Raw genomic sequence first — 41,316 nt, 5'->3', positions numbered from 1 at the left:
GTCGCTGCGCCAAGGCGGACAGCCGTCTTGACGTCGGCCCGCGGAGATGTCGGCCTCCCTCGGAGATCAACGCAATGACCTAGCAACGACGACCATTGACCAAGCCCCATACAAGTATTCCAGAGACGGCAGTGATTGAACCGAGAGGCCGCGGCGTCCTGGCTCCCCGCCTTCGCGGGGATGACGATGGTGTTTCGCGTCCCTATCTCCGCGTCGCGGCGCTCGCTATGACGGCTGAAAGCGAAACCGCATTGTCAAAACGGCTTGCTCAGAAATCTCGACCCTTTCAATCCGTAGCGCCATGGCAGATCGATCGCTTTGGTGATGCCGATCCGCACGCCTGCGACAATGTCGAGTTTGCCCACCCGCGCATGCAGCGCGATCGGCGGCTGATCGAGCGGCAGTTCATTGTGCTTGATCGTGATCCAGAGCGCTTCCGTGAGCTTGCCCGGACCAGAGCACAGCGCGCGCTCATCCTGCAGGCCGCGGCGGCGGCGCATCGCGGGTATGCCATGGGTCGGCTGCAGCGCGCGGATCAGGACGGCGCTGGCGGAGCCTTTCTCTTCGCAGACGAAGTTTACGCACCAGTGGATGCCATAGGATCGGTAGACATAGGCAAAACCCGGCGGGCCGAACATTATGCGGTTGCGCGGCGTCGGCCCACGGAACGAGTGCGCGGCCGGGTCCAGATGGTGATAGGCCTCGACCTCGACGATGATGCCGCCGACGCCATCGACCAGGAGCGTTGCCCCGATCAGGTCGGGCGCGACTTCATGCACGCTGCGGTCGAAAAACGAGCGTTTCAGCGGCTTGCCGAGCCGGGGGGCGGCGCTCTCGGCGTGCCTGGGGTTCTGAACCATTTTCAGGTGAGAATCGTTCGCGGAAGGGGTGGAATTCGTCATTATCTTGCACGATCTGCCAGGTTTCGCGAGGCCGGCCAGTGGGCCTTCCGTGGGCTGGGTTGCGGTTTTCCGCAACGGAGTTGCAGCCATCTGCAACACGGATTAGCTAGATGTTCTCGCAATTTTCTGGACTTAACATGGTCGTCCTCGTCGATACCGTTTCCCTGAACCAGGTTCGCCCGCGCCACCCCGAAAAGGTGAACCGGCCGGATGCGCTGTCGCCGCCGAAGCCGGACTGGATCCGGGTGCGCGCGCCGAACACCCGCGGCTATGCCGACACGCGAAAGATCGTCAAGGAGAACGGCCTCGTCACGGTGTGCGAGGAGGCGGGCTGCCCGAATATCGGCGAGTGCTGGGACAAGAAGCACGCCACCTTCATGATCATGGGGGACACCTGCACCCGGGCCTGCGCGTTCTGCAACGTAAAGACCGGAATGCCCGGCGCGCTCGACGCTAATGAGCCGGAACATGTCGCGGAGGCGACCTTCAAGCTCGGGCTGACCCACGTCGTGGTGACCTCGGTCGATCGCGACGACCTCGCCGACGGCGGAGCCGAACACTTTGCGCAGACGATTCGCGCCATTCGCGCGCGCTGCCCGACCACGACGATCGAAATCCTGACCCCCGACTTCCTGCGCAAGGAAGGCGCGCTGGAGGTGGTCGCGGCAGCCAAGCCGGACGTATTCAACCACAATCTGGAAACCGTGCCGGCGCGTTATCTCACGGTACGCCCGGGCGCGCGCTACTTCCATTCGATCCGGCTGTTGCAGCGGGTCAAGGAGATCGATCCCACGATCTTCACCAAGTCAGGCATCATGGTTGGCCTCGGCGAGGAGCGCCACGAGGTGCTGCAGGTGATGGACGATCTGCGTTCCGCGGACGTCGATTTCCTGACCATCGGGCAGTATCTGCAGCCGACCCGCAAGCACCACGCCGTCATGCGCTACGTGACGCCGGACGAATTCGCGGGCTACGAGAAGGTCGCCTATACCAAGGGTTTTTTGATGGTGTCGGCCAGTCCGCTGACCCGCTCGTCGCATCATGCGGGTGAGGATTTTGCCAAGCTCAGGGCGGCGCGCGTCGCACGGGCCCGCTAGCCTTGGATTGAACCAATGCAACGCGTTCTTGTTATGGGATCGTCGGGGTCCGGCAAATCGACATTTGCCAGGCGGCTGTCGGATATAACGGGCATTCCCTTCATTTCGCTGGATGCGTTGTACTGGAGGCCCGGCTGGGTCACTTCCGACAATGCCGAGTTCGGACAGCGCGTGGCCGAGGTTGCGGTTCAGCCGCAATGGGTTATCGATGGCAATTACACTAGATACGGCGCCGGCGAATTGCGCCGCGAGGTCAGCGACACCGTCATCTGGTTCGACTTGCCGCGCAGGACCTGCATGCTCGGCATCATGAAGCGAATCGCGATCAGCTACGGCCGCGTTCGCCCGGAAATGGCCGAGGGCTGTCCCGAGAGAATCGACTTCGAGTTCTTTCGCTACGTCTGGACCTATCGCCGGCAACAGCGGCCGAAACTTTTGGAGTATTTTCAGGGACTGCGCGCCGATCAATCGCTCGTCTGCTTTACCGATCGGATGCAGGCGGACGACTACCTGAAGGAAATTACGGTGAAGCAAAGCCGGGCGAGTATTCACTGATGCCTCGCTTTTCCAGCAAGCGCCGGGTTCATCATACCGCGTCGCACATGTTCGATCTGGTCGCCGATGTCGAGCGCTATCCGGAGTTCGTGCCGCTGTGCCAATCGCTGAGGATACGGCAGCGTACGCAGAAAGCTGACGGCACTGAGGTCGTCGTCGCCGACATGACGGTATCGTTCAAGCTGGTACGGGAGTCCTTCACCAGCCGGGTGACGCTGGACCGGCCGAACCTGAAAATCATGGTCGAATACCTGAAAGGCCCGTTCAGCAATCTGGAAAACCGCTGGACGTTCGAACCGAAATCCGAAACCGACTGTGACGTCGGGTTCTTCCTGTCCTATGAATTCAAGAGCCGGATGCTGGCGATGCTGATGGGGACGATGTTCGATACGGCCTTCCAGCGCTTTGCCGCCGCGTTCGAAAAGCGGGCGGACGTGATTTACGGCAAGCCCGCCACCGGGACCCGAAGCTAAAGCATGATGAAATTAGGTATGATTGGCACCACGAAGAAGGTGCGCTCCCTCTCCCGCTTGCGGGGGAGGGTTGGGGTGGGGGTGTCCCCGCGGGCAACACTGCCCGAGTGGAGAGAGCCCCCACCCGGCGCTTCGCGCCGACCTAACAGCGAGCTTCGCTCGTCTTGACCCCGCAAGCGGGAGAGGTAAAGCAGGTCTGCGGCCAACTCATCTAACCAAAAGTCATCATGCTGTAGGCTTCGCAGCTCGGCGCGATCGGCTCCCGGAATGATTCCAGGAAACAACGACGGAACGGTTGAAATGACGACATTCGAACGCGCTGGCTTTATCGGCCTCGGTGGAATGGGACGAGGCTTGGTCAAGAACCTCGTAGCCAAGGGCGTGGCGGTCACCGCCTATGATCTCAACCCGGCGGCTGTGGCCGTTGCCAAATCGTTCGGCGCGACCGTTGCCAGCGGTCTTCAGGAAATTCGCGACAATTGCCGCATCGTCATGATTTGCGTCAACGAGGCCGAAGATGTCGAGGCGTTGTTGACTTGCAGCGATGGGCTGCTCACCGGTCCGGCGCCGGGATTCATCGTCGTGGACCACACCACCGGCAGCCCGCAGATGGTCGCAAAGCTCGACCGCATGGTGCGGGCAGCCGGCGGCCGGTATGCCGAGGCACCGATGACGCGAACCCCGAAACACGCCGACATCGGCAAGGTCAACGTGCTGTTCGGCGGCGAGCGCGACCTGCTCGACGACCTCAGGCCCTATTTTGAGCTTTATGCCGAAAACATCTTCCACATCGGCCCGCTGGGGCACGCGATACGCCTCAAGCTCATTCACAACTATATCGCTTTCGCCAATGTGGCGGCGTGGTGCGAGGGGTTTGCGCTCGCGGCCAAGGACGGGCTCGACCTCTCGCAACTCATCCGCATCATCTCGGCGGCCGGCGGCAAGAGCGGCATGCTCGATCTTTACGGCCAGGCCACGCTCGATGGCGACTTCACCCCGCTGATGTCGCTGGCGAACGCCCGCAAGGACGTCCGCTATTATGCGCGCTGGCTGGAGGAGGCGGGTCTGCCCGGGTTCATGGCTGAGGCCGTGCACCAGACCTACCGGCAGGCGGCGCTGCTCGGGCACGACGGCGAGTCCTGCACAGCCGTGATCAAGGCTTACGAGGCGGTGACTGGCGTGGAAGCACGGGTATCACCGAAAGAGCAACAACAAGGCAACTGAGGGACAAGGCGATGGACGTAAATCTTCGAACCGGTGGCCATATTCTCATCGAGCAACTGGCCTTGCACGGTGCCGACACCGTGTTCGGCGTGCCCGGCGAAAGCTTCCTGGCTGCCCTCGACGGCATGTACCAGAGCCAGCGCGTGCGGTTCATCAACGCGCGGCAGGAGGGGGGCGCCGCCATGATGGCGGAGGCCTATGGCAAGCTGACGGGACGGCCCGGCATCGTGTTCGCCACCCGCGGCCCCGGCGCCACCAATGCGTCCTCCGGCGTCCATGTCGCGTTCCAGGACTCGACGCCACTGATCCTGCTGCTTGGCCAGGTCGGACGCGACATGATGGAACGCGAGGCGTTCCAGGAAATCGATTATCGCCAGATGTTCGGGCCGATGGCGAAATGGGTCGCCCAGATCGACGATGCGCGGCGGATTCCAGAGTTCATTTCGCGCGCCTTCTTCACCGCGACTTCGGGCCGCCCCGGCCCGGTCGTGCTGGCGCTGCCCGAGGACATGCTCACCGACACCGCGGAGGTGGCGGATGCGCCGCCTTACAATCCGATTCCGGTCGCGCCCGATGACGGCGCCTTGCGGCAATTCCATGCGCTGCTGTCGGAGGCGAAGAGGCCATTCCTGATCGTCGGCGGCGGCGGATGGAGCGATCAGGCTCGCCGCGATCTCGAAGCGTTTGCGTCGGCGCATGAAGTGCCGGTCGGCGTCTCGTTCCGATGCCAGGACTATTTCGACAATCTGCATCCCTGCTATGGCGGCCATGTCGGCATCGGTCTCGACGCAAAAATCGCCGACCGGATCCGAACCAGCGATCTGGTGATCGCGCTTGGCGCGAGGCTGGGGGAGGCCACCACATCCGGCTACACGCTGTTCGATATTCCGAAACCGAAGCAGCCGCTGGTTCACGTCTATCCCGACCCGGAAGAGATCGGCCGCGTCTATTCGCCGACGCTCGGCGTGGTCGCGAGCAGCGCGGCCTTTGCAGCCGCCATCAAGCGGTTGGAGCCGAAGCATCAATCGCGCGCTGACCATGTCAAGGCGGCGCATGCCGACTATCTCGCCTTTACCGAGCCGACCCGCTCGCCCGGCGACGTGCAGCTCTCGCAGGTCGTGCGCGGTTTGAGCGATCGCTTGCCCCATGACACCATCATCTGCAACGGCGCCGGCAATTATGCCGTCTGGGTGCACCGTTTCTGGCGTTATCGGCAATTTCGTACCGAACTCGCGCCGACCTCGGGATCGATGGGCTATGGGCTGCCCGCAGCCGTTGCCGCCAAGCTGCTGCATCCCGAGCGCACGGTGATCGCGTTCGCCGGTGACGGCTGCTTCCAGATGACCGGGCTGGAGTTCATGACCGCGGTCGAAAACCGGCTGCCGCTGATCGTGATCGTCTGCAACAACGGCATGTACGGTACCATCCGCATGCACCAGGAGCGGACCTATCCGGGCCGTGTCTCCGGCACCGATCTGGCCAACCCCGACTTTGCCGCACTGGCACGCGCCTGTGGCGGGTTCGGAGCCTATGTCGAGCGTACGGAGGATTTCGCGCGCGCTTTCGACGAGGCCGTCGCAAGCGGACTTCCGGCCATCATCGAGCTTTCGATCAGCCCAGAGGCGTTGACGCCGGTGAGCTCGCTGAGCGAAACGCGCGCCAAGGCTTTGGCTGCGGCGGTTTGATACCGATTTATGGCCGCGTCGGGCGGCGCCGTTTGACGGCGCTGCGCCGCGGCGTACGCGCCACCCGTGGGCGTAGCCGGCTCATCGTTTCGCGACGCGGCTTGACCGGCGGCTGCGGACCGCGCGCCAACTCCATCAGCATGCGCAGCGCTTCCACCACCGAGCGCTGGCGCACGGTGGTGCGGCCGATCGCACCGAAACGGAATTCGCGGTGCAGGATCTTGCCGTCGCGCGACGCGACCGCGAAATGCACGAGGCCGACCGGCTTGCCCGGCGTGGCCCCGCCGGGGCCAGCGATGCCGGTGATGGATACCGCAAGATCGACGCCGGCCTTTTCCAGCGCGCCGACCGCCATTGCAGTCGCGGCTTCCTTGCTGACTGCGCCAAAGGTTGTCAGCGTCGAGGCTTTGACGCCGAGCATCGCGCGCTTGGCTTCATTGGAATAAGTGACGAAACCGCGGTCGATCACGTCCGAAGAGCCGGGAATGTCGGTGAGCGCGCCGGCCACCAGGCCGCCTGTGCAGGACTCCGCGGTGGCGATCGTCAGCTTGCGCATTCGGCACAAATCAAGCAGCGAGCGGGCGAGGGCGCGGGCGTCGCTGCCGCTCATCCTACTCGCTCCAACCTTTATCATCCCAAGGCAGGCGGATGGTAGCGCTCGCGGTTGCGGCGATGCCTTCCTCGCGGCCGGTAAAGCCGAGCCGTTCGCTGGTCGTCGCCTTCACCGCAACACGCGAGATGTTGAGCCCGGTGATCTCGGCGATGCGGGCGCGCATGACATCGCGCAGCGGCCCGATCTTCGGGCGCTCGCAAATCATCGTGACTTCGAGATTGGCGATCCGTCCGCCCCGCGCGGTGACGCGATCGACGGCATATTTGAGGAATTTGTCGGACGCCGCACCCTTCCACTGCGGATCACTCGGCGGAAAGTGCGATCCGATATCGCCGTCGGCCAGCGCGCCGAGGATGGCATCGACCAGCGCGTGCAGGCCGACGTCGCCGTCGGAATGGGCGAGAAAGCCTCTGACGTGCGGCACCCGTACGCCGCAGAGCATCAGATGATCACCGTCGCCGAAGGCGTGGACGTCGTAGCCGGTACCGGTCCTGATGTCGCCGAGCTGGGCGGCGAGCCGGGCTTCCTCACGAATGAAATCTTCAGGCGTCGTCAGTTTCATGTTTGCAGGATCGCCTTCAAAGGTCGCCACCGTCAATCCCGCCCATTCCGCGAGCGCCGCGTCGTCAGTGAAGTCGCTGCGGCCGTCGCGCGCGGCGCGGCGATGGGCATCGAGAATGACATCGAAGCGAAACGCCTGCGGCGTTTGCGCGATTCGCAGCCTCGCACGATCGGGCGTTGCCTCGACGTGACCGGCATCACCGACCTGCTTGATCGTATCAGTGACGGGAATTGTCGGAATAGCGGCGCCCGTCCGACCGGCGGCATCGATCGCGCGCGAAATCACCGCCGAGGTCACGAAGGGACGCGCGGCATCGTGGATCAGAACGATGTCGGGCTTGTCTGCAGCCAGCGCCTCGAGTCCGGCATGCACCGAGGCCTGACGGGTGGCTCCGCCACTGGTGGGAGGTTGATGGCGCAGCCCTGCGACGGCTTCGTTGAAGATGGCGGCGTCATCGGGATTCACCACCGGTTGCACGGCGAAGATGTCTGGATGCCGGCTGAACGCTTGCATGGCGCGGAAGATTACCGTCTGCCCACCGAGCTCGCGATATTGCTTGGGTCCCCCGGCGCCGGCGCGAAGCCCGCGTCCGGCTGCGACGAGAATGGCTGCGGTACGCTCAGGTCTGGGCATCTCGACTCAAATACGAACGAATTAGGGGTGGTGAGAGAGGGCGGGTGTGCTGGCGCACAGCCCTTACCACGCCGAATGGGGAAAAACAGAGCGATTCCCACGAGCTGTGGGAAAAGCGGTTTTTGTTGCAGTGCACTTGCGCAAATGATAGATCTGTCTAAAGTGTAGGCAAGAAGCTTGACTGCCCAAGATTTGTGCTCACAATATGCGCCGACGGTTGCAATGACGCCGCCGCCCTAACCAAGAGAACGCCGTGACCGGCCCGGAAAGTTCACGTTCTAAGCCGTTGAAAATAGGCGAGATTGCTGTCGCCAACCGGGTCCTTCTGGCGCCGATGTCCGGCGTCACCGATGCCCCCTTTCGACGCCTTGCCGCCACGCTCGGCGCCGGACTGGTCGTCTCCGAGATGACCGCCAGCGACGAACTCGTGCACGGCAGACCGATGTCGATTCTGCGCTGCGAGACAGCCGGGGTCGGACCCCATGTCGTTCAGCTCGCGGGCTGCGAGGCGCACTGGATGGCGGAGGGGGCGAGGGTTGCGGAGGCTGCCGGCGCCGACATCATCGACATCAACATGGGCTGTCCGGCGCGTCATGTCACCGGCGGCCAGTCCGGCTCGGCGCTGATGCGCGATCTCGATCATGCGCTCAAGCTGATCGAAGCCACGATCGCGGCGGTCAAGGTGCCGGTGACGCTGAAGATGCGGCTCGGCTGGGACGATCGCTCGCTCAACGCACCCGAGCTGGCGCGCCGCGCGGAAGCCGCCGGAGTGCAGATGATCACCGTGCACGGGCGCACGCGCTGCCAGTTTTACAAGGGCGTCGCCGATTGGGCCGCCGTGCGCGCGGTCAGGCACGCGGTTTCCGTGCCGCTCGTCGTCAACGGCGACATCACCTCATTCGAGCAGGCGGTCCGCGCACTGGAAGTGTCGGGCGCGGACGCCGTGATGATCGGGCGCGGTGCGCAGGGCCAGCCCTGGCTGCCGGGCCAGATCGGCCGTCGGCTTGAGACCGGACAGGCTGAGATTGCGCCGTCGCTGGCCGAACAACTCGCGCATGTGCGCGCACTCTACGACGAAATCTGCAGCCATTACGGGCTGCGCATCGGGCTCAAGCATGCGCGCAAGCATCTCGGCTGGGCGCTGGAGGTGGCGGCGCAATGCGGCCGCGCGCCGGCGGAGACGCTGAAGGGCTGGCGGCAGAAGATTCTGACGTCGGAGGATCCGCACCGCGTCCACCGGTCGCTGCAGGACGCGTTCGACGATTTCGCATGGAGTGCTGCTGCATGAATTCAGCCGCAGAATATCGCCGCGCCGTGCCCTCCGAAAGCGAGGCCATTCTCAACGCGCTGCCCAACCCGGTGCTGCTGGTGGCGCCGGACGGCCGCATCATCGACGCCAACATCGCCGCCGAATCCTTCTTCGAGATTTCGACGCAGTTCCTGCGGCGGCAGTCGCTGAAAGAATTGGTGCCGTTCGGCAGCCCACTGCTGGCGCTTATCGACCAGGTGCGATCGAGCGGCTCGCCGGTGAACGAATACAAGGTCGATCTCGGCACGCCCCGCATCGGCGGCGATCGCCAGGTCGACCTGCACGTGGCGCCGCTCACCGAGCGCCCCGGCCACATCGTCGTGATGCTGCAGGAGCGCACCATCGCCGACAAGATGGACCGTCAGTTGACGCACCGGAGCGCGGCGCGCTCGGTAATCGCGCTGGCCGCGATGCTTGCGCACGAGATCAAGAACCCGTTGTCCGGCATCCGCGGCGCGGCGCAATTGCTGGAGCAGGCGGCCTCGTCCGAAGACCGCATGCTGACGCGGCTGATCTGCGACGAGGCCGACCGCATCGTCACCCTGGTCGACCGCATGGAGGTGTTCGGCGACGACCGCCCGGTGGCGCGCGGGGCAGTCAACATCCATTCCGTGCTCGACCACGTCAAACGGCTGGCGCAGTCCGGCTTCGCCCGCAACATCCGTTTCATCGAGGACTACGATCCGTCGTTGCCGCCGGTGCTGGCCAATCAGGACCAGCTCATTCAGGTCTTCCTCAATCTCGTGAAGAATGCCGCCGAAGCCGTCGCCGATCTCGGCAGCGATGCGGAAATCCAGCTCACCACCGCCTTTCGTCCCGGCGTCCGCCTGTCGGTGCCGGGCAAGAAATCGCGGGTATCGTTGCCGCTGGAGTTCTGCGTCAAGGACAATGGATCCGGCGTGCCGGAAGACCTGCTGCCGAACCTGTTCGATCCCTTCGTGACGACGAAGCAGACCGGGAGCGGGCTGGGTCTCGCCCTGGTTGCCAAAATCGTCGGCGATCACGGCGGCATCATCGAATGCGAATCCCAGCCGCGGAAGACGACGTTCCGGGTGCTGATGCCGATGTTCAATCCCGCCAAACAGTTCGACCAAAGCAACCGCGACGGCGTTCCGGGTACGCTGCCGCCTGCCTCACAGGACGCAAGATGAGGAATAGCAATGCCCGCAGGTAGCATACTCGTTGCCGATGACGACACCGCCATCCGCACGGTTTTGAACCAGGCGCTTTCGCGCGCCGGATATGAAGTACGCCTGACCGGGAACGCCGCGACGCTGTGGCGCTGGGTGAGCCAGGGCGAGGGCGATCTCGTCATCACCGACGTGGTGATGCCGGACGAGAACGCATTCGATCTCTTGCCCCGCATCAAGAAGATGCGGCCGAACCTTCCCGTCATCGTCATGAGCGCCCAAAACACCTTCATGACGGCAATCCGGGCGTCGGAACGCGGCGCCTATGAATATCTGCCGAAGCCGTTCGACCTCAAGGAACTCATCACCATCGTCGGCCGCGCGCTGGCCGAGCCGAAGGAGCGGGTGACGAGCGCCGCGGACGAGGGTGAATTCGATTCGATTCCCCTGGTCGGCCGCTCGCCGGCGATGCAGGAGATCTACCGGGTGCTGGCGCGGCTGATGCAGACCGACCTCACGGTGATGATCTCCGGCGAGTCCGGCACCGGCAAGGAACTGGTCGCCCGCGCGCTGCACGACTACGGCAAGCGCCGCAACGGCCCGTTCGTCGCCGTCAACATGGCGGCGATCCCGCGCGATCTGATCGAATCGGAGTTGTTCGGCCACGAGCGCGGCGCGTTCACAGGCGCCAACACCCGCGCCTCAGGCCGGTTTGAACAGGCCGAGGGTGGTACTCTGTTTCTTGATGAAATCGGCGACATGCCGATGGAGGCGCAGACGCGGCTGCTGCGGGTGCTGCAGCAGGGCGAATACACCACCGTCGGCGGCCGTACCCCGATCAAGACCGACGTACGGATCGTGGCGGCAAGCAACAAGGATTTGCGCATCCTGATCCAGCAGGGTCTGTTCCGGGAAGACTTGTTCTTCCGCCTGAACGTGGTGCCTCTGCGTCTGCCGCCGTTGCGTGAGCGGATCGAGGATCTGCCCGATCTCATCCGGCATTTCTTTTCGCTCGCCGAAAAGGACGGTTTGCCGCCGAAGAAGCTCGACACGCTGGCGCTGGAACGGCTCAAGCAGCACCGTTGGCCTGGCAACGTGCGCGAGCTCGAAAACCTCGCGCGCCGGCTGGCCGCGCTTTATCCGCAGGACGTCATTACGGCCTCGGTGATCGATGGTGAGCTGGCGCCGCCGGCGGTCACCTCGGGCGGCAACGCCCCGATCGGCGTGGAAAACCTCGGGGGCGCGGTCGAGGCCTACCTGTCCTCGCATTTCTCGGGCTTTCCGAACGGCGTGCCGCCGCCGGGCCTCTACCACCGCATCCTCAAGGAAATCGAGGTACCGCTGCTCACCGCGGCGCTGGCAGCCACGCGCGGCAACCAGATTCGCGCGGCCGACCTGCTCGGTCTCAACCGCAACACGCTACGGAAGAAGATCAGAGATCTCGATATTCAGGTCTACCGGAGCGGCGGCTAGAGGGATCGCATCGCCGCTCGCTGCAATGGCAGCGGGTGCGCGATGATCCTCACGCCTCGTGCGAGGATTGACGTCTCGTCAGGCTTGGCACCGTCGAGAAAGACTTTCACCGCGGTGCGGGCGCGCAAATCGATTTGGGAAAGCGTCGGTATCTCGCCGAGTTGAAGCACGGCTTCTAGGTGAACGTTTCCGTGGAGCATTCCGAGAAACTGGCGGGCGCCGGCTTCGCAATCCGCGAGATCGACTTCGCCGGCCGCTTTCGCTTGCGCGAGAATTTTTGTAAGGACCGCGATTGCCGGCTTAGGGCCATGTTGCGCATAGGCCAGCGTCGCGTCTGGGTAACGGTCCGCTTCGAGGATGGCTGTGTAACAAACCTCCAGCAACGACGGTGTCATCATCGTTTCGAGAAGATTGCGTCCAATGATGATGAGCAATTCCCTTAGTGGCAAAGAAAGCTGATCGGCACTGACACTTAATGCATTGGACGAGTAATGGCTGACGACTTTGGTGAACTGGTCAGCGAGAAGTTGCTGTACGTTCTCGCGACGCGTTGATTTTTCGCGGAGCAATTGCCGGTAGAGACCGTGCGGCGTCCATGCCCAGCTCGATCGCCCCAGCAAGAACGCCGAAAGAACCGCGCAGTTGGACCAGCCACGAATCTGGCTCGCTTTACCGGGGACCGCTTCGCGGACGCGAAGGATATCGCCCGTCGCCCCCCACCGCAGAAATCTGACGGCATCGGCGGGCGGCAGGATCGTGACCATCATTCGCGTCCACCACGGCTCCACGAGCAGCCAACTGCCCGTGCCCGTGGGCCGCATGGCAAAGACATGCTTATGCCTATGATGGACGAACCGATGCCACCATTGCCGTCGAAGGCCGGGTACGAAGCAGACGATCCAGTCGGCAGCATCGACAGTTACGAGGGATCCGTCCTCGTCGATGCTGTTCGCCAGGTCCGGTGGGACATCGCCGACGATCTTTAGTCCTGAAGGAATCTCTCTATTTTTCCTCAGCCAAAACCGTCTCGACTGGGCAATATCATGAGCTGTGGTCATCGGGTGATCCTCCTCGCGCTCGCGCATCCCTGGATGAAGGTTTCGATGGTGGCTCTGACGCGGTCGACTCCTCCGTCCTGGCTCCTTGCGGGGCTCAGCATGAGTGCCTGGTAGAGCGGTTCCCTTAGCAGTCCCATCAATTGCTCGGCGTATAGCTGAGCGTCCGATATCGACAGGATCCCCCGTTCATTTGCTGCCGACAGGAACTCCCGCAGCTTAAGTGTGATCGTCGCCTGACCCGCCTCGTGCACCCGCTTCTTGAGTGCGGGATTGCGTGCACCTTCGGTCATCATCATCCGAATGAGCCCAACGAGCGTAGTCGAATATTCCTTCCAGGCGACGCGTCCAAACGCGATGAGGGTTTTGCGCGCGTCATCTACGGTGCTAGGACGCGCTCTCCTCATCAATGGCTGCGATATGAGGGAGGCCTTGTGTTCGGCGATCGCGACGACGAGATCGTCGATGCTCTCGAATGCCGATAGAATGTCTTGCTTCGAGTATCCGCTCCGATCCAGGATGCTATCGAGGTCAGCGGGCGCGCCGCTCGGATTGGCGAGGGCCTCGCTGAACGCCAGCACGATCTCGGCGCGAGGGTCTGGCTTCGATACGGCATTGTCTTGTCGGGAAGGTTTCGGCGCGGGATGTGTCATGTATGGCTCCTCGGTCCGGGCTGATGACTGCGCCACATGCATCTTTGCGTGCAGGGCGAAGGCGATCTTGATGGAGACCAGCACCGGCGCGGCGATGACGAAAAGCAGAGCAATTGCGGCGGAGGCCGTGTCGAAAGCGATCACGGTGGATTGGCCGGTGAGGGATCGGCCCAGCAGGCCCATCGCAGCCCGGCCGGCGGTCACGCCGTCCATCCCTCGTGCCACGAGCATAGCACTCATCGTCGTGAGCCGCTCGCTGACCGCAGGAACGCCTGCGGTGACACCGGCGCCAAGCACCGTGGCATTGGCGGTGACATTGTGGTCGATCATGGTCTGCAGCCCGGCGACACCCATGAGGCCACCGAGTTGACGACCGGCATTGAAAAGGCCGATGCCGGCCGCGCGGTTGCGGTTGTTGAGGTCGCTAAAGGCGATCAGGGTGATCGACAGGAAGAGGAAGCCAAGTCCAAAGCCGCGTAGCAGGATGGCGGCCATCATGTCGTCGGCGCCACTTTCGCTGGTCGAGCCGGACAGCATCCACATCGCGGCCATGATCATCAGGATTCCGAACGGCACTGTGGCGATAGGGGGAGCGCCTCTGACCTGCATGAGAAAGGCAGCAATGAGGAGCGCGCCGACGAAAAGCGCGCCGCTTGGCAACAGGAGCTGGCCGGCATCGGTAGGTGTGAACGCGAGAACGGACACGGCAAACGACGGGATCAGGAACGCGCTGCCGAACAACGCGGCACCGGCAACGAAACTGACGATGAAGGCGAATGAAAAATCGCTTGACCGGAACAGGGAGAAATCGAGCAAGCCTTGGTTGTTGGCCAGCACCTGTTGACCGAGAAACGCTAGCAGAGCGGCTGCGCCGATCAGGCTCAGCCACACGATGCGAGGTTCCTCGAACCAGCGCCATCGGCTGCCCTGGTTGAGAACATAGGTGAAGCAAAAAAATGCAACTGATATTAGCAAGAAGCCGACCCAGTCGAACGGAGGGCGTGCGGTCGTAACGGGTCTCGGGCTGTCCGCGATCAAGAGCAGTCCGATAGCGGCGAGGGCCACAGGAACAACGCCGAAGAAAATCCATGCCCACGACTGGCTGTCGATCAGCCACCCCTGCAGCGCCGGGGCTATGGTCGCGGGCGCCACGACAGACCCCATCGCAAACAGGGCTTGAAGGATCGGCTGGCAGGATCGCGGATAGGCGAGAAAAATGATCGACTGCCCCGCGACAAGCAAGGTGCCGCCGGAGAAGCCTTGTATCATGCGGAGTGCGACCAGCAGGTCTAACCGATATGTGATGGCGGCGATGCCGCAGGCCGTGCCCATGACCAGCGTCGAACCGATGATCAGGCGGCGCGGACTGGTGCGCGTCATGAGCCAGGAGGCGGCCATGAACCCGATAAGCTTCGTAGCGGTGTATCCGATGTCCAGCCAGGCGAACTCGTCGGGAGTTGCGTGGGTGTCGCCGATGATGTCGTTGCGCCCGAGTGAAAGGACGGTGCCTGCGATTGCTTCCGTCAGAGTGGCGAGCACGATGCCTGCGACAAGAATGCTTCCTACCGCGCGCCTGTCGTAGCCTGGCTTGGCGTCGGCGATCGCGGTCATGTGCCGCTCCCTCGATCGACCTCGACACGCGCGGACAGGCCGGGCACGACGCGGCCGGGCAATGGATTTCTGGCGAAGCGGATCTTCACAGGCACGCGTTGAACGACGCGAATGAAGTTCCCCGTTGCATTGTCAGTGGGGAGCAGGGTGAACGCAGACCCGCTGCCGGGCGCAAAGCTGTCCACCACGCCTTCAATCGTCTGGTTCGGATAGCCGTCCACTGTGATGCGAGCGCGCTGTCCGGGCCGGATATGTTCGATCTGGCTTTCCTTGAAGTTCGCCACCACCCACACGTCCTTGACCGGAACGATGTCGAGCAAGGATGTACCCGGCGCGACAAGCCGGCCGACGCGGACCTGGCGGTTGCCGACGACGCCGTCGACCGGCGCATGCACCACGGTATGGTCGAGATCGATCTGGGCGAGATCGCGTGCGGCGTGCGCCTGCGCCACGGCAGCAACGGCAGCTTCGCGCTGGCTGGCAAGGACGGCGATGCGTTGCCGCTGGGCCTCCACCGTTGCCGACGCCGCCGACGCACCCGCCTCGGTTCTCGATAGCGCCGCATCGCTTTCATCGACCTGCGCCTGGCTGACGGCGTTGGTGCGGATCAGCTCACGGCGGCGGTCGGAGGCCTTGCGGGCCAGATTCATCTCGGCCACGCTCGCAAGTCTTTGAGCTTCGGCCTGCCGTATCAGGGCATGCTGGAGTTGGGTCTCCGCATCGACATTGGTGAGGCGGGCTTGGGCGGCTTCGACATTGGCCTCGGCTTGCGCCAGGCGTGCGCGGTAGTCGCGATCGTCGATCCGGAACAGGACGTCGCCCGCACGAACGGTCTGGTTATCCTGAACCTCTACGGCCGTGACGTAGCCCGCAACCTTCGGCGCGAGCGACGTCATGTCGCCACGAATATAGGCGTTGTCGGTGAATGTCTCGTTCGACCGAGCATAGGCCCAGCCGCCTGCCACGACGGCGACGGCACCGAGGCACAGCGCCAAGCCGACCGCCTTCTTGTTAAGATGCACCACGATACCCTCCTGCAACGGTTATTGTCGCTGACAGCTAAGCCCATTCACTCGCGGTTACCGGGCGGTCCAGCCGCCATCGACGGAGATCGCGGTTTCACCGCAGTTCGTCGCCAAGCCTAGTTGCGCACCGTTATGGCCTTCCTGTATGTCGCGGGGTCATCGAGGATCTTGACCAAATACTCGGCCACGTCCGCGCGGGTGGCTGTTGAGGTGATGTTCCAGCGCAGATCGGTCCCGGCCTTCAGGTTTCCTCGAGCACGCTTGAATGTCAGCGTCGCCGGTCGAACGATCGTCCAATCGCAGTCACTCTCCCGAACAGCTGCCTCCTGCTCCTCCTTGTCTGCCATCACCTCCTTTAGTGCGAGCTTGACCATGAAGCCTGCGCCGAAACTCCCGGTGTGGAAGCTCTCACCGACACTCACCGAACTCTCAACGATGAGTCGGCCTAGAGGCATGGCGGCCAGAATGTTCTTGGTTCCCACCGAGCAAACCGGGACACCGGGCTGGCGTCGACCCAAATCCTCTTTAGCCTGAGGTACCATCCCCAACGTGCAGATCACCGCATCCGCACCTTGGACCGCAGATCCCACCGAGGCTGCATCCATTGCATCGCCCTTGACGATCTTGAGATTCGGATGCGTCAAGGGCATGCGCTTTGGGTCACGGACAAAGGCAGTGACGACGTGACCCGCGGACAAGGCGGACTCAACGACGAGCCGTCCTGTCGACCCCGTTGAACCAAAGACAACGACGTTCATCACACCCTCCCATCGCGCGACTTCGAAGCGCGATCGCCGTGCGGAGTGGTTTGGTCCGTGAAGCCAGCAGCACCTTTGCGCGGACACTCAGGTAGCGCCCGGGTCATCAACGGGAGCGCGCACTCGCCGTGGAGGGTGGCTTCCTTGACATGCATGTGCACGCAGAAGGCGCAGCCGTTGAGCTGCGAGGCGCGCACGGTCTCGTGTTTCATCGAGGTCGAGCTCCAAAGGATTTTGGGTAAGCGGGCCGCGCTCCGGCGCTGGTAACGCGGCCCGTATCGAATGAAGCGCTTACGAGGCGCCTCTCGTTCGGACCGTGCGGTCAGTAGTCCCAGAAGACCGGCACCCAACGAAAGGCGTCGCCGTCGACTGCCACATGGCCGACGGACGGGAACGGCAGGTGAGTGGCCACCAGCAGCCCACCGGTCTTAGCCAGTTCCCGCAAAAGACTGATACGAACGCGGGCCGACTCCTCGGGGTCGTGTTCGAAGCCGTTGTACCACTCGGGGTGCTCGAACCCGACCGCGAACACGAGGTCTCCGGCGAACGTCAGCCGGTCGCCGCCGGACGCCACGCGGACCACGCTGTGCCCGGGGGTGTGGCCGCCGGTGCGAGTGACGACCACTCCCGGTGCCACCTCGTACGCCTCCTCGAACGGCCGTAGCTGGCTGCGGTACTCTTTCACGAACCGCTTGGCGGTCGATCGAAGCGCGTCCGGGAACCCCGGCGGCATGGAGACGTGGGAGAAATCGGGCGCCTCCCAGAACTTGACCTCGGCGGCCGCCACGTGGATCCGCAGGTCCGGACGTAGCCGTTCCTTGACCCCGTCGACGAGCAGCCCGCCAATGTGGTCCATGTGCATGTGGGTCAGCACCACGTCGGTCACGGACGCAAGATCGATGCCAGCGGCCTCCAGTCGCTTGATCAATTGCCCGGCCCGCGGCAAGTGCAAGTCCGGGTCAAGCCCAAGCCCAGCATCGACGAGTATGGTCCGGTCGCCGCTACGCACCACGACCACGTTCAGCGCCCAATCGTAAGCGTCCGGCGGCAGGAACATGTCTTTCAGCCAGGTCGCTCGGACGGCCGGGTCGATGTTGTGTGCCAACATTGCGGTTGGGAGCGGTAGCACGCCATCGCTGACCACCAGCACTTCAATGTCGCCGACCTGCACCGCGTAGCGCGATGGAACCAATTCGTTGGACCCCGGTCCACCGGGATGTGAGGTGTTGGCTAGGCTCGTGTCTACGCCCATGTTCGTCTCCTGTTTCATGTTCAAGGTTACTGGCTGGTCTCGGTTGAGCAGGCCGCGCAGCCAGCGAGAAGCGCGGCCCGTTTCGCGTGAAGAGCTAGAGGAAGCCAGTCACATCAGTCACACGCTCCGGATCGGCCGAGGCCAGCGCGGCGGCACGCTCGGCCTGCGGCGGATAGATCCAGACGGTGTTGATCTCCTGCTTGGTCTTCTTGCCGACGTCGCCGACCATCTTGACCTGGCGTTCCCAGCCAACGGTGAACAGCGCACCGGCTTCGCCGAGATCGAGGCAGGTGACGTAGCCCTTCTGGTGATACGGCTTGGTCGGAACGCCCAGCAGTTCGGCCGCGGCATTGTTGCCGGCAAACGCGCCCATCCGCGTGGCGTGCTGGCACGACATCAGCGCGTAGTTGCCGATATCGTCACATGCAGCGCGAGCGGCATCACCGGTGGCAAAGACGCCATCCACCGACGGCACGCGCAGGTCCCGGTCGACAAGCAGCCGGCCGAAATTGTCGCGCTCGGCGGGAATCTGCTGGGTCAACGGGGCGGCGCGAATGCCGGCCGCCCAGATCACAGTCTCGGCTTCAATGCGCTCGCCATCGGAAAGCGTGACGCCGGATTTGTCGAGCGACGCGACGCCGGCACCGAGCCGGGTCTCAACGCCGAGCTTGCGCAGGGCGTCCTCAATGACGGGGCGGGGACCCGCGCCCATATCGGGAGCGATCGCATTGTTCCGGTCGACGATGATGACGCGCGGCTTGGCATCGTTGCCGAGGACCGCACGAAGCCGCGCGGGCATCTCGGTTGCCGCTTCGATGCCGGTGAAACCGCCGCCGGCGACGACGACCGTGTCGCGCCCGTTCATTGCCGGACGATTGGCCAGGCTATGCAGATGTCGGTCGAGGGCAATCGCGTCGTCGAGCTGGTCGACGCTGAAGCCGTGCTCGGCAAGACCGGGAATATTCGGGCGGAACAGGCGGCTGCCGGTAGCCACGACCAGGCGATCGTAGGAGAGAGTCTTTCGGGTGCCTTTGGCCGTAGCGATTTGCACCACGCGAGCCTTGGTGTCGATCGTTTCAGCGCTGCCTTGCACGTAGACGACGTCGATGGAATTGAGGACCTCGAGCAGAGGCGCCGTCAGGGTCTCCGGCTTCGATTCATAGAGCCGCGGGCGGACCACCAGCGTCGGCTCGGGCGCGATCAGCGCGATCTCGAGGTGTTCGGGCGAAACGCCCTGGATGTCGCGCAGGCGGGCTGCGGAAAGTGCGGCGTACATGCCGGCGAAGCCGGCGCCAATGATGATAAGTCGCATGTGTTTGCTCCTGTGGGTTGAATTTTCTCGAACGTGCGCACGTCATCGCCGCCGCCCTGCATTGGCGGTAAGCCTCTTGCGATCGATGACGCAAAGGTGATGTGAAACGGCTGTTACGGTGCGGGGCAGTCCAGCATTAGCGGCATTGGCATGGGACGTTCACATGCCGCTCGACAGCCTCCGGATCCCAAGAGCGAGCCGCGTTGGAAGGCCATCAACGGAGCGGGCTTCGCGGGCCAGTCCTTGTAGAAGATAATGGAACTGACAGGGCTGGCGGTTTGGAGGGCATGTACCGGAACTTCCGTTTCTTCGCCCGCTGCCGAGGTGAAGCGAACGCTCAACGAAAGTCCGTACATGAGTGCGGTCGCGACGACTCTCCGCCGCGGTGCGATTGCAAACGGGTTGACGACGTTCATCCAGGCCATCGTTTGTCTCCATCCGGTGTTGGCGTTGGGCAATGACGCTGATTTAGCGAAATAGCTTTGCGACTGCCCCAGTGCGATTGCCGTACCTGTAGAGCGATTGCTGTTACCGAATGTGTCGCCGCCAATCGCTCGGTGTCTCTCCGGTCAGCTTCCTGAACGCGGCGGCAAAAGCGGTCTGCGAGGAGTAGCCAAGCGCGGCTGCTATCGACACGATCGAATCGTCGGTGTCGCGCAGCATGTTCATGGCCTGCTCGAGTTGGTACTGCCGTAGCCAGGCATGCGGCGAAAGCCCGGTACTTTCCTTGAAGGCACGGCAGAAATGGAAGCGCGACAGGCCGGCATCGGAAGCGAGCGCCGCAAGCGAGACGTCTGCATCGGCATCCGAACGCAAGCGCTCGATGGCGCGGCAGAGCACCTTCGGCGACAACCCGCCCATGACTGGCTGGATCGTGGTTGCCGAGCCGGTGTGCGCAGCCAACAGACGGGTGGCCAGGAGGTCCGTTAGTTGCTGCCTGAAGAGCGCATCCAGGGCCTCGTTGCCCTCCAAGACATCCGAGGCGCTCAGGAGCAATCGGGATGTAATGGGGTCGGGATGCGCCGTTCGCTCCAGGAGATTGGTCGATGTGGGGGTGCCGGCTTCGTCGGCAACCCGCTTCAGCGTTGTGTCAGGAAGATAGAGCTGTACGACATCGACAGGTTTCGGGATATCCCATCGGGAGCTTGATCCTTCCGGAATGATTATCAGAACCCCGGGACGAAACGTTCCAATGGCAACCGATCTTCCTGACCGCCGCTCCATGCGCTGAACCGAGCCGTTGTAAGCCATGATGACGTGGTGGGTCATGGGCTCGACGACGTCGTGCAATGGCTCATGTTTCCAGTGGGCGATCCCAGCACCGGAGGGGTCCAAAGCCATGCGGAGTGGTTTGGTGTGGAGCACGCGTGCCATCTCCGCATCTGCAGTACGGGATTCGGCAATCGACGAAGGATCCGCGTCCGACGCGGTGTGGGAATTCACTTGCGAAGAATTGCGCAGGATTGGCTTGCTCATGGCAGTTGCTCGCTTGAAGGGGGCCCTTCGCTCGCGCCGCCAGGCCTGACTTGCGGTGCTGACGCGAAGCTGTTGCTTCCTGTCTGCCCGTACTGATGCCGCCAGACGTCGAGAGCTTTCGGTGCGCGTTCTAGGCGCGTCGAACTACGGGGTCTTCCCTAAAGCGGCGGTGCTTTGCCTGATCTTGCTGCAAGCGGCCATCAAGCGTTTGTGACCGAAGTCGCTCAACGGTTGAGCAGGGTCAGCCTCTGCCGTCGAATGAGGCAAAGGCTTGCGTTGCAAATGGACAACAGCGAAAGCAAGCCGCGGCGCTTTGTGTCGTAAAACTGAAGAGATAGCGGCCGCGGCCAAACAGAGTAGACGACCGCGCTCTGAAAGGAGATACTATGCATTCATTTCGCTGACGCGCGATGACCAGCCCTTCCAACTTCAAGAAGCGAGATAACGCATATGGCACAGGCGGGCGCCTTCGGAGCGAGGTTCGGGCGATTCCTGCACCTGAAAGATGCGCCGCCGTCGCTGGTCACACGTTCACTGCGCGGCGTTGAACTAGCGGTCACCGAAACGCGCGATGATAACCCGATACCCGGTCTTTCCGGCTCGCTGACACCGGAGGACGCCTTCCTCGTCAGCCTGAAGCTTCACGATTATCCGGACTGCGAGCTTTGGGAGCGCGGCAGGTGCATCATGAAGAGGGATGTCCGGGCTGGCGCAACCTATCTGTACGATCTCAAGCACGATCCGCGCTATGTGATCGACAAGCCATTTCATTCGCTGTTTTTCCATCTTCCACGCTCGGCACTCGAAAGCATCGCTGAACAGTCCGGCGCGCCGCGCATTGGCGATCTTGCGTGTGAGCTCGGCGTCGGCCACGACGACACGGTCGTCCGTCATATCGGCGCCTCTTTCTTGGAAGGATTGCGGCAGCCGTCCGAGGTCAACCAGCTTTTCATCGATCACATGATGCTCGCTCTCACCGCGCACGTTGCCCAGACCTATGGCGGACTGCGACGCAATACCGAGCTGGCCCGCGGCGGCCTTGCGCCGTGGCAGGTCAAGCGCGCGTGTGAAAGACTGGAAGCCGACCTCGGCGGGATACTTTCGTTGCAACAGATCTCGGCAGAATTCGATCTCTCGGTCAGCCACTTCTCGCGCGCCTTTCGCATCTCCACCGGCCTGCCGCCACACCAGTGGCTGCTTCGCCAGCGTGTGAAGGCGGCCAGGCAGCTTATGACCGTTCGCGACCTGCCGCTGTCGGAAATTGCGGTGGCGGCGGGGTTCGCCAATCAGAGCCACTTTACGCGGGTTTTTACCTCCGTGATCGGCGTCAGCCCGGGAGTCTGGCGTCGCGAAATGCAGGGCGCACCGGAAAGCGAAACGTGATCGGAGCACGGCAGCAGATTCGTCCGCTCAGCGACGCCTTGTCTGCGAGATAGTGTAAGCGGCGCGGCGGGCAGCAAACATCTCGTCCGGCGGATGACCGATGCCTTCGGCCAGATTTGCCGGATTGAAGACGGGCTCGTCGCTAGCACCGTTTGCTTCAACACCGGTAATCACGATCGTTCCCAGCCGCACCGCTTCGCGTCCGTCCTCATCGGGCCATCGGACGGTCACGTCCATGACAGGGTCACCGGGACGATCCAGCAGCGCCACTACGCTGAACCTGATATCGCGAGCCGCGATCCGGGCTTCGAGATCGTCGCGCAGCAGCCCGGCAGGCTTTGCCCTGACCTTGGGCTCGGTCGCCTGTTCGCCAACCGGCGCGACCTTGAACTTGATGAACCTGGTCTCGCCCTTTGAATTTGTCGCGGGAAAAGCGTGCACGCCCCAATAGGTTGTGCAGGCAAAGCTTGCGGGCGGCGGATGCGTGGCCATGTAGCTTGCCTGATGCAGCGTCTCGGGATTGGCAACTGAGAATGCCTCGACCTTTGCCACGTCCGGCTTGCCGTCGGGTCCTGGAATGCGCACTCGGAGGAAAGCCAACATCTGGTTAAGCGTTCTCGCGAAATGAACCGGGGCGCTCTGTGTGCACACTTCTGAGCGCTGGCCATCGCTACCGAGCCGGAAGCTGAAGCCGCGCAGCAACGTGTCGTTGGTGTCGAGGCCTCCCTCCACCGAGAAGCGCGCCAGCACGCGCGATGGCTTGGTGAAGCTACGGGATTTTGTGATCTCCTTGGCCTGATCGGATGGGGCATAGGTGCCGCGAACGCATCGACCCCTGGCAAAGCTGGCACGTGCCTTCGCCGGAAGACCGACTACCCCCTTCATAGCGGCAACGATGGATGCGGGGCTGGCAGGGGCGCGTGGGAACTTGGGCAGGACGGGACCTCGGGTTCGAACGTTGATGCACGTTTCTGGCTCGGGACAGCTTGGGCGTCTTTCCCGAATCCCCCATGCCTTGTCCGATTCTGCGACAAAGCTTGCCGATGGCAGCTTTGTCGATGAGTTGCCGTCACGTTGCCGATAGATAATTGTTTGGTGAGGACCGTATTCGCGATTCGGCGTTTGGTAATTTTACCACCTGCGTGAAAAAAATCATCGTAACTCATTGATAAAACAAACATCTTACTGATGCCGCATTTCGGCAACATTGTGATATGAATGCATCAGTCCGCAACTGGCGGGCCAGCCCTTTCAGCTCACCGAATTGCCGGAATGACCACCGCAGAGACGAACTCGGCACCGTCGTTCGACCCATCGCTTACCGAATCCGGAGGGGGGATCCTGCGGAAGTGGGTGGCGCCGTTTGCGGTCGCGATCGCGCTGCTGTCGGCATTTCTGACCTTCATGGTCCTGGCCGGCCTGACGCCGATCGAGCCGACCGGCCACGTCGTCTATTCCTTCCTGCTGATCAATGCGGCGACCATTTTGCTGCTGGTCGGGATCATCATCCGCGAAGTCTGGCTGGTAATTCAGGCCCGGCGCCGGGGGAAGGCCGCGGCCCGGCTGCACATCCAGATCGTCAGCCTGTTCTCTGTCATCGCCGTGCTGCCGGCGGTGCTGGTCGCGATTGTCGCCAACGTGACCATCGATCGTGGCCTGGACCGGCTGTTTTCCGGGCCGACGCGAGCCGCGATCGAGAATTCGCTGAACATTGCCCATGCTTACGTCAATGAGCATGCCTATTTGATCAATAGCGACATTCTGGGGATGGCCAACGATCTCTCCAATGCGCGGCCACTTTTCGACCAGGACCGTCAGTCATTTTTCGAGTTGCTGACGAACAACGCGACCTCACGCAATTTGCCAGGCGCGATGCTGATCGACAAGGATCGTAACGTTCTGGTGACGGCGCAAACCGGCATCCAGCAGCAATTTGCGACGCCGCCGCAGGAATTCCTCAACGATGTCGGCGAAAGCAAACCCGAGATCGCGGTATTCCCGGAAGAAAACTACGTGGCAGCAGTAATTCGCCTCCGCGGCTTCACGGACACTTTTCTTTACGTTGCCCGTCTGCTCCACCCGCGGGTGGTCAGCCAGCTTAAGCAGACCCAGGCCAGCGTCGCCGAATATGCCCAGATCGAAGCCCGCCGACTCGGCATTCAGGTCGCCTTCGCGCTGATGTTTGCGGTGATTGCGCTGACCATTCTGATGGCTTCGGTGCTGATCGGGCTGAATTTCGCCAACTGGCTGGTGTCGCCGATCCGCAATCTAATGAGCGCGGCCAACATCGTTTCGACCGGCGATCTGCATGTCCAGGTGCCGGTCCATAAATCCGAGGGTGATCTCGCCCAACTCGGCGAGACCTTCAACAAGATGACGGCCGAATTGCGCACCCAGCGCGACGAGCTGGTCAGCGCCTCGGAGCTGATCGACAGCCGACGCCGCTTCATCGAGGCGGTGCTGTCCTCGGCCAGCGCCGGTATCATCGGCGTCGACGCTTCGGGCAGCGTCGGCATTCTGAATCGCTCGGCCGAGAAACTGATCGGCCATGCGGAATCGGAGACGCTGGACCATCCGCTGTCGGACGTCCTGCCCGAGCTCGACGACATGATGAAGACCGCGCGTGAGGGGACGCAGCGCCTGGTGCAAGGCCAGATCACGATCACCCGCGACGGCCACGAACGCAATCTGTCTGTCCGTGTCACTGCCGAGCAGACCAGCCAGTCGCGCGACAGCTACATCATCACGCTCGACGACATCACCGAGCTCGTCTCCGCGCAACGTACCTCGGCATGGGGCGACGTGGCGCGCCGCATCGCCCATGAGATCAAGAATCCGCTGACGCCGATCCAGCTTTCGGCCGAACGCATCCGCCGCAAATTCGGCAAGGTCATCACCGAAGACAAGAACATCTTCGAACAATGTACCGAAACCATCGTGCGACAGGTCGACGACATCAGGCGGATGGTTGATGAATTCTCCCGCTTCGCGCGGATGCCAAAGCCGGTCATGGAAGGCGAGGACGTCGCCGATACCGTGCGGCAGGCGGTATTCCTGATGAAGGTCGGACATCCCGATCTCGATATCGAGGCCGATATCAAGCAGGATCCGATGCGCGCGCAGTTCGATCGCCGGTTGATCTCCCAGGCGCTGACCAACATCATCAAGAACGCGACGGAGGCGATCGAGCAGGTGCCGCCGGAAGAACTCGGCAAGGGACGCATCGACGTCATCGCCGCGCGCGAAAACGACGACATTGTGATCGACGTGATCGACAACGGTATCGGCCTGCCGAAAGTGAGCCGCGCGCGGTTGCTGGAGCCCTATGTGACGACGCGCCAGAAGGGCACCGGTCTCGGGCTCGCTATCGTCGGCCGCGTCTTGGAAGACCATGGCGGCCGCATCGAGCTCAAGGACGCCTCCGATTTCCGCCCCGGACAGCGCGGCGCCTGGATGCGGCTGCGGTTCGCGGTATCCGGCCATGCGCCGAAGCAACCGGCTCCGGAGGCAAAACCACAGATCGACGAAACCAATGAGGCGGCATCCACGACCAATGATGAACAAAAACCGAAGCCGCAACGGGCAACTGACAAGGCAGGTGTAACCCATGGCCAGTGACATTCTGATTGTCGACGACGAAGCCGATATTCGTGACCTCGTTGCGGGCATCCTGGAGGACGAAGGCTTCAATACCCGTACCGCGCGCGACAGCGATTCGGCGTTGGCCGAGGTCGCCAACCGCCGCCCGCATCTCGTGTTTCTCGATATCTGGCTGCAGGGCTCCAAGCTCGACGGCCTGCAACTGCTCGAGCAAATCAAGAAGGAGCACGCCGACGTTCCGGTGGTGATGATCTCAGGCCACGGCAACATCGAGACCGCGGTGGCGGCGATCAAGCGGGGCGCCTATGACTTCATCGAAAAGCCGTTCAAGTCCGACCGGCTGATCCTGGTGGCGACGCGGGCGCTGGAGACCTCGCGCCTCAAGCGCGAGGTGAAGGAACTCAAGCAACTGGCTCCCACCGCGAGCGTTCTCACCGGACGCTCCGCCTGCATGAACCAGTTGCGCCAGACCATCGACCGTGCGGCCAAGGCCAACAGCCGTATCCTGATCGTCGGCCCCTCCGGTTCGGGCAAGGAATTGGCAGCGCGCACGCTGCACAATGCATCGAGCCGTGCAGAAGGCCCGTTCGTCGTCATCAACGCCGCGGCGATCACCCCGGAACGGATGGAAGTCGAGCTGTTCGGCATCGAGCAGACCAACGGCGAGCAGCCGCGCAAGCCTGGCGCGTTGGAAGAGGCACACGGCGGCACGCTGTTCATCGACGAAATCGCCGACATGCCGCGCGAAACCCAGAACAAGATCCTGCGCGTGCTGGTCGATCAGACCTTTCAACGCTCGGGAGGCGCTGCCAAGATTCATGTCGACGTCCGAATCATCTCCTCGACCGCGCGCAATCTGGAGGAGGAGATCGCGGAAGGGCGATTCCGGGAGGACCTCTACCATCGACTGTCAGTGGTGCCGATTCGTGTTCCCCCGCTGTCGGAACGCCGCGAGGATATCCCCGAACTGATCGATTATTTCATGGACCAGATATCGGCGGCGACGGGCTTGCCGAAGCGGCAGATCGGCCAGGATGCAATGGCGGTATTGCAGTCCCATGTCTGGCCCGGCAACGTCCGCCAGCTCCGGAACAATGTCGAGCGCGTCATGATTCTGGCCGGCGGCGGTCCGGAAGCGATCATCACGGCCGATATGCTGCCTCAGGACGTCGGCTCGATGGTGCCGGCGATGCCGACCAGCAACAATGGCGAGCACATCATGGGGTTGCCGCTGCGCGAGGCTCGGGAAGTGTTCGAGCGTGACTACCTGATCGCGCAGATCAGCCGGTTCTCGGGCAATATTTCGCGTACGGCCGAATTCGTCGGCATGGAGCGCTCGGCGCTGCACCGCAAGCTCAAGGCACTGGGTGTTGGCTGAGGCTGATTGAATCGCTTGAGGCTGATTGAATCGCTTGTGCGGTGCGAATCGAACGCGCGCCCAACCCAATGGTGTCTCTCCGATCCATGCATCTGCTTGGGAATATTTATCTCTTTCCGGACACTTGCGGAGAATGGCCACTGGGTTCCGCGCCAGTGGCGCCCGAACTGGCTTGCCTAATAACCGCGCGTACCCTCTAATCGTGCTGCCGAGCCGACCGGAGGGGGATCTCAGGGTGGGCCGGCAGGTCGGGGCAGGCTCCGTGAGAGAGCAACAACCGGCTTAATAAAAAGAAGCACAAGACGGCGGGACAAAAACAATGGCGGCAGACCGCGCACAAAATCTACAAGACACCTTCCTAAATCACGTTCGTAAAACAAAAACGCCACTGACGATCTTTCTGGTCAACGGAGTAAAGCTGCAGGGGATAGTCACCTGGTTCGACAATTTCTGCTTGCTGCTTCGGCGCGACGGCCACTCGCAGCTAGTCTACAAGCATGCGATCTCGACCATCATGCCCGGCGCTCCGATCCAGTTGTTCGAGGGCGGTGAGGATGCTCCGGCTTGAGAGTGAACTGATTGGAACCCTTCGACCGTGAAGGGAGCGCCGACCGTCCGCGGTCGGCGGGGGCCAAACAAAGCGGGCGGGTGATCGTCATCGGCCCATATTTGCGAATGCGCCGCGGCGATGCCGATGCGCAGGCGAACGAGGCTGCGCGTGATTTCGAGGCCCGGCTCGATGAAGCCACGGGTCTGGCGCGCGCCATCGACCTCACGATCGCCGATGCGCTGATTGCGCCAGTGACCCAGATTCGTCCAGCGACTTACCTCGGCAAGGGCAAGGTCGAGGAGATCACGGGCCTGATCGCAGGCCATGACATCGAGCTGGTGGTGATGGATTGCGCGTTGTCGCCGATCCAGCAGCGCAACCTCGAGAAGGCCTGGAACGCCAAGGTGCTCGACCGCACCGGACTGATTTTGGAAATTTTCGGCCGCCGCGCCAAGACCAAGGAAGGCGCGCTGCAGGTCGAGCTTGCGCACCTGAATTATCAGCGCAGCCGTTTGGTGCGGTCCTGGACCCATCTGGAGCGCCAGCGCGGCGGTTTCGGCTTCATGGGCGGCCCCGGCGAGACCCAGATCGAGGCCGACCGCCGCCTGATCGGCGACCGCATCACGCGGCTGGAAAATGAACTGAAGAAGGTGCAGGCGACGCGGCGGCTGCATCGCGCCGGCCGGCAGCGGGTGCCGTATCGCGTGGTTGCGCTGGTCGGCTACACCAATGCCGGCAAATCGACCCTGTTCAACCGGCTCACACGCGCCGACGTGCAGGCGGCCGACATGCTGTTTGCGACGCTGGATCCGACCTTGCGCGCGCTGAGCCTGCCGCATGGCGGCAAGGCGATGCTCTCCGACACCGTCGGATTCATCTCCAACCTGCCGACGCAGCTCGTCGCCGCCTTCCGCGCCACGCTGGAAGAGGTGCTGGAGGCCGATATCATTCTCCACGTCCGCGACATCTCGCATGAAGATGCGGAGGCGCAGGAACGCGACGTTGATGCCGTGCTGCGTCAGCTCGGCATCGATCCGGATGCCGGCGCGCGTATCCTCGAGGTCTGGAATAAGATCGATCGCTTCGATCCCGAGGAACGCGAGAACCTGCGCAACATCGCCGCGCGCCGCCCGCCTGAGCGGCCATGCTTCCTGGTTTCCGCCGCGTCAGGCGAGGGGATCGATGCGTTGCTGACCGCGATCGAGGACCGCCTGGCGGCAACGCGCACGACGCTCGACCTCTCCATCGACGCTTCCGACGGCGCCGGCATCAGTTGGCTGCATCGCAATGCCGAAGTGCTCAACAAGGAGCTCCGCGACGGACGCTTCGACATGACGGTGCGCGTCGACGAGACCAAGCGCGATATCGTGGTGTCGCGGTTTGATGCCGTGCCGCGGGTGGCGTAATTGTCGCGCGAACGCGCGTCCTATCTCCGATCACTCCGCGCTGAGGCTGAGGCGGCCGGCTGTTCCGCATCCTTGGCCTCGTTCCACAGCGCATCCATTTCGGCGAGTGTTGCGTCCTCGAGCGAGCGGCCTTTGGCTGCCAGTACGCGCTCAATATAGGCAAAACGGCGCTCGAACTTGGCGTTGGTGCCGCGCAGCGCGGTTTCGGGATCGGCGCCGACATGCCGCGCCAGATTGACCAGCGCAAACAGGAGATCGCCTGTTTCGGCCGCGAGTTCGTCAGGCTTGCCGTTGTCCAGGGCTGCTTCGATCTCGTCAGCCTCCTCACGAATCTTATGCAGCACCGCGCGGGGATCGTTCCAGTCGAAGCCGACGGTCGAGGCCTTGCGCTGCAATTCCATCGCGCGCGTCAGCGCCGGCTGGCCGGCCTTGACGGTTGCGAGCAGCGATTTGTGCGCGGTCTCCTCCGGCGGCCGCCGCGCCGCGCGTTCGGCCTTTTCTTCCGCCTTGATGCGTTCCCAGGCGCTCTTGACGCCGGCGGGGGCGATATTGCCGTCCTTGTCGGCGAACACGTGCGGATGACGGCGTATCAGCTTGCCTGTGATCGCCTCGACCACGTCGCCGAAGGCAAAGGCGTTTTGCTCTTCCGCCATGCGGGCGTGATAGACGACCTGCAGCAGGAGATCGCCGAGTTCCTCGCGGAGATCATCGAGATCGCCGCGTGTGATCGCGTCGGCCACCTCATAGGCTTCTTCGACGGTGTAGGGCGCGATCGTCGCAAAGTTCTGTTCGAGGTCCCACGGGCAGCCCGTGACCGGCGTGCGCAGCGCCGCCATGATCTCGATGAGGCGGGAAATATCGCGGGAAGGGGTCATGGGATTTCCGTCGCTTGGAGGGGCTGGCCGCTTTATGCCGCAAGCGGTCGACCGATCCCAGCGGAACGCTCCGGAATAGAGGCAATTTCCACCGGTTGGCCTTGGGGCGCGGGAGTGCTAATTGCCCGTCATGAGCGACCAATCACCGTCCGAAACCGCGCTGGTGCTGTTTTCCGGCGGGCAGGATTCCACCACCTGCCTGGCCTGGGCCTTGCGGCGCTTTGCGCGCGTCGAAATGCTTGGTTTCAGCTACGGCCAGCGCCACGCCATCGAGCTCGAGTGCCGCGACCGGCTGCTGTCGGGGTTAAGGTCGTTGCGGCCGGATTGGGCGGCAAAACTCGGCGAGAGCCACACGCTGGAGATCCCGACGCTTGCAGAGATTTCCGATACCGCGCTGACGCGCGATGTCGCGATCGAAATGGGAGCTGACGGCTTACCCAACACCTTCGTGCCAGGCCGTAACCTGGTGTTTCTTACCTTCGCCGCGGCGCTGGCGTACCGGCGTGGCATCCGCCACATCGTAGGCGGCATGTGCGAGACCGATTACTCCGGCTATCCAGACTGCCGCGATGAGACCATCAAGGCGCTGCAGTCCGCGCTCAATCTCGGCATGGCGAAGAATTTTGAGCTGCATACGCCGCTGATGTGGCTCGACAAGGCAGCCACCTGGAAGCTTGCGCATGAACTCGGCGGAGCAGGGTTGGTCGATCTGATCCGCGAGCATTCCCACACCTGCTATCTCGGCGAGCGCGGCGCGCAGCACGATTGGGGTTATGGCTGCGGCGAATGCCCGGCCTGCGCGCTGCGGGCGAAGGGCTGGCGGGAATACTCAGTTGTCGTCACCCGCGAAGGCGGGTGACCCAGTATTCCAGAGACGGTCAGTGATTGGCGCGAGAAGCCGCAGCGTAGTGGATCCCCGCATGCGCGGGGATGATGTCCTGGTGTGGGGCGATGGCGACCGCTAGCCAAAATCCTCCGCGGTCAGCTCGATTGGTGCACCATGGGGCGTGCGGTCGGCGGCGTGGTCCCAGGCGTCACGGTAGCGATGCAGGACATCTGACGTTGTGACGCCCTTGGCGGCGACGAGCGTTTCCAGCGTCGCGAGCCAGTGCCGGTAGTAGGTCTCGCCCGTATCTGGATCGCCTTCGGCCTGCGCGCGCTTGATTTGCGCGCCCAGCGTCTCTGCCCATTCCTTCCAGGTGAAGACGCCGGCCTCATGCAACGCCAGCGCCATCGCAAAGGCGCGCGCTTCCCATGGCTCGCGAAACACCGGGCCGTCTTCATCGCGCGGCACGCCGGGAACGGCGACCGCGGCGCGCATGGCCTGCTGCGGGGTCAAATCCATCACGCGCGCTCCAGATAGGATTCCCAGGCGTCGACGGAGACGCTGAGCGTCGGGTCGCCGTCCTTGCCCCACAATTCCGGCCCGTCGAACCGGACTGTATAGAGCCATTGCGGGTCTTCGCCTTGGCCGAGCGAGTTGGTGTCGGGGAAGACGTGGCAGCCGCGATTGAGCTCGATGGTGCCGAGATGGCCACGGACATACTGCGGCAGCCGCGTATGCGTCACCGGGTGGATGTTCTTCATCCGCACAGTGTCGCCGATTGCAAACATCGCAGGTGCTTTCGCCTCGCGTTCGGTCGGGCCGCCGCGGCGGATCGCCGGCGTGACCTCATTTGGAGCGATCGGCTTGACGCCAGGCTTAGGCGGCGACAGCACTTTGCCCGCCTCGACTTCCTCGCGCGTCACCAGCCCGCGCTCGATCATCAGCGTTTCCAGCCCGGCCAGCCATAATTCGAAATAGCTCTTGCTGAGGTAATCCTCAGGCGGGCGGTTCTCGCGCGCGAACCGCGACATATCGATGTTCCAGCCGCCCGGGCGCGCCATGGCAACCGTCAGCGCGAAGGCCCGGCGCTCCCAGTCAGCATGAAACACCGGCTCGTTCGGCTCGGGCACGACAGGCCCAAAACCCTTGGCACCGCCCATGTCATGCGCGCCGTCCATCAGGCAGCCTCACCGGGCTGTTTGGGCAGGCCGGTGCCGATCATGCTGTCGCGGGTGACGAGTTCGGCAAGTTGCTCGGCGCTCCAGCCCTCGGTGCCGGCAGGCCGCATCGGCAGCACGAGGTAGCGGATTTCGGCGGTGGAATCCCAGACCCGGATTTTGGTGGTGTCCGGCAGCGTCACGCCGAAATCCTTCAGCACGCCACGCGGATCGGACACGGCGCGGGAGCGATAGGGCGCGGATTTGTACCAGACTGGCGGAAGCCCCAGCACGGGGTGCGGGTAGCAGGAGCACAGCGTGCACACGACCATGTTGTGCTGCTCGGGCGTGTTCTCTACGACGACCATGTGCTCGCCCTGGCGGCCGGAATAGTCGAGTTCGGCAATCGCAGCCGTTGCGTCCTTCATCAGCCGTTCGTGATAGGCGGGATCGCTCCATGCCTTGGCGACCACGCGAACGCCGTTGCGCGGTCCGATTTTCTTTTCATAGAGATCGATCAGGAGGTCGAGCGCGGCCGGATCGACATAGCCCTTTTCGGTCAAGATCGATTCCAGTGCGCGCACGCGCAGCTCGGTCTCCGAGAGTTCGGAATGGTCGTGGTGGTGATGATGGCCGTGGTGATCGTGATCATGGTCGCTCATGTTGTGAGGATAGGCGCAAAATCCGGGCTAGTCGAGGCAGGGGGCCCCGATCCGCGCCAAGCGGATGCGATGGTTTCGCGAACACGACGGACAGGAACCGACCAAGGATTCAGGTTCGCCGGAATTACTTCTGGTCTAAACTTTCGAAAAAAATGACCGACAGGGAGCGATGGATTGACGGGATTTGTGACGATTGAAAAAGGGCTTGGGCCGGACGGCCGTATCGCTGCGGTGCGTTTCGACCGCGGCGACGGCATCAACGCGTTGTCGCCGGAGGCGCTACGCCAGCTCACCGACGCTGCCCGCAGTTTTGAAGACGATGGCGCAACCTCGGTCGTGGTGCTGACCGGCGGCGCAAAGTCGTTCAGCGCCGGCTTTGATCTCAAGGACCCCGAGGGGCGTTCGCGCAAGACCATGGACCTTGGAGCCTTGCGCCGGCACTTGAAGCTTGGGCCGCGGCTGACCCGCGCCTGGCAGGACATGGACCAGATCACGATCGGCGCCATCGAGGGCTTTTGCGTCGGCGGCGGCGTGGCGCTGGCGGTCGCGCTGGATTTCCGGGTGATGGCCAGAGATGCCCATATGCGCGTGCCCGAGATCGGCCTCGGCATGAATATGAGCTGGCAGAGCGTGCCGCGCATGCTGCATCTGATGGGACCGGCCCGCACCAAGCAGGCCGTAATCCTGGCCGACCAGCGCATCACCGCGGCCGAGGCTTACGAATGGCGCCTGGTGGAGGAGGTCGCCGATCCCGGCACGGCCTTCGACGCCGCGATGGCGCTCGCCGCCAAAGTCGCCGCGCAGCCGCCGCTGTCGGTTGCCATGACCAAGCTGACGATCAATCGCCTTGCGCACGCGCTCGATGATCTCGCCAGCCACATGGATGTCGACCAGTTTGCGCTGGCGAGTATGACCGAGGATCACAAGGAAGGCGTGGCAGCGTTTCTGGAGCGACGCAAGCCGAAGTTCAAGGGCAGGTAGGATGCCGTGACGTTACCGCCAAGGCGGTCCCGGGTTGCGTGCTGGAATCTCCTTGATGCGGCAAGGTGGCTGCTTGATGCCTGTTTTAGGGTTCAGTCACGCCCCTGCGGGGGGCAGGCGACAAACCTTGGCCAGCTCGCACCTTTCCACGCGCTCGATCTGTTTCCGGTCCGCCAAGGGCAGGAGACTGTCGAATATGAGACCCTTTGGACATAAACTTCCAATAATATCAATGCTCTACCCGAAACGTGTTTTAAGCGAATCTGGAGTCACGAGTATATCTTCCCGTCGAATCCGAGTTACCTTCGGAGGTGGGTGACGCCGCACTCCGGGCTTGTTTTAAGAGCTATTCGGACTTCCGAGAACTCCCGGCCGCTTTGGTCGACCGATCCCGCCAGGCCGGGAGAGCCCTGGTGTTGATTTCGATACAGAAGCACGTTTGCGTAGAAGCGGCGCGTAAGCGAACGGCGAAGAGACTTACCGGCTGTATCCTTCACGAGGAGGGCACACGGGATGTTCACATTTCGAACCTCACTCACCTTCGCGGTAATGGCGTTTATCGTCGCTCTGGCCGTGCTGCTGATCGCAATCCAGATCCTGGCTCTTCGCTGGGCCGCGCACGAAGCCGCGTCTGCCTATATGGATGCGACCAGTGCGAAGGCGCTCGGACGCCTCCGGACGGAGATTACCACTATTGCGTCGTTGGTACACGTGCTGGCGACCAGCTCCAGTGTGGCCGATTCAAATGAAAGAACCGAGACCGGCAGTGCGATTCCGCTATTCAAGGCCGCACTGCAGGAACTGCCTCAAATGGACAGTGTCTATGCAGGTTTCGAAAACGGCGCTTGGTTGCAGGTACGGCGCATAGACGATCTCAACGACGAGCAGCGCGGAAGGTTGCGTGCGACGCCAGACGCTAATATTGCGATCAATCTGGTCCGCCCCACGCCGAGTGGCGATCTGCCGATGCGACGAATTTTCGAAGATCAGCAGGGCAACCAGGTCGGGCAGCTTGATCTATGGAAATACGGATACGACGCGCGCAAGCGGAGCTGGTACCGCGAGACGGTGAAAGCCGACCGAGCGCTGGTCTCATCGCCTTATCTTGCATTCAGCATCGGCGCACCGGTGATCACGGTTAGCGCGCCCTTGCGAGGCAAAGTGTCCGGCGTCCTTGCCGCAGATCTCAAGCTCGACAGCTTCAGCGATTTTGTCCAGGCGCAACGACCTGGAGCGCACGGCAGTGTCTTGATCTTCGACTCGACCGGCGCGCTTATAGCCCATCCCAATTTCGCGCAATTCGTTGTCGATGCGATGACGCATCCATCCCAACCGCAATTGCCTAGCATCAAGGAGATCAACTCCGGAGTCGTGCAGGAAGCCTTGCGAAGGTCGGATGGTCGCGACCACTACGACGGAAGCATCCGTGACGATCACGGGCGGGACTTTCTGTTCAGGGTGACAAAATTCAATCTGGGGGAGCAATACAACGCCAACATATTGTTGCTGGCGGCCCAAGAAGACTTTGCTCAAGATGTTCGGAATCTCCAGTTCACCGGATTAATCCTCGCAGTTATCGCTAGCGCTGCTTTTGTTCCGGTCGTTTGGATATTTGGCGGCGGAATGTCTCGATCCTTGAGAGAAATCACGGCTCAGGCGGTCAAACTCCAGAAGCTGGCTGCGCCAGATTACATGTCAGGCACGTCGCGCATTAAGGAAATTCACGAACTCGGCAGTGCGATGGAGCTCGCGCAGCGCGCCATTTGGTCGTTCGCGCACTTTGTCCCCAAGGAGATCGTCCAGCGGATCATTGATGATTCCATCTCCACCGAGCTTGGCGGAATTCGAGGGGAGATTACCGTCGTTTTCACCGACGTCCGGGATTTTACGACGATCGCAGAGTCAGCCGACCCTGACACTCTCATGCACCAAACGTCGCGATATTTTTCCGTGCTTACTGGGGCCTTCCTCGCCGAAGGCGGAACAGTCGACAAGTTCATTGGCGACGCGGTGATGGTGTTCTGGAACGCACCCAATCCACAGCCCGACCACGTCGAGCGGGCCTGCCGGGCAGCTCTTGCGGGCAGGGCGGCATGTGAAGAGCTCAACTCTCAGTTTGAAACCGAGGGTCTGAAGCCGTTCTTCACGCGATTCGGCATTCATGTCGGGGAGGCCGTCGTCGGCAATCTTGGGTCGACGGAGCGTATGAACTACACTGCCCTTGGCAATACGGTAAATCTGGCCGCGCGCCTCGAAGGGCTGAACAAGCAATTTGGGACCACCATTCTTGTGAGCGAAGACGTCTATTCGCGGGTTCAGCACTGCTTCCAGTTCAGAGCCTTTGAGTCGGTCATTGCCAAGGGCATGACGAAGGAAACCCGCATCTTCGAACTGGTCGGGACCGCGACATGAAATCAACGATACCAGGTGTCATGCCAAGGTTGTTCGGCTTGTGGCTGATGCTCGCTGCTTCAGCGGTTCACGCAGGCGAGGACACAATCAAAATCGGAATTCTCCATTCTTTGTCAGGTACCATGGCGATCAGCGAGTCGGTGCTCAAAAACACCGTTCTCATGCTGATAGCGGACCAAAACAAGAAGGGCGGTCTGCTCGGACGGAAACTGGAGCCGATCGTTGTTGATCCCGCGTCCGATTGGAACGTCTTTGCGGAAAAAGCCAGGCAACTGCTCTCGAACGATAAGGTCGCCGTTGTATTCGGGTGCTGGACCTCCGCCTCGCGCAAGTCCGTGCTACCGATTTTCGAGGAATTGAACGGCTTGCTCTTCTATCCTGTGCAGTACGAGGGTGAAGAAAGCTCGCGTAGCATTTTCTACACGGGCGCAGCGCCCAACCAGCAAGCAATTCCAGCCGTTCGATATCTGATCGGCAATGAGGGAGGCAAGGTTCGCAGATGGGTTCTGCTCGGTACCGACTACGTCTACCCGCGTACGATCAACCGAATCCTGAGCGCGTATCTTGCTGCAGACGGGGTGTCGCCGGATGACATCATGACGATCTATACGCCGTTCGGCCATTACGAATGGCGAGAGATCGTCGGGCGGATCAAGGCCTTCGGTTCGGAGGGAAAAAAGACCGCAGTCATATCAACCGTTAACGGAGATGCAAACACGTACCTCTACAGCGAACTAGCTGCCCAACAGATAGACGCCAACGCAATTCCGGTGATGGCTTTCTCGGTCGGCGAGCGCGAATTGCTTGATGTGGACATTGCCCCCGTTGGGCACCTGGCGGCCTGGAATTACTTCCAGTCGATCAAGTCAGCAGAGAACGACGCTTTCGTGAAAATGTGGGCAGACTTCAACGAGCAACGAGACAAAACCACGAATGATCCGATGGAGGCCACCTTCATTGGCTTCAGGATGTGGACGCAAGCCGTCGTTCAAGCGGGCACAACCAACATAGATGCGGTCCGGCAAGCGACGTACGGTCAGAGGATCAAGGCACCGAGCGGCTTCGAGGTTGTAATGAACACCAATCATCATCTTTCCAAGCCGGTCATGATAGGCAAGATAAATTCTTCCGGGACCTTCAATGTCATTTGGCAGTCGATCAATCCGGTCCGAGCCGATGCCTGGAGCAAGTACATTCCCGACAGCGCCAACCGTACGGCTGATTGGACCTTCCCTTGGATCTGCGGGGGATGCATCGAGCCGACGTACAAGGAATGGTGAGGAGCGTGGCGCTGCCGCCGATGGCCAGAGATACCATGGATGTCGACCAGTTCGCGCTGGCGAGCATGACCGAGGATCACAAGGAAGGCGTGGCAGCGTTTCTGGAGCGACGCAAGCCGAAGTTCAGGGGGAAATAGCGCAGTATGGCCGCGCTGGCCAGATTTGCCGCGACAACCACTGGGATTGCCACACCCAAAAATATGGCGCAGCATCCTTCAATTGCATGATCGAAATCAAAACAGGATGGGTTATTAGCCCCTTGCAACCTGCGAGCATTGCGTGCCTCGCGGAAGCTGAGATTAGAACACCGCCATTGCTGGCGAGCCCACACATGGAGAAGGCCCAATGAAAACCGTACAAGCGATGCTCGCCGAAGCCGATGCCGAAGTCCCGCGTATCAGTCCCGATGAAGCCAAGGGATTTCTGGGAAGGGCCGATGTGCTTTTCCTCGACGTTCGGGAGCCGGCGGAAGTTACTGCCTCTGGAAAAGTTCCGGGTGCCGTCGCGATACCGCGCGGCCTCGTGGAGTTCAAGGCGGATCCTGCCTCAGCAATGCACGATAAGGCCTTCGACCGGACCAAGACGGTTATTGCTTACTGCGCATCCGGCGGGCGTTCCGCGCTGGTGGGAAAGACGCTGAAGGATATGGGTTACGGCAACGTACGCAATCTCGGCGGCTTCAAAGGCTGGTTGGAAGCAGGCGGAGACGTCGAAAAGGGCTGAGGCGCAAGCCAACATTCGAGGGCGACCGCGCATCGCGACGGTCGTCGCAACCTTCAAGTCACATGGTCTTCTGTCAGTGGACTTGCCGGCGCCCGCGACGGTCCACTGAGCTGGCGTGAAGTCGGGCCTTTGTTGACTTCAAAAGCCAAACGAACAACCTCACCGCGCCACTGCGCTGCCGCCAATATTCCAGCCGCGGCTGCCTTCGCCGAAGATCTCGTAGCCGGTTGCGGCCACTGCAACCGTGTCCTCCAGCTTGATGAAGCCACGGCGCGGGTGCTTCATCGTCGTTTCGATCGACACCACCATGCCGGGCTCCAAGGGCCGGCGCGCGTCCGGGTCATCGTAGGGAATAGGGCCCGTGGCCGTCAGGCGAGGGGCCTCGTGGCTGACTAGCCCCATGCCGTGCGCCAGGAAGTCGGTGCAGTCGCGCTGGCTGGACTGCGCGAGCCGCTTTTCCGCCGCGGCATAGATTTCGCCGCCCATCGCGCCCGGTCGCACCGCGGCGAACGCGGCCCGCTGGACGGCTTCGATTTCGGCCAGCAGCTCCTTGAGCTCGCTGTCCGGTTCGCCCAGCACGGCCATCCGCGCGAGGTCGCCAATATAGCCGTGATAGTTGCCGCCGGAATCCAGCGACAGCACGTCGCCGGTTTCCCAGCGGTCGGCGGAAGGCGCCCGGTTATGGCTGGCGCCGCAGGCCAGCAGGCAATACTCGAAAGTCAATCCGCGCTTGACCTCCGCGATCCTCAGTGCGTCGAAAAGCTGCTGCTTGGTGGTGCCCGGGCCGTGGTGTGCGATCACCTCGTCCATGGATTCGATCACCAATTCCGAGGCCTTTTTCAGCTTGGCCAATTCCGCCGGCGACTTCACGGCACGCAGGCGCTCGAGCACCAACAGCGCATCCTTGATCTCGCTATCGGGCAGGGCGTCCGAAAGGGCCCTGCCGGCATCCATCGGCAGGAACGGCATCTCGACGCCGATGCGCTTCATCGGTACGCCCGCGCTCTTGATCAGGCCCGCCGCGAGCGAAACGGCATCCAACGAGCCGTTGCCCTCGGTGCGGACTTGCGGAACCCACAGCGGCGCCACGGCCCGCTGGTGGGTTTCGAGCCGGTGTCCGATATAGGCCGCCTTATCGGGCGCGCCCTTCGGGTAGATCAGGACGGGCAAGTAGCGGCTGACGCCGAGCGCGTCCATGTAGTCGAAGAAGATCGCGCGCTCCGCGCCGAGCAGGTATTGGACATTGTGCTTGGACGTCGCGACCAGGATATCGAGTCCAGCCGCTTCCATAAGGGAATCGAGCTTGGCGGTGTCGAATGGAATGGCGCGAGATTCGGTCGGGCGACTGACGCGTTCTTGCATGATGAGGACCTCCGTTGCGGACGGCTTGAACCAACCGGCCTCGGGGCTTTGTGTTTCGCCTGGAGCCGCATTGTGGGTGGGAAGCGGGGTTCCTACCAGCGATGAAATCGGCGAGCTCCAATGCAGATTGACGAACGCTGGCTGTCGTTTCTGGTTGGATCTGAGTCTCGGCAGCAAAAAACCGAGATGTCACCGGCTGTTTCACCGCTGCATTCGAGTCCACTCTGGTTCCATTCGAGTCAAACCGCCGCGCTGATACACAGGATCATGCCCGTCCAGTTCAATCGCGAAGCGCCGCGTTATGCCTGCCTCGGCAGTAAGGCCGGAAACCCTTTGCACTGACAGTGAAAATTGGCGGCGAGCGCATTCGGCAGCGCGACTTACATCCTCGTTTTGAAACTGGTGCGAAGCCATGCGCGTATCAGCTTCCGGAAGGACAAATCGTGTTTCCGGAAGGAGCAAACCGTATGACTGCAATAGCAATGACTCAAACGCCTCAAGCAAACGGCAGATTGTCGGGCGAGCTGTACAAAGTCGTTGAATTGATCCTGGACCGCGGGCTGGTCATCGACGTGTTCGTGCGTGTGTCGGTGATCGGCCTCGAGGTGGTCACCATCGATGCGCGGGTCGTCGTGGCCGGCGTCGATGCTTACCTGCGCTTCGCCGAGATGTGTGGCCGCCTCGATCTCACCGGCAGCAGCCCCCGGATCGGCCGCTCGCTGCCCGACGGCGCGCTGCCGCTCGAGCTACCCGGCCGGGCGCGCACGGAAATCGGCTGACGCAACGGAAAGGATGACTGATGAGCAGCTACGTCTACTGTGTCACGCGTGCCTCGCATCCACTACCGCTCGAAGGGGCGGTGGGGGTGGGGGAGCGAGCTCCCGCCCTCCGGCTCGTGCGCGAGAAGGATCTCGTCGCGGTGGTTAGCGACGCGCCGGAGAACTTGCGCGCGAAGCGGCGCGATCTGTTGAAGCACGATGCGGTCATCGGACGGGTCTACGCAGCCGGCACCGTGCTGCCGATGCGGTTCGGGATGGTCGCGCCCGACGACGAGGCCGTGCAGACGGAGCTTCGGTCGGGGGCGCGTCGCTATGGCGAACTGCTGTGCCGGATCGATGGCCATGTCGAGCTGAACGTCAAAGGCGTTCATGCGGAGGAAGCTCTTCTCCGCGACCTCTTGCTTCAGAACGACGAGTTACGCACTCGAAATCACGCACTTCGCGCCGCAGACGGCGGCCGCCACCAGGACAAGGTGGCGTTCGGCGAGCACGTGGCCGCCGCCGTTGCGGAGCGGCGCGCGCGTGACGCAGACCAGGTCATCGCCCGCCTGCAACCACATGCCGCGCGGATACGTCAGGGCCCTCCGGTCGACGGTTGCTTCGTCAACGTATCGTTCCTGGTGGCGTCCGGCGCCCGGGCGGACTTCGATGCTGCCTTGTCGCCGCTGCGCCGCGAGCTGCCCGGCTACGCAAGCGTCGAGGTGTACGGGCCCTTGCCGCCTTACAGCTTCGTCGGCAACGAAGCGGATGTGTGAGGGATCGTGGCGGTGGGACTCCTGTCGCAGATCTTGTTGCTGCCGCTCGCGCCGGCCCGCTTCGCGCTATGGACCATCGACCGGGTCGTCGACGCCGCTGCCGAACAGCATTGCGGCCCGGCAGCCATCCGGCGCGAGCTGGCCGAACTTTCGCGGCAACTGGATGAAGGGTTGATCGATGCCGAGGAATTCGATCGACGCGAGGACGAGATCCTCGACCGGCTGGACGAGGGACGAAAGCGAGGAATGATCGCATGATGGAACAAGACTTGTGGCACGGACGCCAGGGTGCTTCGCCGAACCTGGCTGACATTCTGGAGCGGGTTCTGGACAAGGGGCTGATCATCGCTGGCGACATCAAGATCAACCTGCTCGACATCGAGCTGCTA

At 62.5% G+C, this 41,316-nt stretch carries 39 protein-coding genes and 3 pseudogenes (1 of these 42 only partly in view); 24 read left to right on the top strand and 18 right to left on the bottom strand.

Features of this window, described 5'->3' with window-relative positions; translation table 11 throughout:
• Nucleotides 1-254: 254 nt before the first annotated feature.
• Entirely contained in the window at nt 255-860 is a 606-nt protein-coding gene (locus tag LMTR3_RS08285; RefSeq protein ID WP_065744592.1) for a DNA-3-methyladenine glycosylase, read from the bottom strand.
• 179 nt (nt 861-1,039) lie between these two features.
• Here LMTR3_RS08285 and lipA point away from each other — a divergent pair, with 179 nt between their 5' ends.
• From lipA to LMTR3_RS08260, 5 genes are all read left to right on the top strand, one after another.
• On the top strand, nt 1,040-1,999 hold the full coding sequence (gene lipA / locus LMTR3_RS08280; protein WP_065744591.1) for a lipoyl synthase: 960 nt from the start codon (nt 1,040-1,042) through the stop codon (nt 1,997-1,999).
• Between the two features lie 15 nt (nt 2,000-2,014).
• Nucleotides 2,015-2,554, top strand: a complete 540-nt coding sequence (locus LMTR3_RS08275; RefSeq protein WP_065744590.1) for a P-loop NTPase family protein — start codon at nt 2,015-2,017, stop codon at nt 2,552-2,554.
• The gene (locus LMTR3_RS08270; protein WP_065744589.1) at nt 2,554-3,027 is read left to right on the top strand and encodes a type II toxin-antitoxin system RatA family toxin; all 474 of its coding nucleotides are present in this window, start codon (nt 2,554-2,556) and stop codon (nt 3,025-3,027) included. Before LMTR3_RS08275 ends, LMTR3_RS08270 begins: the two co-directional genes overlap by 1 nt.
• 300 nt (nt 3,028-3,327) lie before the next feature.
• Nucleotides 3,328-4,251 carry an NAD(P)-dependent oxidoreductase gene (locus tag LMTR3_RS08265; protein WP_176721839.1) on the top strand — a complete coding sequence of 308 codons (924 nt, stop codon included), beginning with the start codon at nt 3,328-3,330 and terminating at the stop codon, nt 4,249-4,251.
• 11 nt (nt 4,252-4,262) lie between these two features.
• A complete protein-coding gene (locus LMTR3_RS08260; RefSeq protein WP_065744587.1) occupies nt 4,263-5,936 on the top strand; it encodes a thiamine pyrophosphate-binding protein in 1,674 nt (557 codons plus the stop codon).
• A 7-nt stretch (nt 5,937-5,943) separates the two neighbouring features.
• On the opposite strand, the gene LMTR3_RS08255 is transcribed toward LMTR3_RS08260, so the two are convergent.
• Entirely contained in the window at nt 5,944-6,546 is a 603-nt protein-coding gene (locus LMTR3_RS08255; protein ID WP_065744586.1) for a CinA family protein, read from the bottom strand.
• Between the two features lies 1 nt (nt 6,547).
• The gene (locus tag LMTR3_RS08250) at nt 6,548-7,744 is read right to left on the bottom strand and encodes a bifunctional 2-C-methyl-D-erythritol 4-phosphate cytidylyltransferase/2-C-methyl-D-erythritol 2,4-cyclodiphosphate synthase (protein WP_065744585.1); all 1,197 of its coding nucleotides are present in this window, start codon (nt 7,742-7,744) and stop codon (nt 6,548-6,550) included.
• A gap of 286 nt (nt 7,745-8,030) precedes the next feature.
• On the opposite strand from LMTR3_RS08250, the gene dusB reads away from it, so the two are divergent.
• The 3 genes from dusB to ntrC are packed head-to-tail and all read left to right on the top strand — an operon-like array spanning nt 8,031 to nt 11,656.
• Nucleotides 8,031-9,032, top strand: a complete 1,002-nt coding sequence (dusB, locus tag LMTR3_RS08245; RefSeq protein ID WP_065744584.1) for a tRNA dihydrouridine synthase DusB — start codon at nt 8,031-8,033, stop codon at nt 9,030-9,032.
• Entirely contained in the window at nt 9,029-10,204 is a 1,176-nt protein-coding gene (locus LMTR3_RS08240; RefSeq protein ID WP_065744583.1) for a two-component system sensor histidine kinase NtrB, read from the top strand. Before dusB ends, LMTR3_RS08240 begins: the two co-directional genes overlap by 4 nt.
• Nucleotides 10,205-10,213: 9 nt before the next feature.
• Nucleotides 10,214-11,656 (top strand): nitrogen regulation protein NR(I), encoded by a 1,443-nt coding sequence (gene ntrC, locus LMTR3_RS08235; protein ID WP_065744582.1) that lies wholly within the window; start codon nt 10,214-10,216, stop codon nt 11,654-11,656.
• On the opposite strand, the gene LMTR3_RS08230 is transcribed toward ntrC, so the two are convergent.
• The 9 genes and pseudogenes from LMTR3_RS08230 to LMTR3_RS08195 form a co-directional block, all read right to left on the bottom strand.
• Nucleotides 11,653-12,714 carry a TetR/AcrR family transcriptional regulator C-terminal domain-containing protein gene (locus tag LMTR3_RS08230; protein ID WP_084029485.1) on the bottom strand — a complete coding sequence of 354 codons (1,062 nt, stop codon included), beginning with the start codon at nt 12,712-12,714 and terminating at the stop codon, nt 11,653-11,655. The genes ntrC and LMTR3_RS08230 overlap by 4 nt on opposite strands.
• The gene (locus tag LMTR3_RS39080; RefSeq protein ID WP_283809276.1) at nt 12,711-13,118 is read right to left on the bottom strand and encodes a TetR/AcrR family transcriptional regulator C-terminal domain-containing protein; all 408 of its coding nucleotides are present in this window, start codon (nt 13,116-13,118) and stop codon (nt 12,711-12,713) included. Before LMTR3_RS39080 ends, LMTR3_RS08230 begins: the two co-directional genes overlap by 4 nt.
• Nucleotides 13,119-13,382: 264 nt before the next feature.
• Nucleotides 13,383-14,975: pseudogene (locus LMTR3_RS08225) on the bottom strand (DHA2 family efflux MFS transporter permease subunit); the annotation flags it as partial.
• The gene (locus LMTR3_RS08220) at nt 14,972-16,000 is read right to left on the bottom strand and encodes an HlyD family secretion protein (RefSeq protein WP_141686518.1); all 1,029 of its coding nucleotides are present in this window, start codon (nt 15,998-16,000) and stop codon (nt 14,972-14,974) included. The gene LMTR3_RS08220 and the pseudogene LMTR3_RS08225, both read right to left, overlap by 4 nt.
• A gap of 116 nt (nt 16,001-16,116) precedes the next feature.
• Entirely contained in the window at nt 16,117-16,758 is a 642-nt protein-coding gene (locus tag LMTR3_RS08215) for an NAD(P)-dependent oxidoreductase (protein WP_065744579.1), read from the bottom strand.
• Nucleotides 16,759-16,865: 107 nt separating this feature from the next.
• Nucleotides 16,866-16,955: pseudogene (locus LMTR3_RS40200) on the bottom strand (carboxymuconolactone decarboxylase family protein); the annotation flags it as partial.
• 125 nt (nt 16,956-17,080) lie between these two features.
• A complete protein-coding gene (locus LMTR3_RS08205) occupies nt 17,081-18,010 on the bottom strand; it encodes an MBL fold metallo-hydrolase (RefSeq protein ID WP_141686517.1) in 930 nt (309 codons plus the stop codon).
• A gap of 94 nt (nt 18,011-18,104) precedes the next feature.
• A complete protein-coding gene (locus tag LMTR3_RS08200) occupies nt 18,105-19,322 on the bottom strand; it encodes an NAD(P)/FAD-dependent oxidoreductase (protein WP_065744576.1) in 1,218 nt (405 codons plus the stop codon).
• A gap of 528 nt (nt 19,323-19,850) precedes the next feature.
• On the bottom strand, nt 19,851-20,798 hold the full coding sequence (locus LMTR3_RS08195; protein ID WP_065744575.1) for a helix-turn-helix transcriptional regulator: 948 nt from the start codon (nt 20,796-20,798) through the stop codon (nt 19,851-19,853).
• 450 nt (nt 20,799-21,248) lie between these two features.
• Here LMTR3_RS08195 and LMTR3_RS08190 point away from each other — a divergent pair, with 450 nt between their 5' ends.
• Nucleotides 21,249-22,181 carry a helix-turn-helix domain-containing protein gene (locus LMTR3_RS08190; RefSeq protein WP_065744574.1) on the top strand — a complete coding sequence of 311 codons (933 nt, stop codon included), beginning with the start codon at nt 21,249-21,251 and terminating at the stop codon, nt 22,179-22,181.
• A 27-nt stretch (nt 22,182-22,208) separates the two neighbouring features.
• Here LMTR3_RS08190 and LMTR3_RS08185 read toward each other — a convergent pair whose 3' ends face one another.
• Nucleotides 22,209-23,066 carry a catalase gene (locus LMTR3_RS08185; RefSeq protein WP_084029482.1) on the bottom strand — a complete coding sequence of 286 codons (858 nt, stop codon included), beginning with the start codon at nt 23,064-23,066 and terminating at the stop codon, nt 22,209-22,211.
• A gap of 387 nt (nt 23,067-23,453) precedes the next feature.
• Between LMTR3_RS08185 and LMTR3_RS08180 the strand changes: the two genes are divergently transcribed.
• From LMTR3_RS08180 to hflX, 4 genes are all read left to right on the top strand, one after another.
• Nucleotides 23,454-25,799: a sensor histidine kinase NtrY-like gene (locus tag LMTR3_RS08180; RefSeq protein ID WP_065744572.1), complete on the top strand. Its 2,346-nt coding sequence runs from the start codon at nt 23,454-23,456 to the stop codon at nt 25,797-25,799.
• Nucleotides 25,789-27,159, top strand: coding sequence for a nitrogen assimilation response regulator NtrX (gene ntrX / locus LMTR3_RS08175; RefSeq protein WP_028346102.1), 1,371 nt, complete (start codon nt 25,789-25,791; stop codon nt 27,157-27,159). Before LMTR3_RS08180 ends, ntrX begins: the two co-directional genes overlap by 11 nt.
• A 319-nt stretch (nt 27,160-27,478) precedes the next feature.
• Nucleotides 27,479-27,727: an RNA chaperone Hfq gene (gene hfq, locus LMTR3_RS08170; RefSeq protein ID WP_006020546.1), complete on the top strand. Its 249-nt coding sequence runs from the start codon at nt 27,479-27,481 to the stop codon at nt 27,725-27,727.
• Between the two features lie 11 nt (nt 27,728-27,738).
• A complete protein-coding gene (hflX, locus tag LMTR3_RS08165) occupies nt 27,739-29,115 on the top strand; it encodes a GTPase HflX (protein WP_065744571.1) in 1,377 nt (458 codons plus the stop codon).
• A 20-nt stretch (nt 29,116-29,135) separates the two neighbouring features.
• On the opposite strand, the gene mazG is transcribed toward hflX, so the two are convergent.
• Complete coding sequence (mazG, locus tag LMTR3_RS08160) at nt 29,136-29,990, bottom strand: nucleoside triphosphate pyrophosphohydrolase (protein WP_065744570.1); 855 nt, start codon at nt 29,988-29,990, stop codon at nt 29,136-29,138.
• 130 nt (nt 29,991-30,120) lie between these two features.
• On the opposite strand from mazG, the gene queC reads away from it, so the two are divergent.
• Nucleotides 30,121-30,849 (top strand): 7-cyano-7-deazaguanine synthase QueC, encoded by a 729-nt coding sequence (gene queC / locus LMTR3_RS08155; RefSeq protein ID WP_065744606.1) that lies wholly within the window; start codon nt 30,121-30,123, stop codon nt 30,847-30,849.
• 102 nt (nt 30,850-30,951) lie between these two features.
• Here queC and LMTR3_RS08150 read toward each other — a convergent pair whose 3' ends face one another.
• The 3 genes from LMTR3_RS08150 to nthA are packed head-to-tail and all read right to left on the bottom strand — an operon-like array spanning nt 30,952 to nt 32,635.
• Nucleotides 30,952-31,335: a nitrile hydratase accessory protein gene (locus tag LMTR3_RS08150; protein WP_065744569.1), complete on the bottom strand. Its 384-nt coding sequence runs from the start codon at nt 31,333-31,335 to the stop codon at nt 30,952-30,954.
• Nucleotides 31,335-31,994: a nitrile hydratase subunit beta gene (gene nthB, locus LMTR3_RS08145; protein WP_065744568.1), complete on the bottom strand. Its 660-nt coding sequence runs from the start codon at nt 31,992-31,994 to the stop codon at nt 31,335-31,337. The genes LMTR3_RS08150 and nthB overlap by 1 nt, the downstream gene beginning before the upstream one ends.
• Entirely contained in the window at nt 31,994-32,635 is a 642-nt protein-coding gene (nthA, locus tag LMTR3_RS08140) for a nitrile hydratase subunit alpha (RefSeq protein WP_065744567.1), read from the bottom strand. Before nthA ends, nthB begins: the two co-directional genes overlap by 1 nt.
• A 174-nt stretch (nt 32,636-32,809) precedes the next feature.
• On the opposite strand from nthA, the gene LMTR3_RS08135 reads away from it, so the two are divergent.
• The 5 genes and pseudogenes from LMTR3_RS08135 (at nt 32,810) to LMTR3_RS08120 (ending at nt 38,031) form a co-directional block, all read left to right on the top strand.
• On the top strand, nt 32,810-33,616 hold the full coding sequence (locus LMTR3_RS08135) for an enoyl-CoA hydratase/isomerase family protein (protein WP_065744566.1): 807 nt from the start codon (nt 32,810-32,812) through the stop codon (nt 33,614-33,616).
• A gap of 513 nt (nt 33,617-34,129) precedes the next feature.
• Nucleotides 34,130-36,028 (top strand): adenylate/guanylate cyclase domain-containing protein, encoded by a 1,899-nt coding sequence (locus LMTR3_RS08130; RefSeq protein ID WP_084029481.1) that lies wholly within the window; start codon nt 34,130-34,132, stop codon nt 36,026-36,028.
• On the top strand, nt 36,025-37,308 hold the full coding sequence (gene urtA / locus LMTR3_RS08125; protein WP_084029480.1) for an urea ABC transporter substrate-binding protein: 1,284 nt from the start codon (nt 36,025-36,027) through the stop codon (nt 37,306-37,308). The genes LMTR3_RS08130 and urtA overlap by 4 nt, the downstream gene beginning before the upstream one ends.
• 35 nt (nt 37,309-37,343) lie before the next feature.
• A pseudogene (locus tag LMTR3_RS37365) lies at nt 37,344-37,445 on the top strand (enoyl-CoA hydratase/isomerase family protein); the annotation flags it as partial.
• A 226-nt stretch (nt 37,446-37,671) separates the two neighbouring features.
• Nucleotides 37,672-38,031 (top strand): rhodanese-like domain-containing protein, encoded by a 360-nt coding sequence (locus tag LMTR3_RS08120; protein ID WP_502686608.1) that lies wholly within the window; start codon nt 37,672-37,674, stop codon nt 38,029-38,031.
• 159 nt (nt 38,032-38,190) lie between these two features.
• On the opposite strand, the gene LMTR3_RS08115 is transcribed toward LMTR3_RS08120, so the two are convergent.
• Complete coding sequence (locus LMTR3_RS08115) at nt 38,191-39,393, bottom strand: M24 family metallopeptidase (RefSeq protein WP_065744605.1); 1,203 nt, start codon at nt 39,391-39,393, stop codon at nt 38,191-38,193.
• Nucleotides 39,394-39,513: 120 nt separating this feature from the next.
• Here LMTR3_RS08115 and LMTR3_RS37360 point away from each other — a divergent pair, with 120 nt between their 5' ends.
• The 5 genes from LMTR3_RS37360 to LMTR3_RS08095 form a co-directional block, all read left to right on the top strand.
• Nucleotides 39,514-39,735 (top strand): hypothetical protein, encoded by a 222-nt coding sequence (locus LMTR3_RS37360; RefSeq protein WP_141686516.1) that lies wholly within the window; start codon nt 39,514-39,516, stop codon nt 39,733-39,735.
• A gap of 170 nt (nt 39,736-39,905) precedes the next feature.
• The gene (gene gvpJ / locus LMTR3_RS40195) at nt 39,906-40,172 is read left to right on the top strand and encodes a gas vesicle protein GvpJ (protein ID WP_065744562.1); all 267 of its coding nucleotides are present in this window, start codon (nt 39,906-39,908) and stop codon (nt 40,170-40,172) included.
• Nucleotides 40,173-40,192: 20 nt separating this feature from the next.
• Entirely contained in the window at nt 40,193-40,927 is a 735-nt protein-coding gene (locus LMTR3_RS08105) for a GvpL/GvpF family gas vesicle protein (RefSeq protein WP_065744561.1), read from the top strand.
• Nucleotides 40,928-40,963: 36 nt separating this feature from the next.
• Nucleotides 40,964-41,185, top strand: a complete 222-nt coding sequence (locus tag LMTR3_RS08100) for a gas vesicle protein GvpG (RefSeq protein ID WP_210184680.1) — start codon at nt 40,964-40,966, stop codon at nt 41,183-41,185.
• Nucleotides 41,182-41,316, top strand: the 5' end (the start) of a protein-coding gene (locus LMTR3_RS08095; protein ID WP_065744560.1) for a gas vesicle protein. 180 nt of this gene lie beyond the right edge of the window; 135 of the gene's 315 nt are visible here — the first part of the coding sequence; it begins with the start codon at nt 41,182-41,184; its stop codon lies off the right edge, out of view. The genes LMTR3_RS08100 and LMTR3_RS08095 overlap by 4 nt, the downstream gene beginning before the upstream one ends.

It is taken from the genome of Bradyrhizobium sp. LMTR 3, from assembly GCF_001693485.1.
Taxonomy (GTDB): domain Bacteria; phylum Pseudomonadota; class Alphaproteobacteria; order Rhizobiales; family Xanthobacteraceae; genus Bradyrhizobium.
Note: the sequence above shows the minus strand (reverse complement) of the source record. Positions and strands in the feature narration are given on the sequence as shown.

Excerpts from the sequence above, each read along its gene's own strand:
- LMTR3_RS08275 (WP_065744590.1), top strand. The coding sequence starts at position 2,015 with ATGCAACGCGTTCTTGTTATGGGATCGTCGGGGTCCGGCAAATCGACA.
- queC (WP_065744606.1), top strand. The coding sequence starts at position 30,121 with ATGAGCGACCAATCACCGTCCGAAACCGCGCTGGTGCTGTTTTCCGGC.
- LMTR3_RS08215 (WP_065744579.1), bottom strand. The coding sequence starts at position 16,758 with ATGAACGTCGTTGTCTTTGGTTCAACGGGGTCGACAGGACGGCTCGTC.
- LMTR3_RS39080 (WP_283809276.1), bottom strand. The coding sequence starts at position 13,118 with ATGAGGAGAGCGCGTCCTAGCACCGTAGATGACGCGCGCAAAACCCTC.
- LMTR3_RS08120 (WP_502686608.1), top strand. The coding sequence starts at position 37,672 with ATGCTCGCCGAAGCCGATGCCGAAGTCCCGCGTATCAGTCCCGATGAA.
- LMTR3_RS08130 (WP_084029481.1), top strand. The coding sequence starts at position 34,130 with ATGTTCACATTTCGAACCTCACTCACCTTCGCGGTAATGGCGTTTATC.
- ntrX (WP_028346102.1), top strand. The coding sequence starts at position 25,789 with ATGGCCAGTGACATTCTGATTGTCGACGACGAAGCCGATATTCGTGAC.
- LMTR3_RS08265 (WP_176721839.1), top strand. The coding sequence starts at position 3,328 with ATGACGACATTCGAACGCGCTGGCTTTATCGGCCTCGGTGGAATGGGA.
- LMTR3_RS08285 (WP_065744592.1), bottom strand. The coding sequence starts at position 860 with ATGGTTCAGAACCCCAGGCACGCCGAGAGCGCCGCCCCCCGGCTCGGC.
- ntrC (WP_065744582.1), top strand. The coding sequence starts at position 10,214 with ATGCCCGCAGGTAGCATACTCGTTGCCGATGACGACACCGCCATCCGC.
- LMTR3_RS08150 (WP_065744569.1), bottom strand. The coding sequence starts at position 31,335 with ATGGATTTGACCCCGCAGCAGGCCATGCGCGCCGCGGTCGCCGTTCCC.
- LMTR3_RS08260 (WP_065744587.1), top strand. The coding sequence starts at position 4,263 with ATGGACGTAAATCTTCGAACCGGTGGCCATATTCTCATCGAGCAACTG.
- LMTR3_RS08105 (WP_065744561.1), top strand. The coding sequence starts at position 40,193 with ATGAGCAGCTACGTCTACTGTGTCACGCGTGCCTCGCATCCACTACCG.
- urtA (WP_084029480.1), top strand. The coding sequence starts at position 36,025 with ATGAAATCAACGATACCAGGTGTCATGCCAAGGTTGTTCGGCTTGTGG.
- LMTR3_RS08195 (WP_065744575.1), bottom strand. The coding sequence starts at position 20,798 with ATGAGCAAGCCAATCCTGCGCAATTCTTCGCAAGTGAATTCCCACACC.
- LMTR3_RS08185 (WP_084029482.1), bottom strand. The coding sequence starts at position 23,066 with ATGAAGGGGGTAGTCGGTCTTCCGGCGAAGGCACGTGCCAGCTTTGCC.
- LMTR3_RS08190 (WP_065744574.1), top strand. The coding sequence starts at position 21,249 with ATGGCACAGGCGGGCGCCTTCGGAGCGAGGTTCGGGCGATTCCTGCAC.
- LMTR3_RS08255 (WP_065744586.1), bottom strand. The coding sequence starts at position 6,546 with ATGAGCGGCAGCGACGCCCGCGCCCTCGCCCGCTCGCTGCTTGATTTG.
- LMTR3_RS08230 (WP_084029485.1), bottom strand. The coding sequence starts at position 12,714 with ATGACCACAGCTCATGATATTGCCCAGTCGAGACGGTTTTGGCTGAGG.
- nthA (WP_065744567.1), bottom strand. The coding sequence starts at position 32,635 with ATGAGCGACCATGATCACGATCACCACGGCCATCATCACCACCACGAC.
- LMTR3_RS08205 (WP_141686517.1), bottom strand. The coding sequence starts at position 18,010 with ATGGGCGTAGACACGAGCCTAGCCAACACCTCACATCCCGGTGGACCG.
- lipA (WP_065744591.1), top strand. The coding sequence starts at position 1,040 with ATGGTCGTCCTCGTCGATACCGTTTCCCTGAACCAGGTTCGCCCGCGC.
- LMTR3_RS08240 (WP_065744583.1), top strand. The coding sequence starts at position 9,029 with ATGAATTCAGCCGCAGAATATCGCCGCGCCGTGCCCTCCGAAAGCGAG.
- hfq (WP_006020546.1), top strand. The coding sequence starts at position 27,479 with ATGGCGGCAGACCGCGCACAAAATCTACAAGACACCTTCCTAAATCAC.
- LMTR3_RS08270 (WP_065744589.1), top strand. The coding sequence starts at position 2,554 with ATGCCTCGCTTTTCCAGCAAGCGCCGGGTTCATCATACCGCGTCGCAC.
- LMTR3_RS08180 (WP_065744572.1), top strand. The coding sequence starts at position 23,454 with ATGACCACCGCAGAGACGAACTCGGCACCGTCGTTCGACCCATCGCTT.
- nthB (WP_065744568.1), bottom strand. The coding sequence starts at position 31,994 with ATGGACGGCGCGCATGACATGGGCGGTGCCAAGGGTTTTGGGCCTGTC.
- LMTR3_RS37360 (WP_141686516.1), top strand. The coding sequence starts at position 39,514 with ATGCAGATTGACGAACGCTGGCTGTCGTTTCTGGTTGGATCTGAGTCT.
- mazG (WP_065744570.1), bottom strand. The coding sequence starts at position 29,990 with ATGACCCCTTCCCGCGATATTTCCCGCCTCATCGAGATCATGGCGGCG.
- LMTR3_RS08250 (WP_065744585.1), bottom strand. The coding sequence starts at position 7,744 with ATGCCCAGACCTGAGCGTACCGCAGCCATTCTCGTCGCAGCCGGACGC.
- LMTR3_RS08200 (WP_065744576.1), bottom strand. The coding sequence starts at position 19,322 with ATGCGACTTATCATCATTGGCGCCGGCTTCGCCGGCATGTACGCCGCA.
- LMTR3_RS08115 (WP_065744605.1), bottom strand. The coding sequence starts at position 39,393 with ATGCAAGAACGCGTCAGTCGCCCGACCGAATCTCGCGCCATTCCATTC.